The following is a 57,671-nucleotide window of genomic DNA, read 5'->3' on the forward strand; positions in this document are numbered from 1 at the left end:
CTAATATGGCGTTCGAATCGAAAAAATGACGGCTGGGTAGCTGCCAGACAGACAGCTGAGCAAGAACTGCTCGCTTCTTCTTACCGGAACAAGCTGAAGTTGGAAGTGGAAGATCAGCTGCGGCGCAAACATCGTTTCTTCCAGCAGCAGGTCAGTGAGGAAGAATTCAGACGTCAGACCGAGGAATGGTTGGAAGAAACGGTTCAGAATGAGTTGAAGGAGCGGATTTCTCGCATACTTCAGGAACAGGGAAGTCAACGTCTTACGATGGCCGATACATTCCACACCCTTATCGACAAACCGTGGTTTTTCGCGATATCCATTATTCCCGGCTGTCTGATGTATGGCATCCTCTTTTTGTATGGAAATCCTTATCTAAAGTACATATTTGAAAGAATACTGATGACGGTATTTGTCATTCTGGGCGTAGCCACACTCGTATTTACGATTTTGTATCTGTCTCCGTTCAACCCGGCAGCTAACATTCTCGGAGAGACAGCAACGCAGGAACAGATTGCAGCATTCAATCAGGTGTATGGCTTGGATCAGCCTTATCTTACACAGCTTTGGAACAATATTAAGGGAGTTGCTCTCTTCGATCTTGGCAAATCTTTTGCGGGAAATGAAGATGTCACAGCAACGATTGCAAGGAAGTTTCCAATTACCTTGACCCTCGCGGTCATCTCCCTGCTGTTAGCCCTTGTCATTGCATTACCTATCGGTATCATCTCAGCGATTAAGCCTAATTCATGGTTCGATTATACGTTTATGTTTATCGCTCTGATTGGATTATCGATCCCGAATTTCTGGCAAGGACTCATCTTCATTCTGAACTTTTCGATCAAATTGCAGTGGCTTCCCGCTACCTTCAACCCGCAAAATTGGCTGTCGATCATTATGCCAACCATTGTGTTAGGCACGGGACTCACGGCTGCGGTGGCACGGATGACTCGATCTTCCACACTGGAAGTCATTCATGAGGACTATGTGATGACCGCCCGCGCCAAGGGGTTAAGCGAACGTCAGGTCATGCTGAAACACGCTGTACGTAATGCATTGATTCCAATCGTTACTGTGGTTGGACTTCAATTCGGAGCCATGCTCGGCGGGGCAGCAGTGACGGAGAAAGTGTTTAATATCAGCGGTCTCGGCAGCTATATTGTGGATAAACAATTCATCCCCGATATTCCGAGTATCATGGGCGGAGTAATCTACACAGCAATTACGATCTCCATTATCAATGTAGCGGTTGATCTGCTCTACGCTTTTATTGATCCAAGAGTGCGCTCCAAGATGAAACAATATTAACGTGTGTGTTGAACTACCTCTTAAAGCAGGTGTATTATGACAAATTCATCCTTAACACAAGAAATGCGTTTCCGGCTTAAGTCTTCTCGAGAATACAGTCAGGCAAGCTTTGCCTGGATCACGTCCCTTCTCTTGACTGCATTATTGCTGTTCAATAGTTATGACTGGAGCGGGCAGACGTTCAAACCATATCTGCTAACGATACTTGGGATCTATGTATTCTTCACACTGGTCCAAAGTGTCATCACCCTTCGAATTCGAAAAGACTTGATCCGTACAGGTACGATCTCTACTCTGACACGCAGGATTGCCTGGGTTCAACTGCTTGCCATCATTTCAGGCAATATATTTATCGTAACGGCAGCCTTTCATCTGATTCGAAAAGCCAGGAATGTGGAGTATACCTTTGCGGTGTATATGCTGTTGACCCAGTTGTTCGTCATCGGTGTGTCCGCGTTAAATGTTTTCAAACCCTATGTGGCTGACAACTTTCTGCCAGCCATGGCGGTGCTCCTATTTATTTTCGTCATTGACCTGGTCGTACTGATTATCGTATCCCAATATAACGCGACCTCTATCCTCTCTCGCTGGATGATTGGTGTCAGTGTAGTACTGATTCTGACCTCAATCACAGGTAATGTATTTGCCCTATTGCTCGGCATTTCCATTATTGGACGTATTCGCAGACAGGGGAAACAAAAATCAAACTTCTGGAATGATCTGTGGGAGCGGCTTGCTCCGAATATGACTGCCATGTCCGGTTTGTTTTTTATCATTTTTCTGTTCTCGATATCGATCTGCAGCTTCTTTACCTTTGACTACAGCATGGCTGTGGAAAATAACTACTCGGCGCTGCTCCAACCGCCTTCCCTTGCGTATCCCTTGGGAACGGACGACTTCGGACGATGTTTATTTTCCCGGATTGTATTCGGTGCCCGGATCTCCTTGATCGTAGGTTGCATGTCGACCATCATTCCTGTGTTGATCGGTGGAGTCCTCGGAGCATTCTCCGGTTTCTACGGAAGACATACGGATAACATCATCATGCGGCTGCTCGATATTCTCTATGCGATTCCGGGAATTCTGCTCGCCATTGCCATTATTGCAGCGTTTGGAGCCAATACGGTCAATCTCATTCTGGCGCTGAGTCTGGGTTCCATTCCAACTTACGCTCGTACCATGAGAGCCAGTGTGCTCTATGTATCTACTTTTGAATTTGTGGAAGCTGCACGTGCACTGGGGTACAACAATCGTACGATTATTTTCAAACACATTATTCCCAACTCCCTTGCGCCCATGATTATCAAGTCCACACTTACAATTGGTGGAGCTGTTATCGCTACCAGCAGTTTGAGTTATCTGGGACTCGGCGTGGAGCCGCATATTCCGGAATGGGGTAACATTCTGAAGCTTGGTAGTACATACCTGGAAACCCACTCTTATCTGGCGATTTATCCAGGCTTGGCTATTATTCTGCTGGTTCTTTCGTTTAACTTTCTCGGTGACGGTCTGCGTGATGCGCTTGATCCCAAGCTGGAAAAGGCCTAATTGATTGGTTGAAATGAATGATATAGAAAAAAAGAAAACACACATCACACAATCAAGATATGGAGGGTAATCCCATGAAAAAACGTACACTGATCTCATTGTTATTAATTCTCGTCATTGTGATTTCTGGCTGCAGTGTAAAAACGAAAACCGAATCCCAGGCGGAGACCGCACCAGCGGACACAACAGAAACTGCACAAAAACCGGCTGACATTGAACTGCTCGCCATGAGTTCTTCCGAAAATGATGTAAACATTGTCCGCGACCAGCTGACCAAAAACGGCTTCAATGTGAAACTGAACCTGCAGCCGGATTACGGCAGCTTCAAATCCCAACAGGATGCAGGGAATTATGACATTGCCTTGTCCAGCTGGACAACGGTAACGGGAAATCCCGATTATGCGGTGCGTTCCCTTTTCAAAACAGGTGGAGATTACAGTATCCTTGCCGATGGGGAACTTGATAAGCTCATCGATCAGGCAGCTACTCAAACTCCAGATGAGTACAAAGACACGTACAAACAATTGGAAGATCGCTTGGTAACGGATCAGGCATATATCGCTCCTTTGTACATTTCCCTGAAAAGTCAGGCTGTGAACAAAGACATTCTGAATGTAGACACCGTTCGTCTCTCCAAATCCCGCGCCATGGCTTGGGAACCGATTGAATTCAAGGACAGCTCCAAAAATGCCAAAGATCCGTTGATTCTGACGCAAAGTGCATCCGTACTGACTTCCCTTGATCCAATCAAAGGAAACGACGGCTCCATCAACCAGTTGAACACCAATATGTACGTACGTCTCGTTAACTTGACGGATGACGATCAGCTGACAGCAGATGGATCACTGTCCCATAACTTTAGTATTGCTGAAGGTAATTCGGACTACTACTTCATTCTCAGAGACGATATCAACTTTGCGAAGATTGATAACAAAAAAGCTGTAGATACAGGAGAACGTGTCGGTGCAGATGATGTGATCTTCTCCCTGGATCGTGCTAAAAATAAAGATTCCGTTCCGGATCACCGGACGTACAGTCTGCATGAACACATCAAAGAAGCTGAGGTTGTAACGGATCTGAGTGCATTACAATCCATCAAACAATCCAGCGGTAACGGCACAATCCTCGAAGCATTGGAACAAGGATTGGGCAGCAAAATTACAGAACTCGTGACTGACAAAACCAAAGCAGATAATAGCGCAGGTAAATATCAGGTCGTTAAACTGACCACAACTGAACCTTTCCCGCAAGTTCTGAACTACCTGGCTCACCAATCTGCGGGTATCGTGTCCAAAAAACAGGTGGAGAGCATCAACACATATGATGTAGCTTCCTTTGACGTCAACAAAGATATTCCTTACGGTGATCAGAACACGGTGACTGAAGGCGCAGCATACAATAACACCCTTTATACTAGCGGACCTTATATTTTGTCTTATAAAAATGACTATGAAGGTGTGTTCTTAAAAAATCCGGCCTACCGTAAAGGCACGGAAGATGAGCCAAAAATTGCTCAGGTTAACGTCCGATTCATCGCGGATGCAGACAGCGCACTCTCTGCTCTTCGCAGCAGTGAAATTCACTTATACTACGGTGTACCTGAAACCAAGTATGACATCATCGAAAATGACAGCAAACTGAAACTGCAGAGTCTTCCAAGTAACGCTGTCTCCTATCTGTTGTTTAATACGGCCAATCGTGAAGTTGCCAAGAGCAGTGACCTGAGAAAAGCCGTGCTGTACTCCATTAATCAGGATGAGATTTTGAGTTTCTACAAGAACAACAAACTTAAAGCATACTCCACAGTAAGCCCGCTCGTTCAGACCGGGAATGAATTGAAAGCTGATCCTACAAAAGTAAAAGAATTCTTAAGCAATTATAACGCTTCCAAGTAAACGTATAACAAAAAAGGTTGTCACCAAGATCATCTATAAGATCTTGATGGCAGCCTTTTGTCATTCTTCCAGCACACGGCAATCTGCCAGAACATCGGGATAGTTTCGCATGCTGTCTTCATCAGTAATTTTGCGAATAACTTTGCACGGTACGCCTGCTGCAAAAGAATGCGGTGGAATATCACGAGTCACCACGCTACCTGCTCCGATCACACAGCCGTCTCCAATCGTTACGCCCCCGCATACTGTAACGTTTGCCGAGATCCATACATCGTTACCAATCGTGACCGGTTTGGCATAACATAGTGACTTCACATCACCGTTCTGGTCCACCATCCGTCTCCGCTCGCTGGCAATCATGGGGTGAATGGGAGTAACAATCGTGACATTGGGTCCAAAACTGGTATAGTCCCCGATCGTCACTTGTGCGTCGTCTTGTATCGTCAGATTGTAATTACCGAAGAAGTGATCGCCTATTCGGGTATGCACACCATAATGAAAAAAGATGGGGCCTTGCATGAATCCACCTTCCCCGATCTGCCCCAGTAACTGTTGCAATATCTGATTTCTTTCCTCAGTCTGTTCTTCAAAGGTCTGACTGTAACGCTGACTGAGATTATGGGCTCGCCTTTTGATGATCTTTAATTCGGGATCACTTGGACTAAACAACACGCCCTTCATGATTCTCTCTTCTTCACGCATCATGAATCCTCCTCTACGCTTGTTCCTGCAATTTGTAGAATTAAATCCACCAACATGACCTATGGGTCATAAGGCGTTTGATAGAATTCCTGACTTCAAGGCTTGAAGAACCATTTCTCGTAACCCAGCATCGAAATCATGTTGAAACGAGTCCTGATGTACAATCTCGGGCAACGACGGCATGGGATGATCCTTCCCGTACTGTTTCCATGCCAAGTCCAGCTCTTCTCTCTCCACCCGTTCCTGATAAATGACAATCTGGTGCGGGGCAACGACGGCATTAATCGTTTGCAGGATGTGACATACGTTCAGTACAAAATCATCTTTGCTCATGTCACGGTGCCAATCAGGTGAATAAGGAAGATATTTGATCTCACCAAACATCCCGTTTTTCCCACGGATCATCTGTCCATTCAACATCATGCCCATACCCGGCGGATATCGGTTCGGAAAATAAATTCCGGCTACATTCTGTTCCTTCATATCAGCATGCTGAGTACAGTATCCGCTAATCGCTGCATTAACATCATTTTCCACGAGAACTTTCAGTTGGAACTCGCTCTCGATCTCCCTGATCAGATGTGAATGGATAAGTTCTTCATGACTGCTCACTGTGATGTCTCCATCCACGGCTTGCCCCGGAATACCGATGCCGATCATATCAATGGACGGATACTCCGCAATGAAACGCGCGATAAGTTGCAGCACATGCTGTTTATCGAAAGCAGGCAAGAGACTCTCTTCCTTCAACACAACCTTATTCTCCAGATTCATGACCGTTGCCGAAATTAACTCCTGACCTTTCATCTCTTTGATGTAAAGAACAAGAGCAAGCTTGAAGTTATAATTATATCGATATGCCTGAGCAGGACGACCACCGTTAGACGGAACCACTTTATCCTGGAACAACTCTCCGCCATCACATAATTCCTGAATCAGCGCATTAATGGTAACTACACTAAGATTGGTTAGTAAAGCTAATTGTGGTTTGGTCGCCGTCTCAATCTGCTGCATGACTTCACGCACATTATTCAAATTGATGTATTTCATCATTGTAGCGTTGGCTTTTTTCATAACCCTCTCGTTTCTACTCTGGTTCAATTGAACCAAAGCAATGGTATGCATGTCATTTCACACCATATCATAACATAATACCTTACTCCAACACATGAGTTCCATCGTGCTGGCAAAGGATCGAAATCGGCAGAGTTGCATTGTTCACTCAAACAAATCATCCATCGACTTCACAGGCTTCACTTCTATCGGTTGCTTGGACAAGGCCATACTTGCATAGGTACCTGCCCAAATGATAACTGCCATAATAACGTAGACCATCCATACTTACCTCCCCGTTTCATGTGGATTATGATTTTGCGATACTTACCACATGTGACTATTTCTCTAGTTAATAAACAAACTTTATAAAGTATGTTACGTAAGTATGCGAGGATAATAGTTCTTTGTCAATATGATTTAGATTTATCCGAGCCCTTTTCAGTCCAAGGAAGATGTGGACAACATGACTACAACAACGCGTATTATCTCGATGCCCATAAAAAAATAACTGCCGAAAGAATCATTTAACGATTCTTTCGGCAGCCGTTTGTTCAATATACAAGCAGTTTATTTTGAATAGATTTGTTGTACCCCGGGCAATAAGGTCACAACTTGAATACCCACTCCCCATGCAAAATAGACCAAGTGAATGATAGAAACATCCTGAATCCAGTACACCTGCGCCATAATCCAGATGATGAGAGCAAACCCTGTATACAATGAAAAAGTCCAAGCCCAATAGCGGTCAGGATAGAGATTCATTCTCTCACCCATCCCCCAATGAACGTAGCGGATGAGCGAAATAGCAATCGTTGTAGGCATCACGCCAAGAACCAGCAATAGGATGATCCCCGGGAACAAAAAACTGGCAAACGGAGAATTCTCTAACAAAGATGCGGGCAAATTCACCATACTTCCGGATGGGTCTATGATTAAAATGATGCCTCCAATGATCGCCCCAATCCCCAGCATTCCAAGCATCAACATGAGTAACCACGATCTGCCTATACGTTGCTTCATCATGAATGGCTCCTTCCTTTCTCTCGTTTCTCAACTTCATATATGGAGGATTATGCTCAAACCCTCTAGTACCATTCTCACACATGCCGCGTATTGTTCCTGTGCTTCTTTTCACTATATAGATCTCGAAAATCATTCGTAATGGAAAAACTTGATAAAAGAACGTACGTTCGGTATAATGAGATTATCCTGAATAAGCGAGAGGCAGATATGGACGACAAATTTATTAAGGAATTACGCGAGATTAGTCGGGATGACAGACGAAGATCGGAATTTATGATTCAAGGCTTGAAGGAAACACTGCAAGAACGCAAAGAAGAAGGCATACTCAAGCGCTGGATACGGCGTAAGAAAACAGAGAAAAAAATCTCTCAAAGATTTAATCAAGATCCTCACTCGGATCAAAAGTAACAACATAAAAAGGAGGCGGAATACGCCTCCCTTGCTATTTACATATTTGAATCATTTAGACTTTGTTAGTTGTGACTTAACCCATAAGTTTGCCAAAATACAATTTTTTGTTTCAATAGGTCAAATCCTAGCTAGACTTGGTTCCTGATAAGTTTCTTACCTGTTGCCAGTTTATTGCCTTTATGTGTTAATCTAGTCCAAGGGACTTTCTTATAAAGGGAGTGAAAATATGACAAATACTTCGGACTCAATATCAATAAAGAAGGTGATAATTCTGGTGACAGGAATGTCGGGTACAGGTAAATCAACGGTTCTAGGCGAACTTGCTCATAGGGGGCATAGAATTATCGATACCGATTATGATGGTTGGAGTGAGAATGTGGATGGTTCTGGGTGGTTATGGAACGAGAATCGAATTGATGAGCTGCTCACTGAACATAGCGAAGGTACTTTATTCATTTCAGGTTGTGTATCAAATCAGAGGAAGTTTTACCCGATGTTTGACGCAGTAGTGTTGTTAAGTGTACCCCTCGAAGTAATCCTTGAACGTATAGCTTCCCGTAAGACAAACGATTATGGAAAAACTGTCGAACAACGTGAAGAAATTATAAAAAACGTCGCTAGTGTTGAACCCCTCTTACGTGCTGGAGCTACTGTTGAGATCGACACCAGGAAGCCACTTGATGATGTTGTAACCGAGCGTGAGCTCATTGCCAACTCCACTAGCTAATCACTTCTTCGCACTGTACAAAACCGCCCAGTTCGACCAATTTAAGTACCTTGTTAAACTAACCTGCCCGCTAGTTGAATAAAAGCATCCAATCACAATGGTCGGCTGCTTTCTTAGTTTTATTGAATTAACGTTTCCCGTTAGTTTAATAATCTAGTATATAAAGATTATACTGCTTCCTATCGCTCCATCTTTGTCATTGGCATAATTTATCTTGTGTTCACAATTGTTTTACTTGCCCACATTACTTAAATTCATTAACTCGACAGATACTTAATACGTCGCTTTTGGAGCAAACTGACCTTGATTCTTTAGCACAGAGTCAAAAAAACGAAGGATAAGTTCATTTTGAGTTTCAATCGCATAATACTTATCGATATCTGCTTTTCCACCCTGCAACAGGTCTGCCAATATAGGAGAGAATAAAGGTAGATCAGTCAAACTTAAATGTTTTGCGCCTTTAAAATGAACGGTGTATGCTCCTTTAAAATTTTCATTTGAAATTTTATTCGCGATATAAGAAGAGCTGCTGTCCAGCTGTACCCATACATCATCCGAATAAATGTTAAGAAGCGGGATTGTGTAAGCTTCGGATTTTACAGATAGTTCGTTCGTAGCTTCATCATACGAAAGCTCGCTAAAGAACGGAGAATCTATATTTACCACTGCGTCAATGTCATCGCGTTCTCTGCCCAGTGCTACGCTTGCCGCTCCACCCATAGAATGACCGAACACGCCTATTTTTTGTATATCGATTCGCTCATATACAGGATCTTTATTTTGCCCTGCTTGTTCTAAAATAGTATCCATGACAAAATCCATATCATCAGTTCGCATTGTTATCCATTTTTGAGTAAGCTCGAAATACTCACCAAGCGAATAAAAACCTGCTTTATTTGCATTGTTGACTTCTTGCATATACTCGGGGTTAACTGTCACAATCTTTCCAGCCTCGGAAATGGTATAAAAAGAATGATAAGGATGATCAATGGAAACGACGACATAACCGTGGCTCGCAAGTTCTGTAAAGGTAGAAGTGTTGCTTGCTTTAATACCGAATGCTCCATGGGAGAACATAAGTAAAGGATAGGTTGCGTCTGCATTTTCAGGATACCAAAATTCTACATTAACAAACCGATTGTTTTCTCGATCCGTAAATTCTTCAATACGATTCATGTCCACATAGCTGTAAGTGGCGGTGGCCACTGCATACGGACCTGTCACTTGTGGCAATTTATACTGTGGAAAAAGTAAAACCGGAACAAGAGTGACAACGATAGTCAGTGCTAGCAAAAGGAATTTCAAAATCGTAGAAAAAACTTTGTAACCCGGAGTATGTGTTTGTTTGCGCAGGAGTGCAACCATTTCTTTGAAAGCTAATATAAAGAGCAAGCCTGCAAACAGCCCCCAAGTGTACTCCCATACGACGATGTTCCCTAAGATCAGCATTATGAATACTATAAATGTTGTGATTCTCATCAAACTCTTTATCTTGCTGTGGCTTTGCTTGGTTGCAATGGAATAAACGGCAATTGCAAGCTCAAAAACCAACATAACAATAAGTATTAAAATTTCCATAAGTCTTCTCTCCTCCTCCAACTTTTTATGAGTTCATCATAAGAAATGGTAGAGGATGTGTATACGCATAAACGATAAGCTGTAGCTGAAGGCCACTAAGTTGTAAAAAACAACGCAATGAAGTGTACTTACTCTGCGTTGTGTATACCTTCTAATTCTCGTTTTTAAATGTTTTTAATCTTTTATTAATCATTTGAGCTTCCTTTTTGTCGCTCCTATAGGCCAGCAGGCGAACGATCGCATATACTACGGCAATTTGCAAAGCCAATAATAATATACCGGAAGTGGTGTATACGAGATTCAATATGACAGCGAGAGAAATTAAAACAGATTCCAGAAAGAGAAAATGAAAAACTACCCACAAGCGCATTTTATTCTCGCTAATCGAATGCGGCATATATAATATGATTCCAGTTAAAGCACCCAGAAAAGAGAACGCCATAATTGTGAAAATCGTGTTTAACTCAAAACTAGAATCAGGAGTATAGATTTGCCGTAATATAGCGATGATTATCATGATGGAGGCGAATATAATTAAGAAATCTCTGATCATTTCTTTGATGAGGCCAAAATACTTCATGTAGGTCCCCCTTTATAATCCAAGCATGTGCTTAAGCATGGGCACATACTGCCGTGATATGACTACCTTTTCCCCGTTATCCAATAATGCCTGAAAACGGCCGCTAATCGACGGATGAATACTAGTAATCTTAGCTATATTTAGGATGGTGGATTTGGAGGCGCGAAAACAATGCTTCTCTCTGCATAGTTCCTCAAGTTCATAAAGCTTTTGTTTGACTTCATGAACGTTGTTCTTACCATACGCAAACACTCTGCCGTCAACAGCTTCAAAATAATAAATATCACTAAGTTTGATACGGCTGATCTTATCCTCATGGTAACCAAGTATAATGAGCGTTTCGGTTTTTATTTTATTAACGAGCTCATATATTTCTTCGTCTACCTGGTGACACCTGATGCGGATCTCCTCTTCTTCTGTATGGTCTATAACTTCGATGAAAATTTCGATGAAAATCACCTCAAAAACTCGAATTAAAACTTGTTAACGTTTATAACATGAATCATAAATCCAAATAATCAGATAATCTCGATTTCCACGCCTTTCTAAATTAGAAGTAGGTCCTGGTGCTTGCGAACTTATCGGCGTCCAATAATGTCCTTATTACCTTAATTTTAAAGTCGTCCCTCCAGAAACAAATTGACATAACCCTATTATAATTTTCCGTGTTCCATTGATTCCTCCTCTTCGTTCAGGTATATTACCACTCATCTTACTGGAATATAGTAGAATAATCTATTTTATGCTTACTGTTCATTTAAGCTAACCTGCCCGTTAGCTTAATACATCAGGTGCAAAGTTTCATTTATTATTGAACAGTTTCATTTACTAATTCATCATTCCAATGATTATCGCTATACCCACGGCTGTTGTTCCATTCTGCTAACATTTTTCTTTGTCTCAACTCTAAATCTCTGTAAGGGGCTGCAACAAACACGATGTCGTGGAACAGATCATTATAAATAGGTAATTCGCTATTTAATTCCTTGAATTTTTTAAATGCACCTATATCCCTATCATTTGCAGCCCAAACCACTTTTTTAATCAAAGACAACACGATTGTACCTGTGCACATGGGACAAGGCTCACAGGTAGTATATAAGGTAAGTTCGTTCTTTGGAATAAATTTCTTGCTCTCAAGATGAAGTATCACATTTCCGGCTTTTCTTATAGCGTCCACTTCGGCGTGAGCTGTAGAATCACAGCTTAAAAAAACTCTGTTCCTACCTCGGCTTACAACTGAACCATCTGCATCAACAATAATTGCACCGATAGGAAAAGTACCTTCATCTCTAGCCTTTTCTGCTTCTTCAAAAGCTAACAGAAGGTTTTCGTAATGCTTGTCCATCTTATACACACCCCATCTCAGTAATTCCCAATAATAATATATTCCAGAAATATACTGCTACTCCTTCTCCCATAATGCTAATTTTTCTTGTACGGCTACGCTAACCTGCCAGTTATCTTAACTGAAAAACAGCCGACTATTTAGCCGGCTGTCTACTTGAGTATTCTGAGTTCTGTGCCTGATTTATCTATTTCAGCTTTTGATCTAGCTAGTTTTACGGCAAAATGGCAAAAGACCGGACTGGAAAGCCAGATGCTTTCTCCGCTTTGGGTACAATATTGAAAATAACAGCGCCTTTAGCCGGCACCTGATCCAGGTTTGTTAACAGCTCGACCTGGTATGTATCCTGAGCAAGTACATAATATTCTGCCAGAAGTGCTCCATTCTTCTGATAATCCACCGCTGAATCCGTGTCAAAGGTTTCATGCCCAATGGCTTGTACTTTTCTCTCCTCAAATAAAAACATGAGCGCACTAACCGACCATCCGGGTGCATGACTGTTGCCCTCCGCATCCTTGTTATCAAATGTTTCATGGTTAGGCCAGCGTTTGCTCCAATCGGTACGTAAGGCTACAAAGCTTCCAGCTTCAATCACGCCATGCTCTCTTTCAAATGCAAGAATATGCTCCACTTCCAGTGTAAAATCCGGATTGTTCTCTACTTCGGCAGACTGGTCAATGACCACAAGCGGGAGCACAAGCTCCTTCAAACCTAGTTCATCCAGATACCGGGTATCCCGAACGAAGTGGATCGGCGCATCAAGATGTGTCCCGTATTGACCCGGGAACTTGAAGCTCTGGGCAAAGAAGCCTTGATCGTGATCAAACAGTGTATCGAATTGCGCTGCTTCGAAAGCTGAAAAATGTGGAGAGCCTGGACCAAACGTATGAGTCAGATCCACCCATTTCTTTTCTTTTAACAATTGAATGGCTTGAATGAGTTCGTTGGACATCCTAATCACCTCATGCACAAAATGGAATAAATTTCTCCTATTATATCTTATTCCATAACAATTGGGGAGAATACCTATATTGGTTGGCAGGGCAGTTAATTTTCAAATTTAAAAACTTCACTGACCGTAGATGTCAGTGAAGTTTTTTTATAATAGGAGAGTAATCCATTCAATCATGAATAACAAAAGGAGCGTGTATGATGCAAACGAAGAACGTATATCTATATGTATTTGATACGATGTCAGACTGGGAGATAGGATATCTAACTGCTGAATTGAACTCGGGAAGGTATTTCAGGAAAGAGATCAAGCCTTTACAGGTCGTAACCGTAGGCGTGGATAAACATCCGGTAACTACCATGGGCGGATTGAACATCCTTCCTCATATTTCTATTGATGAATGTTCATTGAAAGGTGACGACGTCATCATTCTTCCAGGAGGAAACACCTGGATGGACACCATCCATGATCCCCTATTGAAAAAAGTTGCTGCCTCTATAGAAGAGGGTACGGTTATTGCAGCGATTTGCGGTGCGACTGTTGCACTTGCAAAAATAGGGATACTGGATTCCAGACAACATACAAGCAATGATTTAGAATACCTGAAGATGATATGCCCAGAATATACTGGGGAAACATATTATCAAACGGAGCCAGCAGTAACCGATGGAAATCTAGTTACTGCATCTGGAATAGCTCCGTTAGAATTTACGATGCATGTGTTGAAGCAGTTGAATGTCTTTTCACCAGAAACATTACAGGCCTGGTTCAATCTGTATCAGACTCATGAGTCCAAATACTTCTACCAGTTAATGAATTCTATTGCACCTGAATAACCAGTTTCCCTCGGGTATGATGGGTTTCACTCTTCTCATGTGCTTCCCTTACTCCCTGTTGAGTTAGCGGGTACGTTCCATCAATAATCGATTTGAGCTTGCCTTCCGCAGCCAGTTCAGCCAGCTGATCCAGTTGATCCCCTTTGGGCTCCATCATGAAGACGTTGGCCGTTACTCCGGCTTCCTTAGCAAGCTTCTCATCCGGTTGTTCCACCAAGGACACGAGATGTCCGCCAGACTTTAACACTTTGAAGCTGTCGCGCTGAATATCACCGCCCATGGTGTCCAGTACAACATCATAACCGGAGAGAATCTCCGAGAAATCTTCTTTTTTATAGTTGATAAAATGATCCACACCCAACGAGCGAAGCAACGCTTCGTTTGATTCACTTGCCGTGGAAGCCACTTCAGCGCCTAGGGACTTGGCGATCTGAATTGCATATGTTCCCACACCACCTGCACCAGCATGAATGAGTAACTTCTGCCCTTTGCCTAAACGTCCATGATCCACAAGGGCTTGCCAAGCCGTCATCGCAGCCAGCGGGATCGCTGCCGCTTCCTCGAAACTCAGTTGCTCCGGTATACGGGCTATAATGTCTGCATCGACAGCAACATATTCTGCATAGGTCCCGAATTGACGCGGACGCGCAAATACCCGATCACCTTCTCTGAACCGCGTGACATTGGAACCTGCTTCAGCCACAATACCCGCAACATCGCCGCCCAGAATCAACGGAAAATTCTCCGCTGCTTCTTTCATATCACCTTGTCTGATTTTGAAGTCTACCGGATTCACCGACGTGGCATGCGTTCGGATTAACACCTGATTCACTCCACATCTTGGCTTGGCTACTTCCTGTTCCTTCAATTGTTCCGCTCCACCAAATTCCTCAATCACAATTGCTTTCATTAGAGATCCCAGCCTTTCCATTGGATTATCGTTATGCTCTCCTCCATCATTACCCTTTCCCAGCAATCACTTGACCTATTCATTCAAAATTCACAACAATCTGAGATTCACAAGCCAATTCAACAATCGTGATATAATGTCGATTAGTGATGAAGTTAAATCTTAACCCAATAACTGAACAAGCGAGGTAACACGATGGAAGTAGAAGTAAGTACATTACATGCATTTTCGGATCAGGCTCATGGAGGAAACCCCGCAGGTGTTGTTTTACAAGCAGCACATTTGTCTGAAACCCAGATGCAGGAGATTGCCAGACAAGTCGGTTTTTCAGAGACTGCATTTGTTATGCCGTCGGATCAGGCAGATTTCAAAGTGCGTTACTTTACCCCAAGTGATGAAGTCGATCTATGTGGACATGCCACAATTGCTTTGTTTTATCTAATGAAGACACAGCTGCTCGTTAATGTTGGTACATATACACTGGAGACACTGGCCGGAATTCTTAAAGTTGATATCGAAGTCAATGGAGAAGTCTATCTGTCTCAGACGTTGCCGGAGTTTGGGGAGATCGTGGATCGACAGCAGATTGCCGATTCGTTACGTATTTCTATGGAGGATTTGCATGCTGAACTACCTGTACAGATTGTGTCTACCGGGCTACCCGATATCATGATAGCCGTTAAAGATATTGATGTTCTAACCAAAATCGATCCTGACTTCCAGCGTATCACTGAAATAAGTAGGGCTCATCATGCCATAGGTTATCACGTGTTTACACTCGAATCAGATGATATGAACGTTCTCGCAGAATGCCGTAATTTTGCACCGCTTTATGATATACCGGAAGAGAGCGCAACGGGCACATCCAATGGTGCAATGCTCTGTTATTTATCCCAGTACAACCAGCTTACAGATCCTCATCTTCACACGTACACGATCAGACAAGGGTATACCATGAACCGCCCCTCCGAGATCCGAGCCAGATTAACGCTGGGCAGCTCTAATGAAATCACACAGATTCAGGTTGGCGGTAGTGCAGTTCATATCAAGAACATTAAAATACACCTCCCTTAATGGGAGGTGTTTTACGTACTTAGGATTTTAGAATTATGTACTTGAAGCAATATCATGATCTTAAATCAGTGAATTTGTTGTAAAAATCGTAGTACCGCTACCTCCAACTGGTTCAGTCCTGGCTGCTCTATAGGAAAATGGCCTGCCCCTTCCAAGATCACACATTCCTTGTCTACCACCAGACGATCAAAAAAAGATTGGCTGAACCTGATTGGTGTCATGGGGTCCAGTTCAGGGTGAACCAACAGGACCGGACACTGGCTGAACTGTTCCGGGCTTACCTCCGATTTTTTATTAAGGAATGTTCTTAATAATTCCAACGGAATACGTGTAGCTGCCGCTTGTGGATCATCCATAATAAGCCGGGTTAAGTCCTTGTTATTGGTAATCAGTTGCATCCGGGATACCTGCTTGACCGAAATACGTACATGATCCAGCAGACCAGGGAACATATCCATCATCCGTTTTCCCGCCCGGCTTACCAGACGATTCGGCGCAAGCTGGTCACGCATTTCCGGGTTACTCGTATCTACAAATGTAGTTGCGATCAAACCCTTAACACACTTGCTGCGTGCACTGGTGTGATAGGCAAGCATACCTCCGATACTACTTCCCAATACAACGATTGGCTTGCCGTCTTTCTTGTATTCCCGTTCGATGAGTGACACAAGCAGCTCTATCCATAGTTCGTAGTTGATACGTGTACCAGACATTGCGTAACTTAACCCATACGGCGGAAGATCCGGCGACACCACCTCGTACCCATGCCGCTGCAACATACGGGCATACGGAGCAAGCAACCTGCCATTGCCTCCCGCCCCATGAATGAACAGGATTTTGATTGAAGACTCCGGCGCAGGCAAGCGGTCGATATGCAGATGAACCCCATTTGACTCCGACCATTCTTCCTCAGGAAATGTATGCTCCCCTAGCCTAACTTCTTCCGGGAAAAAGGCCTGATACTGTTTCCAATAGGGATGTGTTGTCTGATATGAAGGCAAACTTTTTTTCATACGGGTACATTCTCCTCTTTTCGTATACAAAAAAAGCCGTACAGTGTACGACTTTTCGTTAAGAATACGTCTATGACCATACTTCTTTTTATAACACCTTCGTATATCTGTCAATCGGGAAACTGTACATTGCCCGGTACGATATATGCACCGCCTGACCCATCATTAGGCAGAGCCGGGATCGTGTCATTTAATACCTGACCGCGAATATCGGTAATACGCACGTTTAGTTTTTCTTTGCCCAGTCCAGTTCCGAGGAAATGATTATAGTCTTGCTTTTCAAGATTGAGCCACGTACCATCCTTCTGTTTCACTTCGAACTTTAGCACCGGATATTTGTGATTACGAACCTGAATGGCTGCCCACCACTGACTGCTGCCTTCCTTAATCCGATAGGAGACGTTGCCTTGAATTGGGGCTTTGACCACTTTCCAGCTGATATTGATTTTGCCTGCCTTTGGGTCACCGATCAGGTTAAAAGCATTCGGTGAGAGATCCAGCGCTCCGCTGGCGCCTTCTGGATAGAGATCTGTTACATAGACGGTTGTTTTGCCTTTAGGACCCTGCACCTCGAGATAGGCTCCCGCTAAAGCGGCTTTGACACCGTTATAATTAAGTTGGAACGGATTAAGTGCAGTAATCTTCATGTCCGCCGGGATGGGATCAAGCAACACTGCACCTCCCGAGTAGCCTGAGCCTGTATACGTCGCGTAACCCTGATATGTATCGTTCCATGCGGCAGATGCAGGTAGAGCAAATAATACGAGACTGAGCAACATCCCTGTACCGGCCCATTTTAACCGTTGAAATCTACTTTTCTTGTTCATAAGCTATTCCTCCTCTACGTTCTCGTGTAAATGGTTGGTTCAACTACTAGATTTGAATATAACATTATTTTACATAATAACTGTTTATTTTCAATCCCTCTCTATTAAATCACATCCAAAGTCCCGTCTCTGAACTTGGATATTCACGACCACGCACAAGATATGGATACATACCATAAATTGGTGGAATGAGCATGATTACAAGCCGATATTTGGTCGATTCCCAATAATAAAAAAAGCGCCACACCCCGGAGTAATTTCTCTCTCCAAATGGTGTGACGCCTATTAAACACTACGGTTCGAATATCCGGTCTGTCCAAGGACAGCCAGCGTTAGACTCAACCCGTTTCCCTTCGTTTCATCCGCTTCCTTAGTCGCTCATACGATGCGTAAATCCGCGGAGATTCTTTTGTCAGGATAGGCCCCAGCACAGCCAGAATTAACACATACAACACGGCAAACGATTGGATGGATGCCATCAGCCCTCCGGCCTTGCCGATGTTCGCCATGATAATGGAGAATTCACCCCGCGAGACCAGGGTAAAGCCCACATTCAATGATGCTTTAGGGCTCATTCCAGCCAGTCTGCCAGCGATCATACCTGCACCATAGTTACTGGCAATCGTCAGAATAACGGCAATAATCGTCATCCCAACAGCTCCGCCAAGTGAAGCCGGCTCGATGGTCAGGCCAAAACTGAAGAAGAAAATTGCACCAAAAAAATCTTTGAAAGGCATGATCTGATGTTCAATCCGACTCACATGTCTTGATTCGCCCAGCACAAGCCCCATCATCAACGCTCCAATAGCTTCCGCTACATGCAGTGTCTCCGAGAAACCAGCCACCAGGAAGAGCAGTGTCATGACGGTAAGCAGGAACAACTCTGATGACTTGATATTCAGTGCCTTATCAATATATTTGATGCTTTTCCTGCCAATAATCAGGAACAGCACAATAAACAGCAGGGCAGACAGCGATACCAGCAGAACACTTAAGAATGAAGTTGCCCCGCTGAGCACAAGCCCAGTCAGGATGGAGATATGAATCGCGATGAACAAGTCATCAAACATGATCATGCCCATGATAATCTCTGTTTCAGGGTTTGCCGTGCGTTTCAGATCAACGAGCACTTTAGCTACAATGGCTGTAGAAGAGCTGGTCATGATCCCGCAGACAACAAGTGTCTCCTGAAGGGGCAGATCCATGAACCACCCCAACAGCAATCCAGAGACAAAATTTAGGCCTACATAGAACATGCCCCCGGTCAGAATGGCTTTACCAGACTTTAATAAACGGGAGACCGAGAACTCCAAACCCAGATAAAATAACAAAAACAGAATGCCAAGCCTGCCCATAAATTCAATAAAGGTCGAACTTTCGATAAAACGTAAATCCACTATGCCAATCTGTGGTGCATGTGGTCCAACAGCCATACCAATGAGGATATAGAAAGGAATGACCGAAAATCGTAATTTTGAAGATATCAGCCCAGTAAGTGTAATCAGCGCAACGGCAATTCCCACTTCGAATATGAGCATATCCATAGGCTAAGTCCGTCCATCAGTCAACAATTGTTTGAGATGTTTGATCTGATTCCGTTCACCGGCAACTACAATTGTAGCTCCAGCGGTAAAAGCATAATCCGGGCCTGGATTAAAATGCTTCTCCTTATCCTTGGTTACAACAGCGAGAATTACGGCGCCCGTGGCCTGACGGATATCCAGTTCACCAATCGTCATGCCAACGCTTGCGGCGTGAGGTTCAATTCGCAGCCATTCGATTAACAGCCCTTCAAGCATCACTTCACGCTCATCCTGAAACTTCGGTTTATAGGTCATACCACCAACGATGGCGGCTACTGCCCGGGCTTCATCATCGTCCAGGGTGACAAGAGATACCATATCACCCACTTCTTCAGGCGTACCCCCTGACTCCATATGGAACAAGTCACGTCGCTCGTCGTTATGAATCACAATGACCAAGTGCTCACCACTACGGGTATGCAACCAGTATTTACGTCCAATCCCTGGTAAGTCTGTCTCTTTAAAGTGCATGATCTGCACCCCCTAGGGCCGGCTCGTTCAAGGTTTCGCTCCTCAGCTCAATCCCCGTGATGCGAATTCTCATGGAACCTGATGGTGTATGAACAGGCCTAACTTCCCCTATACTGCCAAGCAGTAATTGACTCCCTACTGGAGAGAGGAAGGAAATACGACCCTCATCAGGATCGGTATCTTCTGGCATAACAATCATGAACGAATCTGACGTATGAAAATCGAGATATTCAAAATCAATATGACTGCCGATCAATACAGCTGAGTCCAAATCTTCATCAGGGCCCAGGAGTAGTTTTTCCACATACTCCGTATATGCCGACAGTTGTTTTTCCAACTGTATCCGCTCTGGATCACGCACGTCGAAATAGGCGTCGAGAAATGTTCTTTTCTCTTCACCGAATGTAAATAGCTGGCTCACCAGCTTCTCTCTGCAATTATGGCGGGAAGTCCTATGGTTCATAGTAGATTTCACCCCCTATACAAGCCTTATTCTCCATGTTGATTGGCATGTTTCTCTTCATCATCTTGTTTTCCTCCTTTTTATTATAAAAAGACCCCGGGATACGAGACCTTCTTACCATCTTACCAAAACTAATATTTTAATCCAGTATATTCGTCTAACTTGCTTTTTTATTATCATTTGTGGTCATATCTTCCATTTAATAACTTAATTCTTCACATCATATGGTAGATCCATAGAACATTTTAATTACTGCATAAAAAACATTTTATGAATTTTCATCTCGTATTTTTATTTGCTTTCCTGTATATTTAACTACAAACTTTTATTCAATTTATGCAAATAAGCCTCTACAGACTTTAACACAATAAAGGAGTGCATCGAAAAAGTGTCCACGATAACAAAAGAAACTACAGAGTCCGTTCAAGTTACTGCCGCAGAATATGTTCATTCCGTTTATGAGTCGGTTGTCGCCAGAAATCCGCACGAAGATGAGTTCCATCAAGCTGTCAAAGAAATTCTGGATTCCCTTATTCCTGTTATTGAAGCACACCCCAAGTATAGGAACCATAGTCTGCTGGAACAGCTTGTTGAACCCGAACGTGTAATCACATTCCGTGTCCCATGGGTAGATGATCAGGGCAAAGTTCAGGTTAACCGTGGATTCCGGGTGCAATTCAACAGTGCCATTGGCCCTTACAAAGGCGGACTTCGCTTCCATCCTTCTGTATACTCGGGCATCATCAAGTTCCTTGGCTTCGAACAGATCTTCAAAAATGCTTTGACCGGTCTGCCTATTGGCGGTGGTAAAGGTGGTTCTGACTTCGATCCCAAAGGAAAATCGGATCTGGAAGTCATGCGTTTCACGCAAAGCTTCATGACTGAACTGTACAAATATATTGGTTCCGATACCGATGTACCGGCAGGTGACATTGGTGTAGGCGCAAGGGAAATCGGTTATATGTTCGGCCAATACAAACGTATCCATGGCGGACATGTGGCAGGCGTATTGACAGGTAAAGGACTGCTGTACGGAGGAAGCTTGGCACGTAAGGAAGCGACTGGCTTCGGCTGTGTGTACTTCGTGAAGGAGATGCTGCAATCCAAGGGACTCAGCTTCCAAGACAGCACAGTCGTTGTCTCTGGCTCTGGTAATGTGTCCATCTATGCCATTCAGAAGGCACAGGAGCTTGGAGCTACAGTCGTTGCGTGTAGTGACTCAGGTGGCTACATACACGATCCACAAGGCATCAACCTGGATACCGTGAAACGTCTGAAAGAGGTTGATCGTCTTCGCATCAGCGAATACATCAAAGAACATCCGCATGCTACATATACCGAAGGCTGTGAAGGCATCTGGTCCATCCCTTGTGATATTGCTCTTCCATGTGCAACGCAAAATGAGATCGATGAAGAAGCTGCGGCCCTTCTAATCAAAGGTGGCGTGAAGGCCATTGGCGAAGGCGCAAATATGCCTTCCACCCTGGCCGCCATTGACGTCTTCCACGGTGCAGGCGTGCTGTTCGGTCCAGCCAAAGCGGCTAATGCCGGCGGTGTAGCCGTGTCTGCTCTTGAAATGTCACAGAACAGCATGCGGTTGTCCTGGTCATTTGAAGAAGTAGACGCCAAGCTGCATGACATCATGAAGAACATCTACACCAGCTGTGTAGAAGCTGCTGAAGAGTATGGCTGTGAAGGCAACCTCGTAGCCGGAGCGAATATCGCCGGTTTCCTCAAGGTAGCGGATTCCATGATCGCTCAAGGTGTAGTTTAATTTATATACGTGATTCTCCACGATCAAAGGGCGTTCCCATCCATTTGGGTAACTGCCCTTTTTTCCTTGTCTTCAATTGCTCTAATCGCAAGGCAATGGTAAAGTGGTACTGACGTAATTCCATCTATTTGTACTATTATAAGGAAGTGTTTACATTGTCTAACCAACCATTTGCCAGCACTGCGAGTCCGCATCTAAGCGCAGATTGCGAGCAGTGTTTTGGCCTGTGCTGTGTTGCCTTGCCCTATGGCAAGTCATCGGACTTTGCTTTTGACAAGGCCAGCGGCACACCCTGTCCCAATCTGCGCACGGACAATCGCTGCGGTATCCATACCCAGCTTCGGCAGAAAGGGTTCAAAGGTTGCACGGTATACGACTGTTTCGGAGCTGGACAGAAGCTGTCCCAAGTGACCTACGCGGGCAAAGATTGGCGTGATCATCCAGAGTCTGCTAACGAGATGTTCGAGTGTCTGCCTGCCTTGCGACAACTTCACGAGTTACTCAGTTATATGAAGGAAATGATGATGAGACCGGAGACGTCATCCCTTCACTCGGCATTTGGTGAGTTATATGAGGAGATTGAGCACTTGAGCAATCTGGAGCCCGCGGCACTCCTCCGTCTGGACATCGCCAATTATCGATTCAGTGTGAATCAACTCTTGGTCCAGGCAAGTGAGATGGTACGCGCGAATGTCCCCCCCACCGCTCATGGACAAGGGAAGTCGAAGAAGAGTAAAAAACGTACCGGAAGTGACTTTTTTGGTGCCAATTTAAAAGGGGCTGACCTGCGGGGCGCAAGCTTCCGAGGAGCTTTAATGATCGCAGCCGATCTCCGAAATGCAGATACACGAAATGCGGATTGGATTGGCGCGGACTTGCGGGATACGGATCTGGGCGATGCAGACCTGAGAGGTGGCATCTTCCTGACGCAATCCCAGATTAATGCAGCCAAAGGTAATGTGAATACCAAGTTGCCGGATCATCTTAACATTCCCTCACACTGGGTGTAGGGCGCCATTTCCACAAGAGCACGAGCAGGGATACAGGCAGGATTATACCTGCTAATTCATATGAATGTATGAATCGTGTACAGCAACAGCCAAAAAAAACAGCTCGTCCTGTACATCCAAGGACGAGCTGTTTTTTATACAAATCACTGGAACGAATCAGAATTATAACAAGTCGCGGCGAAGATCTTCAGCCGATTTCGGAGACAAGTGACCGAGCGGAATATCAAATACCGTTTTCGCTCCCTTATGTCCTTCCACGCTCAAGCGTTGTGCAGCTCTTGCATACGCCACAAGTACGCTTGCTGTAAATTCAGGATTGCTGTCGAGTTTCAGACCAAATTCAATAATTTGCTTTTGACCGGCACCTGTAACCCCACTGCGAATAACAAATCCACCATGCGGCATACCTTCATGCTCGGATTTCAATTCTTCTTCGCTAATGAACGTTACCGTTGTATCGTAATCTGCAAAATAGTTAGGCATCGATACAATCGTCTCACGGATCTCATCCTGGTTGGCACCATCTTCTGCTACCACATAACATTGACGCAGATGTTTCTCACGTGTAGACAACTCTGGTGTCTCCCCTGCACGAATGCGGTTGATCACCTCTTCAACAGGTACAGTATACTGTACACCCGCCTTAACGCCTGGAACACGACGAATAGCATCCGAGTGGCCTTGGCTCACACCTTTGCCCCAGAACGTGTACTCTTTTCCTTCTGGCAGGATGGACTGTGCAAGCAGACGGTTCATGGAGAACAAGCCTGGGTCCCAACCTGTGGAAATGACACTTACGTGACCGCCTTGCTCTGCCGCAGCATTAACTTCTTTGTAGAATTCAGGAATCTTCGCATGTGTATCGAAGCTATCTACCGTATTGAACAACTTGGCGATGGCTGGTGTCTGCTCTGGAAGGTCGGTTGCAGAACCACCACAGAGGATCATAACATCAATCTTGCCTATGTATTGCTCCGCTGCAGAGATATGCTCAAAACGTACTTCTGTGCTTTCAGCGACCATCTGCTCCGGATTACGACGTGTAAACACTGCAATCAGTTCCAGATCCTCGTTCTGGGAAATGGCCTTCTCTACACCTTTACCCAAGTTACCGTAACCAACAATACCCACTCTAATCATGTTCAATCCTCTCCTGTCTTCTTCTATAGTTGTCTATTACTCTGTTTATAATGATATAACATACCATGTAACCTGTCAGGTTTCCAGTTCGAAATAAAAATACCTTGCAGCGGTGCAGCAATAATGCGGCTCCGTATGCAAGGTATTATGGCGTTCATTCGTTATTTTAGGAAGGCAGAAAGCAGGAAAGAAAAATTCCCCCTTATCTTCTGCTTATGATTCTGTCCAGGTCAACGTCAGTTCAATGACGCCTTCCTGTCCCGCCAATGTTCCTCCAATCAAGGACCAGACATCCTGTGTCTCCGGGTCGGTTCCCTGAATGATAATATTTTTGGCATCGATCGTCTGACCTGCATCCGTCAACTTTTTGGCGTTGAAGTAATCTTTATACAGCTGGGATACGGTTTTCATATCTTGTTCAGTGGAGAAAATCACCATGGCCGATTGCTTGCCTTCATTCTCACCAGAATTGGCTAAACGTATTGTTGCATCTTCCGGCAATGGGAAATCACTTGGCAAGTTCTCCGGCAACTCATTGGTTCCAGCAGCTGCTTCCTCACCGCTTTCTGAATCGGAGTCTGCTGGTGCAGTCGTACCTTCCGTTTCGGTCACTGTACTTGTAGTTGCTTTGCTTGCACCTTCATCAGTCGCTTGTTCACCGGTTCCGGAGGAAACTTCAGTGTCCACCTTCTCCGTATCACTCGGTTCGTCTGCCGCGCTACTGCAAGCACTCAAGGCAACCATCATCGCCAGTGCTGCACAGGCCAATACATATTTCCTTCTCTTCACCATCCGTTACCACTCCTTCATCTTCATTTTATGTGCTAATCACGTTCAAACGGCTGGATCACAGGCACCGCATGAACGTTATTCTTAACCCATATCACAGATACAGATAATACACTTAAAGACAATAGACAACTGGCTACCAGAATGGACAGGAAGCGGGTGATTACTTTAAACTTTTTCATCCATCCCTCCTCCTCATCCTGTTCATCATGTGTTTGTGGGGTCATGTTACTCATAGGTCACTGGACGGTGTCACTAATTTCATGATCTCGGCAGCGACAATATCCGGTTGACTGTTGTGGATGTAATGCTCGGCGTGAGGGACAATCTGCTGGGTTCCTTGTCTGGACCATGAAGCAAATTTCACTTGATCTGCCTGCCATGCCCGACTCCCCTCACTGGGTTGATCTGATCCGGCTGTCAGGATCGTCAGAGGGAAAGGAAACTCCTTTTTGTTCTCCAGCACACGTAATGCGTTGGTCTTGGAATGACGAATCTCATCCATCACGTTGTCATTGTATGCATGCTTCAGGGTAGAAATGGTGGCAGCCTTTTTCATCGGCGCAGAAACCAACTCCGGGTCAATGACCAGTGTTGCCATCATCTGATCCGAATGCAACAATGTACGCGCAATCCCTGTTTTAACTAGGAATCGGACTGAAGTAAAATACCATTCGGGCGTATCCATTTCCACCGTACTGTAATACTCCGGGCTTCCACCATCGATCATGACCATGCCAGCCACCTCATCAGGATACCTTTGCGCAAAACGAAGTGTCTCCAGCGCACCCAGGGAGTGACCGACCATGATGTAAGGTGGACGTTGACCGGATGTTCGCAGCAATTGGTGGATCTCTTCCGAGATGGTATCAACATCACGAGGTTCATCCGTATAGTCGCTGTATCCATACCCGAACCGATCATATACCGCAATTTTTACCTGTGATTTCAACTTGTCATATAGCGGACTGAAATCCACATACGGATTGGGTGTACCCCAGCCTGAGGCAAACACCACGGTTACCTCTCCTTTGCCAGCGGTGTAGAGGTGCATGTTGCGACCACTCACTTCATAATACTTGCCTGGCGGGGGATAGGACTTCATATCCTGCGTGGATTGATACGCTTCATACGCTGTACCTGCCAGCAACAAAAGTCCTGTGGCAAGCATTATGCCTCCCAGCACTTTTAACCCTCTCCGTAACCCCTTCTTCATCTTCTCTACCCCTTATCCCAAAGGTTCATCTATATATGTATGCTTCAATCGTACCCAAGAAATAGCGGGATTGAAACAATCCCGAGTCCAGTCCTTTCCCCAACCAAAGTCCAGTATCCCTCCCCTACTTGTGACGCAAAAAAACTGCAAATCTCCCATTTAGGAAACTTGCAGTTCATCTATGCCTATATTTTATAATTCATGCCTCTGTCCATCTCACGATAATCCTTGTACCTACAGTTCCAATGTAAGACCCACCGGGCAATGATCACTGCCCATCACATGGCAGTCGATATGCGCATCTGCCACCTTAGGTGCCAATTGATTAGATACGAGAAAATAATCAATGCGCCAGCCCACGTTCCGTTCTCTAACCTTCGGCATATAAGACCACCAGCTGTATACATCCGTACGATCCGGATACAGATGGCGGAAGCTGTCCACATATCCAGAAGCAAGCAAATCGGTCATTTTGCCGCGCTCTTCAAGGGTAAATCCGGAATTACCCAGATTGGGCTTCGGATTCTTCAGATCGATCTCCTGATGAGCCACATTCAGGTCACCACAGACGATAACCGGCTTGGTCTGCTCCAGTTGCAGAATGTATCCCCGGAATCGATCCTCCCATTCCAGACGGTAAGGCAGCCGGGTCAGATCCCGCTTCGCGTTAGGGGTATAGACGTTCACCAGATAAAACTCATCATACTCCAGTGTAATCATACGTCCTTCCGGCTCGCTGTCCTCCTCCATCCCGTAACGAACGGATAAAGGCTTGATTCGGCTAAATACAGCCGTGCCGGAATATCCTTTTTTGATCGCATAATTCCAATATTGATAAACATCTTCCCCCAGCTCCATCTCAATCTGCCCGGCTTGCAATTTGGTCTCCTGAAGGCAGAAAATGTCCGCCTGACTCTCCTGATAATAATCCATGAATCCTTTGGTCACACATGCCCTTAAGCCATTCACATTCCAGGACACCAGCTTCATATCCTCATCTCCTCACATCTCTCCAATATAGCATGGGCCCATTCCGGGGGACAAGCCTTACGGATTTGGGCTGAGATGGAGTTATTGGAATCCTTATGAGGGGCCCATTCCGGGGGACAAGCCTTACGGATTTGGGCTGAGATGGAGTTATTGGAATCCTTATGAGGCTAGCTTGCCTATTTTTCGCTTCGTAACTTCGAGAACACCGCAAGGTCAATATATCTGCCTTTCTCATACTCATGCTGCCGCAGTACACCTTCCTGTTGAAAATCAAGCTTGTGTAACAGGCGAATCGACGCCTCGTTCTCCGGTTCAACCTTTGCTTCAATCTTGTTGAGCTGCATGCTTGTGAATCCAAAATGTAACACAGCACGGGCCACTTCAGTCATAACACCGCGGCCCCAGAAAGAGGAACGCAGGTCGTATCCGATCTCTGCACGGTTATGTACATCTTCATAGTTCAGGAACCCACAGGTTCCGATCACTTTACTAGTTTCACGGTCTTCAATCATCCAGCGTAATCCTGTGTGTTCCTTGAAAATCTTCGTATACCAGCTCATCTCACCCTGTGCATCCTCCACGGATTCAAAAGGAGTGAATGGCATATATTGAACCACAGCTTCATCGGAATATAACTCCAACAGATCATGGCTGTCTCCAGTCTCGGCTGACCGGAGGATGAATCGTTCTGTCTGAATTAATGGAAATAGATCAAACCTAAATTGCTCACTCATGCGAGGTCTCCTTTGCAACATTCATTGTAGAAGTCCATTTTACTATTAATATGTTCTATTAACATCTCTCTCTTCTCTATAAGCTGTTCTATTGACTATTAAAATTAGGGAGACTACATTATGCTTTAGAAGACTAACATTGGAAATAGACTGGGAGGCGGAACCATGACCACACAATCATATGACGTTATTATCGTTGGAGCCGGCTCCATGGGTATGAGTGCAGGTTATTATCTATCGCGCAGTGGATGTAAAACTTTATTAATTGATGCCTTTGATCCTCCACACACGGAAGGAAGTCATCACGGGGATACCAGACTGATGCGCCATGTGTACAGTGGCGGAGCTGACTATATTGCCATGGCATTACTCGCACAGAAGTTATGGCACGAGCTGGAGGAAACGGTGGACGATCAACTATTTGTTCCTTCCGGTGTAATAAATGTGGTTGATCCAGAGATTCATTCCTTCCACAACCGATTGAGCCATGCAGATGATGCAGGCATTCGGTATGAAACGTTGCACGCAGCCGAGGTGATGAAACGCTGGCCAGGTATTACCGTACCTGAACACTACGAGGGCATGTATGAACCGGATGCGGGTTATCTGTATAGTGAACCCTGTATTCGTGCCTACCGCAAAGCAGCCGAGACTCATGGTGCCACCTTGTTAACTCACACTCGGGTAGAGCATATTGAATACGGACCACATTCCGTCGCAGTTCAAACTTCAGGTGGTGAGACCTACCACGCGAATCAAATCATCCTGAGCGCTGGTGCCTGGTTTCAGACATTGAAACCTTTCGTGGATCTCCCGATCCAGGCAGTGCGTAAAACGGTTGGATGGTTTGATGCACCAGAAGCTTTGTACGGCGAGGAACACTTCCCCGGTTTTACACTGGCAGGAAAGGAAGGTACATATTATGGATTTCCAAGCATTGGCGGATCAGGTCTGAAGATGGGTCGTCATGATACGGGCCAGGTGTGGACACCAGGAAGTACGATGGCTCCTTTTGGTACGGAAGAAACGGACGAGGGTGATCTGCGCAGGCTGCTCGAACTTCATATGCCTCAGGCAGCTGGAGAATTGAAACGTGGTAGTGTGTGCAAGTATGAATTCACTTCGGATGAAGATTTTATTATCGACCGACACCCTGCCCATGAGCGTGTGTGGCTGGCTGGCGGTTTCTCCGGTCATGGCTTCAAATTCGCAAGTGCCATTGGGCAGATTCTATCCGACTTGGTGCAAACGGGGCACACGGATCAGGATATTAGCAGGTTCACCCTATCCCGTTTTCGTTAAGTACCAGCTGGGTGGATGAATATATGTATGTCTAAAATAGCTACTTTCTTAGAGGGTGCAGTGTTGCTTAGAGCACTGCGCCTCCTCCAAGAAAGAAGGACACGTACGAACGTTAGCTCATGCCAACTCACACTAATTAACTTTGATTAGGCTCCATTGCTGATTGGCTCCGCCATTGTCGGCCCACTGAATCGTCGAGGCACCCGCGGTCAGAGACCCTTGATTGATGTCAACCGTCAGGCCACTGTTTCGATTCGCAAGTACCACATCTCCTCCCACATCAATGGGCAGCCATTGCTGATTGTTGCCCCCGTTATCCTGCCACTGAATCAGAGCGGCTCCGCCTTGTGTAGAACTTGAATTCACATCCAGTAAAAGCCCACTACCCACATTGCGGATGTTGTAATATCCGTTACCTGCCGACTCCAGCTTCCACTGCTGGTTCGCTGCTCCATTATCATTCCACTGAATGATTGTTGCCCCACCCGTAGAAGAAGCACCGTTAACATCGAGTGCAAGTCCACTGTTGCGGTTGATTAATTTGTAGATGGCCCCAGCTTCATATCCTGTACCACCATTATAAGTTGCACCGGAAATGACGTAGGTTGTGACCGAATTGGCCTTGGCCGTAGCGGTAAAGGTTTTGTTTTGCACCGAAATATTAGTCAGTTGCTGCAACTTCTCTGTTGAAGAAGTCCGGTATACTTGAGCAGACGTGCCTGTGTTAGTAAAACGACTTAGATCATAGGTTACCGTTGTATCCGTCGATTCCGAATTGGTTGTAACCAGTACAACTTTGCCGGAAGCTGCATCATAGGCTGCAAGGGTATTGGCATCACTCATGCCGATAATCTTGTATCCAGGACGAATAAATTTGCTGTAATTGCCCATGACATAATATTTTTGGTTCACCGTGTAACTGGTCGTTTGCGTATTGTTCAACACGTTCTTGAAGAATCCCCATCCTTCTGCACTATCGACGGCTTGCCAATACACCCATCCACTTGCGCCCATATTGCGAATATCCTTGAGGATGGTACGTGACATGGTAAGTCCGCTTGCATCTCCGTCTCCATATTCCGAGGTCCACAGATGTTTGCCCGCAGACGTCGCGGTGTTGCGCAAAGCAGTACGATTGCTTCCGCCATACGTATGGGTGTTGATCTGACTGATTGCTGATTTCACCGCGGTGCTGTAGCTGTTGAATGATACATTGGTATCATCGATACTATATTCTTCCGGTGCGCTCAACTTTGTGGACAGGCCCTTTGCATTCAACGAAGCTTGTAATTGACTCAGAATCGTGTTCTGATCCGCCCGGTCAAAGTGCATGCCCTCCTGGTCATTGCCCTGCTTCCACCACGTTGAGATCGGTTCATTCAGTGGAGTTACGCTATCAAATGTGATCCCCCAGTTATCCCGAAAATGCTTCACAACCTCAGTTAAGTAATCGGCAAAATCATCATAATAATCGTGCTTGAGGTTATTCCCTCCATTAGCCGCACCGGACACACCACCACTGATCGTCATCCAGTAAGGTGCGGAATTCGCAAAAGCTTCGATGACATTCACGCCTTGAGCTTTGGCAGCCTGCAGCATATATCGTTGGTTTGCATCTGCATTCCAGTCATACACGCCGGGAGAAGGCTGGTAACCAGGAACGGCTTTGCGATATTCGAGGATATTGGACGATGGATTATCCCCGCCTCCAATGTTGTACCGCAGGATGTTCAGCCCCAGTCCGGTATTTGCATTGAACATTTTCTCCACATACTCATCCCGATTGGAATATTCTCCAACCACTTTGCCCCACCACGCGAGGGATGTCCCCCATCCTTCCATCGTCTGATATTGCTTCGATGGATCGGCAACAGCCGTGTAGGCTCCCGCAGCAGATACCTCTGTCCCCAGACCCAAACTGCATGTTAGCAGACTTCCTGCCAGCAGTAGCGAGCTCATTCGTTTTAACCACTTCATCCGATTCACTCCTTATGAATTTACACTTGCACTCCGATGTCAGAACAACTTTCCGATCGCTGTTATCCCCAGATTTTTAATTATTCTTAAAAAGGGGAAAATCCGGGGATAAACGCGCACGCTTCGCTTCTTCAAGTTATTTCTGACCTCTCCGTTATCGTGTAAATGTATAGTTTAACTTAGAAAATAAACACCTATTATTGTGCAACCTCTCGGAAGGTCGCGTCTGACTTATCAATTGCGGTAACAACAGCTTCCAGTTTCAGCACATTATTATAATGTCTCAGGAACAGGTTCGGGTTACTAAACGAGCTATACGATGTCCAACTAGCGTTAGCAAGTCAATTTACACGTTTGAACGTGGCGTCAATTCGGAATGTAGTGCTGCCGTCATTTTTCACGAGTGTGATGTTGCCATTATTATTGCGCAGGAAATAACCCGGATAATTCATGGACTCAGACGAAATGCCTGTTGCATTCGACAGCCCGGGAACGATACGGAATTGTGCATCTTCCGCCGGACTGACATTGGCATCAATCCTTGCCTGATAGTTATAGCGACGAATGAAGCTGCCAGGCACATTGAATGACTCCAGATTGCGGATATCCCCCTGTTGTCCAGACTCTTTCAATACGGTCATATGCCGGACGAGTCCGGTAAGACCCGCAATCTCTTGTTTGGCACCCCAAGTCTGGAAGTTGTCAGCAGAGTCGCTGTAATAATATTTTTGTGTCGCATAGCCGTCAAAGTAGATTCGCCAGGAACCATTATCCAGCTGAACAAGGGCCGGGCCTTCCACCCAAGAACCCCAACCTGCCCAATCCCCTGTGCCTTTAAAGGTATAAGGACCCGTTAGCGAAGTGGATGTCGCATATTCAATGTATTTGGTGGTCTCGTTCTTGGTAAAAGCATGATAGGTTGAGCCTGTCTTCACGATAAAAGTGTCGATATAATTGGGAGCAATGCCTGCCAGTTCAGTAGGTGCAGACCATGAGGTAGATGTTAGATTGCTACCTGAAGCTGTGAGTACATAAGGTTTGAAATTCTGATAGTTGCCTGGTGAGAGGGACACGATAATGTTAAGACTGCCGTTGCTGTCTTTGAACCATTCTGGTGCCCAGGTGTGTGCAATTGTGGTAGGTGTGGATAATGTAATATTACGGACAAATGTCCAGTTTACCTTATCCGGGCTGGAGGCGATGCCGATGGTGTTACCCGACCAGTTCGTGGTGTAGACAACGTAATATAGACCATCTGTGTGCTTCATGATGCTGGGATCGCGGATCAGATCGGCCGGAGGTGTATAGGCTGGCCCTTTTAGCAAACCATAGTGGGTTGCATTATACGATTCATAGATGTACATATTGGACTCACTTGTGTTCGTAAAAGCGGATATCGTATATACACTTGTCGCTGCTCTGGCTGTATTGGGGAATAACATCGTTAATAGAAGTAAAGTTCCCAGCAGCAGAATCATTCCGGCCTTGAAACCATTGGACTTTCCTGCTCCTATTCCTATCCCCTCTTCCTTCTTCGTCAACATTGGGTCATCTCCTTATCCATGAGTGATGAACAGAGGAATACCTTACTGTATTACCAAAGACAGAGCGTACCTGGGACTGCCCCTGAAGATCAACACCTCACGACTACCATCGGGTATATTTCAAATTCTCAGTTTACGAGTATTTTTAAGAAGCACTTTTCTTGTACTCCAGCCGAATATCGGCGATTCATCCGTATGAACTGTAACGAAGGGAGAGTATAACATACTTAACATCATTCAATTGAAGTTAAAATGAGTTTGGTTATTAAGAAAATAAAAAAGGTGATCTCTGCACGAGAGAGTTCACCTTTCTTGTATTTATCAAAGATATTTAATTCAATCTACTTTAGATAGGTTAATCTCACTTCCTCAAGATCTGATAACAGTTCCTGAACTGCCATCCGTTCCTCCTTCTCAATCTTCTCAATTAATTCAATTATTTTTTTTATATGAATTGTTTTTTCTGAAATTCTGTGCTTTATACATAAATTTCTAAGAATTAAGCACATCTGTTTAATCTCTCTGTAAGCCTTCTCATGAATATCAAATCTAGTAATATACTTTTTCTCATCGAGATAAACCAAACTTCTCAACATCACTTCTTTATGGTCAAAGAGCAAATGGAGAGATCTAATCAGACTAAATTCAAATAAAGCAGTCTCTGTAATATGTTCTCTTAAAAAACGATAAACTCCTATTCCCCAAGCATCTGTATCTTTTCCAGGTTCTTCAACCAACTTATAATCGTTAGAGGATTTTGTTTCATTTATATAGTCATGCAACTGTTTAATCAGATAACCCAGATCAAACTTGAAATCACTTTTTCGTTCATTAAATTGCAAAAGCTGAACTCCTCTGAACCATTCTCCCTCAGAATGAGGACTTACAAATGCTTCGTTAATACTATCAAAATTCGCTTCTGAGAACGAATATTTGGAATTAAAAAAATCAGCTACGTAAAACATTTGTTTTTCTTTGTTATATCCATAGATCAACATATCATGCGGGGCATGCACTTTTCCAAAATTATCATAGGCAGCAATGTAGTATTGATCTATGCTTAAATATACATAATTGTCTTCATCAATTGCATCAATAATAAACTGTTTTATATCGTCACACCACTTTACTAAAACCTTCTTATGGTAGTGGTGTAATTCAAATAATCGATAGTATTCTCTAAAAACAGGCGTATAAAATTGTATGTAAACCTCTGGAGTCTCCCAGGCTACTAGCTGGACATGATTATGACAAAACCACGGAAAAAAAACGTCTTCTTGAGTGCTAAGAATAGCAGTCATGTTTGCAAACGCAGGAAGTGAAGTAATCATTGGATATTTAATCGGTAACCCTTTTTCTGTTGGCATCCTTATCTTCCTTTCTTAATCCGCTAGATTTATTACTAAATATTTAATTTAGACCAATTTTTTCTATCATATCAGAATTTACCCTATACTGAAAAGGCTTTCATAATTGAACAACTAAAGCGCAGTGTAGTACATTAGATATCTGTCATCATCACATTTCGAGTAGTTATACTACAAGTGTATTTTCAATCTGGGCCGTATACTATATTTACAAAAGAACATCCTCGGCACTTTGCAATATGCTTAAAAATCCGATATCTTTTAGCCTCTTTATCCAAACTCTTCTTTACGCCCACCCCACTTAATGTTAGATTTTATAACATATCATTATGAAAGCGAGTGGGTTGAAGATGGATCTGCAACAGTTATTGACTATCCCCATTCTCTCCAAAGCAAAGGTTATTGCTGGACATCGCGGACTAGATCGCTTGGTGCAATCGATTAATATTATGGACGCGCCAGATATTGTCCAATTCCTGAAGCCGGGAGATATGCTGCTGACCAACGGTTATATCCTAAAAGACCGCCCAGATGATCATCTTGGATTCATTACAGACATGCATGCAATTGGGTGTGCAGCGCTTGCTGTAAAGACACAGCGTTTCTCCCTTGAATTATCTCCGCAACTGCTTGAGACAGCCAACAGACTGGGCTTCCCAATCATCGAGCTGTCTGAGATAGACAATACACTCGGTGAAATATTTCAACATTCGATCAGTGCCATCCTTCAGAACAAAACCTATGAGCTACACTACGCGTTGTCTATTCATAAGCAATTTTCCACGATGGTGATGCAGGGAAAAGGCATACCCTCCATCGTAGATACGTTGTCTCAGTTGCTATCCTCACCTGTACTTCTGCTTGGTTCGAAGAAGCAGATTACGGCAAGCTCCCATTATGCACAACAGATGGATCACCAGTCTCTCGCCGCGCCCTTACTGACTTTTATAGATGAGCACCCTTCCTTCCACACCGCAATCTCGATCTGCCTGCTTACTGCTGATAAATATCGACATGCCGAGCTTCATCCCATCTTCACGGATCGGCACGAGGGCTATTTGATCGCACTTTACGACAGTTCCACAACCTCTAAGCTCTCCACTCTGGCACTGGAGCAAGCCGTCAATGTGATTGGTCTCGAGTTAACTAAGAAACAAGCGGTCAAGGAGCGCTCCCGCCGTTACAAAAATGAATATTTCTCCGATCTCATTCAGGGCTTCATTCGTTCGGAACAAGAAGCGCTACATCGCGGCAAGAAATATGGGCTGCAAGCCAAAGGAAGTTCCGTTCTGATCATCGCCAAAAAGGATGAATCCTTAGCGGGCATATCTAAGCAAAACTCTACATCCTCCGGGGAAGAGCGGTTCATCTCGGAACGAGATGCTAATTATGAGCTGATTAAACAGGAATTCGCCAGATTGGATCTCTCCTTTGTCATGTTCACTAAGAACGACCAGTTCGGCATACTTGTCTTTTTGGCCGAATCGTCTTGGGACGAACACACCGTGGTTCAGCAGCTTGAGCGGATGGCGAGCAATCTGTATACAGAGTCGCAGCTCAGCCTATCCTTCGGCATAGGTAATTCCTACACGAATGTATTGGATATTGGACTCTCCTACAAAGAAGCAGTCAAGGCGCTCCAGTCCGGCTATCAGATGCGAAAGACCCGCTTCGCTCATTCCTATCAAACCATGGATATAAGCCGTCTTTTGCGTATGATTCCCCACGATGAGATGCTGCAGTTCCATCACGAAACCTTTAAGCCCTTCAACGACCGAGATCCAAACGAGCGTAACGAGCTTATGAAAACCTTGTCCTCCTTCTATGAGAATCACTGCCAGATCGTCGATACGGCGAAAGAGCTGTTCGTACATCGCAATACCGTGATCTATAGATTGGAGAAATGCGAGAAACTAACCGGCAGGAACATTAAGGACCCGATGGAGAGCCTTCGCTTCCGACTTGCCTTCGCACTTGAGTCCCTTCTGAATGTTAATCCAGCTCCTAGTGAAGCTAATCATACGTCTTAAACCGAGAATGTGTCATGTATAATGACACGTTCTTTTGTTTCCTTTTCATATTCAATTCATGTTCAATCTTCATTTGTGCATTTTAACTGATTTAATTCTATTTTTATGTTCAGAGTAACTAATGACAATGATGCAAACAGTCTATATGATTAGGAATATATTCATTAATGTCATGTTAATTAACATCAAATCACATCAAGAAACGAAAAAACATCAGGCTGTAGGAAAGGGGCTACCTATCATGGCTATACAGATACAAGGCGTATCCAAATCATTTGTCAGTGCAACCGGAGAAGATATTCAGGTCCTGGCTGAGGTTTCGATGCAAATCAAGAAACAGGAATTCTTCAGTATCGTGGGACCGAGCGGTTGCGGCAAAAGTACGATTTTCAACATTATCGCAGGTCTGCTTAAGCCAACAAATGGCAAGGTTATCGTCTGTGGCGAAGAGATCGATCAGACCACCGGTCATGTCGGTTATATGATGCAGAAGGACCTGTTACTTCCTTGGAGAAGCATCCTGGACAATGTCACGCTAGGCTTGGAAGTGAAGGGCATGTCCAAAAAGGATCGCGGCGATATTGCCATGGATTATCTGGATCGTTATGGCCTAGCTTCATTCGCAGGAGCCTATCCCTCTACACTATCAGGCGGTATGCGCCAACGTGTAGCCCTCATTCGTACCCTCGTTACCCAGCCCGATATTATATTACTGGACGAACCCTTCTCCGCACTTGATTATCAGACCAGACTCATTCTGGAAGATGAGATCTTGTCTATCCTGAAATCCGAGGGCAAGACAGGCGTCCTGATCACACATGACATCGAGGAAGCGATTGCCATCTCCGACCGCATTGCCGTTATGAGTAAAAGACCAACAACCGTGAAGCAGGTGTATGACATTGGTCTCGCCTCGCAATATGGCTCAGCACTGAAAGCCCGCTCCGACCACAAGTTCAAGCAGTATTTTGAATCGATCTGGTCAGAGCTTGATATCCAAATGGGGAGGATCAGCTAATGAAGAGCACATCACCTGAAGTTACCCTTGCCGGAAAGCCTGCTGGAGTTACGAAGAGCAAGAGCAAACGCAGACAGTCTACCTTCTCCAAAGAATGGCTGATGACGATGCTGTGGCGGTTCATTATTGTTGCGGTCATCCTAGTGATATGGGAATCCGCCGTTCGCTTGGAAATGGTTAACGGTTTCCTCATGGGATCACCAAGCGCCATTCTTGATGCCGCCATCACGATGGCCAGCTCAGGGCAACTGCTTACAGACGCGTTTGCAACGGTGAATGCCACCGTTATCGGATTCGTAGCCGGAAGCTTAATCGGCTCATTGGCAGGACTGCTCATGTGGTATTCCAAGTCCGTTGCCCGTGTGCTCGATCCATTCATTGTAGCCATGAACGGCATCCCGAAGATTGCCCTAGCTCCTATGATTATCATCTGGTTTGGTTCAGGCATCTTCTCCAAGATTGCTCTGGCCTCCGTAGCAACATTTATCGTAGCGCTATTATCCGCCTACCAAGCGACTCATCAAATCGACGAATCCCAGATTAATCTGATGAAATCCTTCGGTGCAAAGAAATCACAAATTTTCCGCAAAATTATCGTTCCTTCCTCTCTGCCATGGATCATCTCAGCCTTCCGGATCAATATCGGTTTGGCATTGGTATCTGTCGTAGGTGGAGAATTCATCTCTTCAGATAAAGGACTTGGACACATGGTATTCGTCGAAGGTAACCTGTTCAACCTTCCGGCCGTATGGGTCGGCGTGTTCATGCTTATGCTGGTCGCCATGCTCCTCTACACCTGTGTCGGTTATATTGAATCCCGTCTCCTTCCATGGAATGACAACAAGACCAGCAGCAAATCCACATCTGTATAGCTGACCTACAACGATTAAAGGGGACTGATGACTAATGCGTACATTCAAAAAGATAGCTTTTCTAGCAACCATGACGGTTATATTGACTTCACTGCTCAGTGCATGCGGCAGCAATGCCACAACACCTGCGAGTGGCGCAGGTGCATCTGATAGCGGGGGGCAAGCAAATACGCAGGTAGACAAAATTATGGTGTCCGAAGTTTATCACAACCTGCTCTACCTTCCCTTGTATGTAGCGAACAACCAAGGTTTTCTAAAGGAGAATCGTATTGAGCTATCTTCCATCCGTGCTGCCGGAAGTGGTCCAACGGCATTGTCTTCGGTGATCTCAGGCGAGTCTGCGTTCTCCTTCCACGGTCCTGAGCATGTCGCATTTGCTAATGCAAAGGGCGGAGATGCTCGCTCACTGGTTCTTCTATCGGGTAGCGCTCCAGTATGGGCAGTTGCGCGAGAAGGCGTAACCGTGAACTCGACAGCAGATTTCAAAGGTAAAACCATCGTTGTGGGCTTGGCACCTACAAGTTCCAACAGCTTACTGCGGAAGTTATTCGCTGACAACAACATCGATATTGACAAGGACGTGACGATTACTGAGGTTCAGAATGGTTCCGAGCTTGGTGCTGTATTAGCAGGCAAAGCTGACATTGCTATCGTTTACGAGCCGCAGCTGGATCAAGGCATTGCTGAGGGACTGCATATTGTCCATGATTTCACGAAGGATTATCCTGACTTCGCCTTTGCAACGATGAATACAACCGCAAGTTTCATTGAAAAGAATCCTGATCTCACCCAGCGCTTCGTTACCTCTATTGAGCAAGCCCTGGACTACATTCAATCGAATCCTGAAGGCGCAAAAGCAGTTGCCGTGAAGGAATTCCCGAATCTGGACAAAAACGTCGTGGAGCAAGCGGTACAACGCATGATCGACAGCAAGGTATATCCTGCGGAAGGACTCATCAATGAATCGGCCTTCGAGACCGCAATCGATATGCAACGCTTCATCGGCAATCTGAAGGAAGACCTCGCTTACGAGGAGATTATCGATTCAAGCTTCACCACCAAATAGAGAGAGAAAGGGTGATTACTCTGAACCAGGACGACTATCTCACACACCGCCGTACAGAAAGCACCAAATATGCAGACGGAGTTATTACAAGCGAGGAGCTTGCCCTATTTACAGCAGACTTGGAGCTGATTCGAAACTTCAAGTTGCCAGAAGAAGTAGGGCCCAATCCCCCACATAGGAGCGTGCCTCTGCGATGATTACGAAACCACTTAACGAGCTGACGATTGCTGAAGCCGCAACACTGATTAAAAATAAGTTGATATCTCCTGTCGAGCTTACAAAATCCTATTTGAATCGCATTGAGAAAGTAGAGCCTGCTGTGCAAGCCTTCGTTACGGTCACCGCCGAACAGGCTTTGCAGGCCGCAAGAGAGTCTGAACAAAAACTGATGAATGACGAATATCTCGGTCCTCTGCACGGCATTCCCTATGGAGCCAAAGACATTATCCATACCGCTGGCATACGCACCTCGGCCGGATCAAGTACCTTTCCAGACTTCGTACCTGGAACGAATGCAACTGTGATTAATAAGTTGCAAGCTGCAGGCGCTATCCTGCTCGGCAAGACAACAACGACGGAATATGCCTTTCAGGGAGGAGAACCGCCAACCCGCAACCCATGGAATCTAGAACATACCCCAGGCGGTTCCAGCTCCGGCTCTGCCGCTGCAGTAGCGGCAGGCATGGCTTCCTTCACACTCGGAACACAGACCTTTGGATCTCTGCTTAGACCCGCAGCTTACAACGGATTAACCTGTATGAAACCCACTTACGGCAGGGTTAGCCGTAATGGTGTCATTACAGCCAGTTGGAGCCTGGATCATATTGGCGCCTTCACTCGATCCGCACAAGATAACGCAATCGTTCTGGAATCAATGGCCGGGCAAGATGAGCTGGACTCCTTCACGCTTCCTTATGGCAAGCCAGACTTAAAAAATGCTCTTGAGCATCCTATTTCAGAAATGGTGATCGGTCTCCCGAGCAACTTCTTCCAAACCGATGAACCAGCGATCTTGTTAGCGGTAGAGTCGGCAATCGCTGTGCTTGAGAAGCTGGGCATGCAATGGAAGAAAGTTGACCTGCCTTCTTATATGGAAGAGACCATTGCTGCTCATCGTACGGTTATGCGGGCAGAAGCTGCCGCCTTCCATCAGGAACGCTTCGCGGAAGCCTCTGATCGTTACGGCCACACGATGCGGGAGCAGCTTGAGCTCGGTTACCAGACGCGTGCCGTTGATTATTTACAGGCACAACGTATCCGAACGATATTCCGGAGCGAGATGATGTTGTTGTTCGATGAAGTGGATGTGTTATTGACTCCATCAACACCCTATGTGGCCCCATATGGCTACAAGACGGGCAGCCCGATTTTCAACGGACCGTTCACCAATACGGGTCTACCGTCCATCACCGTACCCATCGGGTTTGATACCACCTCAGGGAAGCCATTACCTATCGGCATGCAGCTTGCTGGTCCACTTATGCGAGAAGACCGCTTGTTGTCCATTGCTCATCATTATCAGCAGGCTACGAACTGGCATCAGTTAACACCAATCATACACACTCATTAGGAAAGGAATGACCGCTACGATGTCTACCATCATACATGCAAGTGCAGCACCCAAGTTCCCACTTCCTTTCTCCCATGCTGTCCGCGCAGGAGATTTAGTCTACGTCGCAGGTCAAGTAGGTGTCGATCCACAGACGCTTGAGCCTATCGGCGGCATTAAGGAGCAGACTGAGCAGTGTATTCGTAATATTGAGGTGATCCTGCAAGAAGCCGGACTTACACTTGATCATATTGTGAAGGTAACCACTCATCTGGCCCGAGTCGAGGATCAGTCCGAATACAACGAAGTGTATGCGCGAATGATTAAGCAGCCCTATCCCGCCCGCATTACCGTATTTAGCGGGTTAGGCCCTTATTTAATCGAGATGGAAGTGTTGGCGTATGCGCCTTCCATTCGAGGAGAGTAACACATCACCAAAGAGCACCTGTAGCCATAGATGGGTACAGGTGCTCTCTTTGTCTAGAAACGCGGTTCTCTTTAGAAAAACGGGTTTCTTTTCGTATTCCTATGTTGTTTTGAAGCGAGATGATTCCTCGGCAAGTTGTTTGGTCAGTTCATCAATTCTCTGCACCATATCTGTCAAATGTTCAGTCATGCCGGACTGTTCCTGCATGGTTGCTGTGACTTCCTCAACAGAAGCCGACACCTCTTCACCGGAAGCAGACAAGTTCTGTGCAGCTCCAATGACGTCATCCTTATCACGTTCAATCGATTCGATCTCCGTGGCAATAGCCTGAACCTGGCTCATCATCTCATTCATATTCTCGGTGACAAAATTGAATGTCTCCTTCGTCTGGCTAACACTGCTCTTATGCTGTTCCGCAATCGCTTCAATAGCCTGAACACTTCGGTTATTCTGCTCCACGTGATCAATGGTCTGCATCACAATTCGGTTGATATCCTCCGATTGAGCTGTCGTCTGCTCTGCCAGCTTGCGAATCTCAGAAGCAACGACTGCGAAGCCACGTCCCTGATCACCAGCTCTCGCCGCCTCGATTGAAGCATTCAACGCAAGTAATTTCGTCTGATTTGCGATCTCGGCAATCGTTCCTGTAATCTGGTGAATGCCCGAGGAACTTTCGGCGAGTTGCACTGTAATTTTGGAGATGTTGCCAACTTCAATCTCGTTCTGCCCGTTCACCGCAATGAGTGCATCAATAACTTCATGATTATTTTGGAAAGCATCCGTAATTTCATCTGCCTTGAACTTCACTGCCTGCGACATTCCATTCACGTTTGCAATCTTATTACCAACATTCATGAATTTGTCCACAATGGCTCCCGTATCGTTCGCCTGGGACTCCATCGCTCGTGAAATCTCAAATGCTGTTGTCGTTGTTTCGGCAATCGTGGTCGAAGTTTGCTGAGTGGACTGTTCCAGCTCGGATGTACTTGTTTTCAGGATGCCGATGGAATGGTTCATGCTGGAGATCAGCTGTTTATTGCCTGCTGCCATGGTATTGAAGCTGTCCACCAATTGTTTGAATTCTCCGCTATATTTACCTTGAGCCTGCACCGTCAGGTCGCCGCCCGCAAGCTGTCTGAACAACACAGTTAGTCTTGTAATTGGTCTGGTTACCAGCAAAGAGATCAGGATACCGGCTACGACGGAAACCGCAATCGCACTAAACAGAACAATATACATCTGTTTTGCCATCGCACGCAAAGGCTTCTGCACATCACTCATTTTATCTTCAACAACGACGGTCCAGTCGGATCTTGGAATTTTGGAGTAATACGCCACTTTCTCATCTGTGCTAATCTCCCCTTGCTGCAGTTCAGCGTTTGGAGCAAGATCAATCAATGATTGGTATTCGCCGGACTCCATCTTCTGGCCTGCCAACTTCTCATCCGATGAATCGTAGATGACCATACCTACACGGTCCAGAATGATCACTTTTCCCTCATCATTAATATTGATATTTTGTAGCTGATTAACGAAGAACGAGGTGGATGCCGCAGATACGAGCACTCCCTGTACTTCTTGATTCTCATTGTAGATTGGCATGGCAAAAGCCGTACCAAGTTGTCCTGAGGACTTGGCTACAATCCCTTCACTAATCACGTTTTTACCCTGAATCGCTTCTTGGAAATATGCCCGATCTCCGCGTTCTGCCTTGATCACTGCCGGATCATTCGCTGCAACAATAATGCCATTCCGATCCAACAAAATCAGACTGTTGTTACCTTCCATACCTGCCAGACTATCCGCGAGAATACCACTCGCCTTATCCAGCAGTTCATTGTTTTCCGAGAAAAAGTTCTCACCTTCCTGTCCATCCGTATTCCGAATCTCTAGCAGATCCTGAAAGGTCCGATGTGTTGTAATCAGAAAAGTGGATTGCTCTTCCAAACTTAGTGAAGCATACAGACCTGCCCCCACCCGATCCGAGGTTGCCTTAATTTCATCTTTACTTTTGTCGAGTGTAATAACTGCCGCTACGCTGTAACACACTACCGCAGTTACCGCCAGTACGATACACACCAGCAGACTGATCATAAGTGGTAATTTGACTCTGAACGACATGTTGCGCATGCGTTCTCTTGCCTTGCTAAATACCATGATTACATTCACCATCCATTTTCATTTTCATCATTATGAAGTCCAAATTCTATGTATCTACTTTATATCGGTCGATATCAAATAATCTGTAAGCTGTTTCGCCAGTTATACTAGGTCAAAGGCCACTGCAAACGATTGGAAAATGAAGACTTTGGGTTAATACAAAATATGACATCAACATCGTATAATATATGAAATACATATCGTGCAGGAAGAGGGACAACGCATTGAATCCGAAAATGCCTACTATATTAAATGTCGAATAGGAGAAGTGATATGGTAAAAACAGCATTACCCACGCTATTAAATGTCGTGCGCATTTTATTAAGTGTAAAACTGATCTATGTGATCGTGTCCTTTATCGTGTTCCTCATTGACTTCAACCAGAACATGGAGGCCTATCTGGGTTTCTCACGCAAAGGAGATGATCTGGCTTACGCCTCTGGCGTAATCTTAGCCAGAATGTTGTTTATCATCGGTCCCAGCCTGCTCGCTGTTATATTCATCACCAAAAGAAAGTTCAAGCTCACCGTGACGTTTCTGAGTCTGGCGCTATTCGTTTCCATTCCAAATGAGAGTAACCTGTTCACCCTGATTCATCTCTTCGCCCTGCTTATCGTGCTCTTGCACCGTCCAAGCAAGATGTATCTGAAACGAAAGGATACCCCTGTCAATGAAGCCGTAGTTGAACCGAAGAATTAATTCAAAAAGGGGATCACATGACATTGAAGTCCAGAAAAAAAGGTAGAGCGCACAAGATATGATGTCATAATAAAAAAACAAGGACGTTCCTTAGTATTAAAGGAAGGTCCTTGTTTAATGTGACTCAATATACAAAGTGATTGTAAGATTTACAATTACAGTGCAGCTTGATAAATTTGTACTACATCTTCACGCTGCAAGTTTTTGAAGAATCCGAACGGACCGAATCGCATCGCTTTATCAGCCATCACATCAATCTGACTGTCGTCGATGTCATAGTCAGCCAAACGGCTAGGGGCACCAATTGAAGTCCAGAATGTACGCAGCGCTTCAATGCCTTCTTCAGCCACTTGTTTGTCCGACTTTCCAGTAGGATTAATATCAAATACATTAACAGCCATACGTTTGAATCGATCTACATCCACATCCAGATTATGTTTCATCCAGTGTGGGAAGAGGATTGCAAGGCCACCCCCATGCGGAATGTCGTACACGGCCGAAACGGCATGTTCTATATTGTGAGAAGCCCAATCTCCGGCAAGACCCATATTCAGGACATCGTTAAGCGCCATTGTTCCACAGTAGAGAATGGTTTCACGCAGTTCATAGTTTTCCGGATCTTTAATCAGACGAGGGGCCGTATCAATAACGGTACGAAGAATCGTCTCACAGAATCCAAGCTGAACCGGTGTATTCGTATCCAGATGGAAATAATGTTCAAACACATGAGACATCATGTCTACCATGCCGTATACAGTCTGATCCAGTGGTACGGTGTATGTGTACTCCGGATCGAGAATGGAGAACGCTGGGAAAGAATACTCGCTGAACCATGCCCATTTTTCCTGCGTGTCCTGATTGGTTATTACTGAACCGTTGTTCATCTCGGAGCCTGTCGCTGCCATCGTTAGAATTGTACCCAGTGGAAGTCCGCCTTCCGGGGTTGCTTCGCGCACAACAACATCCCACATGTCTCCATCGTATTTGGCTCCTACTGCGATGGCTTTCCCACAGTCAAGTACACTGCCGCCGCCAACCGCAAGAACCAGATCAATGTTATGTGTTCTGCATAGTTCTACACCCTTATGAACCGTAGACAGACGAGGATTCGGTTCCACACCAGCCAGTTCCGTAACCTCTGCTCCGATCTCATTCAACCGGCTGATTACCTGATCGTACAGCCCGCTACGTTTGATGCTTCCACCACCATATACAAGCAAAATACGTTTTCCGTATTTTGGAACTTCGGTTTGTAGTGCTTGAAGTTGCCCTTTGCCAAAAATCAGCCGGGTCGGATTATAAAACTGAAAAGATCTCATAACGTATGTTCCTCCAAAGAAGTCTGAAATTTTGTGCATCCACCATTATAGATCTCTTTATTCGTAAAAACAAATACAGGCAAAAAGGAGACAACAGATGAGTATGGAGTCTGTCACATTACAACATTTAATAAAACAAACCATTAATCAATATGTATCCTCGGATATTCACATTCAAAGTATCAAAAGTAACCCTATCGGTGCGGGATCTCAAGCCGTTGAAATGTTTCGACATCATATTGAATTCCTTATAAATGGTGTGAAAAAGGATATTTCTTTCGTAACAAAGAAGGCCACATTCATTGAACGCTCCGCCTTGTCCACATTATTTTTACAGGGAGCCAATGTACCCTATCATCTTTCGAATGAACCTCATACTCAAGATCGCAGTCTGATCTGCATTCAGGATGTGGACTACCAAACCGATTATAGTCATCTGGATATAGACCTGCTTCAGAATAAAGAATTACAAGCACTGGCTTACATACATGGAACGAATATGGGGTCGAAAAAAGAACTGCCATGGATACCTATTGTGGATCGATCTCATATCATCGAAATGATGGAAAGACGCTGGAGGCCTTTGTGGAACACCGCCATAGAAAGTCCATCATTCATTGAGGAATTTGGATCACCGCTCATTTCGGAAATTGATACTGTAGCAAGTAATATTGTAGATGATCTTGAAATTCTCATTAAGGATGAACACACACATACGATGATTCATAATGATCTGAATCCTGGCAATGTATTGGTACACAACAATGAGGATGTTTATTTTATCGATTGGGAGGAAGCAAGGTATGGCTCCCTGTTCTTCGATATCCCTCTGCGCTGTACACATTTGAAACAAGTTGAGATCTATCGGGAGTCCCTAAGTTCTCACGGATACGATATTCCACAATATCAATTCGAAAAGTACTTCTCTCTGGCATCCCGATATCTCGGGATCCGTTATATGAGTTGGAACCTTGGGGTTTGGGAACAATACCCACATGCAAAAAACGACTTAAAAAGGTATATGAAAATGGTGATTCAACCTTTGTTCTCCTAATCCCCTCATCAGATTAGACGTAAGATGAATGCCTTGTTCTCCTGGACCAAAAAGCTCCTGCCAGCAAAGTGGCAGGAGCTTACATCACAGGGATTCAATATAACCATCGCATGCTTCCATAACATGCATGGTCTACATCCCCTCAGATATTAAGAATTCGGCACTTAGGTTCTACCCCAGATCGGCAATCCGCTGTCCAATACGCGGAAACAGCCCGAAGGCATTCTCGTAGAAGACTTTATCATGATGCTGTTCCGGTACAAGTCGACGGACAAATTCGGCATACAGATCGATGGGCGCAAGCGGCCAGTCGGTACCAAACAGCATTTTCTCATAATGATCCGAATAGACCAAGGCCCGGCGGAAATGATCCATGAACAAAGGCTCGTTCATGAACCGTTCAAAATGAGGCCGATCCCCCACCACAAGACCAGACAAATCCGCGTACACGTTAGGATTCTTCGCCACCACTTCAGCTGCATCCATCACCCATGGATCACCCAAATGACAGATCATGAAGTTCACACCGCGCTGCTGCAAGGCTAATTCATCCACCGTCAACGGATGCGAATACTTGAGCAACCCGTTCATGGAGTACGTGTCACCCGTATGAATCACAACAGGCAAGTTGTACTTGGCTGCAAGTTCATAGACCGGGGTATAGATTTTGTCATACACATAGTGATGATAGTATCCGGCATAGAGTTTGATTCCGGCTACCTCGGGGGATTGCAGTCTAGCTTCAATCCGGTCCAGCTCGTCCTGCGCGTTTTTACCGTCTAACGCATTGGGATTAATCCCCACGCATTCCATGAGGAATGACGGAATCTTCTCTTCCAGGTCAAGTCCCATCGGGTTAGGGGAACTGGAATCCGGGAACGCTCCCTTTGTCTGCTCCGTAACCCCCATTCCGATACCCATAATGACATCGTTTTTATCAAACTCCGCTTTAAGACCAGCGGCTGAGTAATCCACTTTCGATAGATCGATCGCTGTTCGGTGAAAGCTGTCGATGTCCGACAGATGAATGTGAATATCAATGATCGGCATGTGAAGCCTCCTTTTCATCGGTAGAAGTTGCAAAATTCAGTTTGAGAAGGTCATGCACATCCGGTGAACTTAGCGGGATTGGCCCCAGAACCAGATATGTCGGCTCCGTCCAGACCGTCTCCCCGTGCTGGACTGTCAGATGATGATTCACGTTCAGACCCGTCACCTGATTATTGGCAAACCCCCACGCACTCTGATTCGGGTAACGATGGACCGCATGCAGCATGTTTTCACGCGAAACCGATCCTACTCGCAAAAGGTCTTCAAGTGGCAGGCCCACATCCACCTTGCCCAGCGGGAATCGATCTTTACCCGGTTGCTCTATCCAACCTTCCGCAAATACAGATGAAGGCTGGAGGAAACGTTCCTCCGCAAGCGAGTAATCCGTCAGCGTCAGGCCGCTTTCGTTGGTCACGGCAAGCAGCGTGCATAGCACAGGAACACCCGGGAGCATCAGATAATGCTGGTGGATCGTGATTCCCCGATTCGCTTCATGCTTCTCAATCCGGGTAGTCAGTTTCACACCCTTCCAGACGTTGCCGTATTGATCCTTCTGCTCTGTCCAGGAAGCGACTCTTTGTTCCAACTGCCGGCTGAAACCATTCATGCCCGGAATCCCCACACCCAGTCCGCCGTACCACGGATTCCACCACGAGCGTGGAGCCGGTTCAGGATACGAGCTATCCAACCATTCTTCTCCTGCATATTTCAGGGAGTGTACTACACTCCCGAATTCAGGAGCAACGGCGATCGACAATACTCCATTGTCTACGGTATACAAAGGTCCAGATGAACCTTCTTCAATCTTCTGCTTCACCTCTGTTCCGCTCTGCGGGAACCAAAGGGCAGTTCGCTCCTGAATCCGATCTTCACCCCGGTATAGCCCACGAACTTTCCAACCACTCACGTGCTGGTCTCGGTCCGCTTCGTCTGGTGAAAATGTCAGCTTGGCGGAGTTTAGGTTCTGCTCCGGACTGAATTCCTCAGCATTGGCCATAACCTCCTGTTCACCACCCTGCTGTACATACAGCTCCAGCTTGCCCGCAAGCGGAACCAGTTTGTGTTCAGTCAACGTTGCTTGCAGCACGTCCGGGGCAAATGGATTCCCCTCACTCAGTGTCAGATCCAGATGACTGTCCAGCAACGGAATGATCGGGTTACGCTGCTTCTGTGCAAACGCACGGAAATCCGACCATTTGGCAAACGTGTTCAAAGCATATACAGTTGCTTTTGTCCGCACAACGGCTCCTGCGGGAATACGGCCAAGCTCATGCTGAAACCCCAGCGTGTATTCCGGACGAAGCAACTTCAGAGAAGGGTCCCAATAGATACCGCTGGCACCATACTCCTCCTTACAGAACAGCCAGTTCTCCGTGATTTGGGCGCTGTCCCAATGGCTCGGATCGCCAGCGTAAGAATCCCCCATATCCACAAAACGATCTTGATACGGGAGAATTAACCGGTTTCCGTAAAACCCGAAGTTGTTCATTAGAAACAGGTCTTCTTCCCAAGCGGTACCTCGTGTATTTTCAACCTCGTGGTGGAATTCGGCGATTCCATTCGCAGACAGCTTGACCACGGACTTGATCTGCAAGCCAGGGAAATCCTCCGAGTCATACAGTGCTTCAAGAACCTGACGTTCACCTTCGGGATAAATATTGACTTCTTTTGCTTGTTTCTTGGATAACTCTTCGGCAAACGGCTTACCCAGCTTCGGATAAGTCCACCAGAACGAATGACGGGAGCCCGGGTATTCAATCCACATGTTATTATCTTGTTTGCTCATATGAATAGAGAATGCACCATTAACAGCCACCCATTGATCCTCAATCTGCCCGCCATATTTCCCTTCGATTCCCTTCATTAGTACAGAAATTTTGCTTGTAAAAGAAATCGCATGGTTCCCCACTGGGACAGCCGTCACTTCTACTTCTTGGGAATAGAGACCATATGAACGCAAGGTGAAAGGCACTGGCACAGACATTTTACCTTTGGCAGGCACCGTAAGGCGCACCGAACGCTCCGTCCATTCCAGGAATTCATCCTCAGGCAGGTTCAAGCTGAACTCCGTTTCTGCATCCACATTATTTTCCACGTTCAGAACCAACTCCGCCGGAATACCTGGATAGAGCTCCTTCACAGGCAAGACGGTCTTGATCTTGGCCGGGAATTTCGGGGCAATACCTAACCTGAACTCCGCTTTCTTACCGCCGATCAACCAAGTGCTGGCAACCACGGGATGGGTCTTATTGTTATTCTGTTCCTCTGTAATTGGATCAAGGTGGAACTCACCTTCCACGATGATGGTTTCTCCCGGAGCCACTGCTCGTGCAACGTCCAGCGCAAATCGAATGTTTTTGTTATCCTCACCCTTGATCTCGACTGCCAGTTCGGATGCAGAAATGTTCTTAATGCGATAGCGAACCTTATAGCTGGAACCGAAAACCAGATCATGATCATCGACTTCTGTTGAGATTTCGTAATCTGGTGTTTCGAGGGCAGTCAGCCCGCGACCCGACTTTTCAAATTCAGCCCGCAGGGAGACATCTCCCTTTTTCCACGTGTAGTCAAAGAAATCAAAACCACGTTCCCGTCGGCCATCCGGCTCGACCACGAGTTCACGCGTGCTGTCTGCATACCAATCCAACTCCTCGAAATATGGAGCAAGTGCTTCGGTCTGCAAAATGGTAGGGATGAAATTCATCAGATGCACATTATCATCTTTTTTCTCCCAGAAGAATCCGCATTTCTTGTACATCGGTACAGCCTTTGTATTCCCTGCCCATGTGAACAGATCCAGGCGGGGCCATCCGGCCTCCACGGTCTTGCGCACAGCATTCAGGATCAGGTTACGTCCAACCTTATAACCGTGATAGTCGGGGCGTACGTTAAGCAAAGGTACATATAGCGCTCTCTCGTCATAGCGGTAATGAGCAAAACTGCAGAAGCCAACAACCTCTTTCTCATGAACGGCTAGAAACACATATAGATTGGACGAATTCTCCATCTCACGGCGAACGGTTTCCTCTGTTCTAAGGTTGGTGCCACCTCCCCAGCTTTCATTACTACGGTTCCACATATCAGCGAGTGCGGCAGCGTAAGAGGGATCGTATTCAATAATATGGATTTGATCAATAATCGAAGTTACTGTCATATTTGGATCTCCTTCTCTTTATGTACAGGATGGTGAAGAAGCTAGCGATAGTCTTATCATACTATAAATGGAAGCATTTTCAGAGAATTAAAAATCTTTCTTTCCAACTTATATGTGCCTTTCGGAAGCTCTTGTTAGAAGCGTCAAGGATGGACGAATCTATTTAAGTATGAAAGAAAAAATCCACGTCTTTTAGTTAGACGTGGATTTAGGAATATGATCAGCTACTAATTTTCAATTATGCCAATATAGAACGGACATTGCGTAGAACTGATGTCATAAATTCAGAGGTTGGTTCGGCATGCCCCGCAATTTGGATACGTCGTTGCCGCACATCAAGACTCATCAACTGATCCGTCAAAACAACACCTGAAAATGGCAGCTCTTCTGGTAGTGTAACTTCAAAAGGATAATCCTTGGCTTGGCTCGTTATGGGACATACAACGGCAAAACCCGTTATTTCATTGAATTCAAGTTCCGATAGAACAATAGCCGGTCGTCTCCCGGCTTGCTCGTGACCCGCTTGAGGATCAAAGTCAAGCCATATCAGATCGCCTCGTTTGGGAATAATCAAAGTAACTCGTTCCCTTCAGTACCAAAGTCTATTTCTTCATGTCTTGTATCCTGTTTCACTTTAGAGAGCAAAGTCTTTAGATGGTTACGTAGTTCCTCATTGGACTCTACAGGCTTGGTTTTTGGACGCAACAACAATTCATTATCTTCTGTCACCAAAATCTCGATTTCCGAGCCTTCTTCCAGATTAAGACGCTTAAGCAATTGGTTAGGAATGCGAATTGCACTGCTATTTCCCCATTTGCTAAGTGTGGCTGTAGTCATGGCAATCCCACGCCTTTCGTTTGATTGATGCTCCAATTATACCTCACCTCCCTACAGTTGTATATCTATATGATATACATGAAACAATAAAAGGATACATTGTATTCAACCATAAAATAATGATTGTACAGCCTATGATTATGAATAGATATACCATTGGTATAAAGCAAAATAAGCATATCATTGCCTGGTATCCACTTCTGTATGAAGTGTCAATGAATCCAGGCCTTATGTACGGGTAAACATATTGCCGCAGTGTGTCCTGAAAAGGACATCCATGTGAACTTTGACAAGCTCTATTCGCTATTGTTACTCTTTGTACAGGAGTGTTTCTTTTATATATAAAAAAGATAGATTCATGGAGGGAAAGCATGACAGAATGGATCACGCAATTTATACTCTTTTTTAAAGATTTGTCATACGCAGGTCTCGTTATTGCCTTGTCGTTTGAATTCGTACCTGCTGAACTTGTACTGCCCATGGCGGGATATTGGGTGTATCTTGGGGATATGAAACTTTGGCTGGCTATTCTGGCTGGTACCGTAGGCGGAACGTTTGGACCTCTGACGTTATATGCCCTGGGACGATACGGCGGCAGACCGATGGTCGAAAAATTCGGCAAGTATTTCTTGATTCGCCCCCACCATCTGGACGCTTCCGATAAGTTCTTCGAGAAATATGGCAGCGGGGTAGCATTCTATGGACGTTTTGTACCCGGTATTCGGACCGTGATCTCCATCCCATGTGGAATGGCAAAGATGAATGTGTTTAAATTCAGTATCTTTACCTTCTTGGCCATGCTTCCGATCACCTCATTGTACATTTACTTAGGCTTCAAACTAGGCTCTCAATGGGAGCACGTGGACGAGATTGTTAAACCTTATATCGTTCCGGCAGCGGTGGTTTTCTTGGGTGCTTTTGGATTTTACGTGCTTTTGAAACGTTGGAAAAGAAGAACGGCTTTGAACAAGTCATAGGTTTGCCTGAGGAAATGCGGGCTGTATAGTAGAGTGGCTGGTATATGATGAAAAAAAGTCCTTACTCTACATGACCCGTGGTTATGATTTGTGAAGATACTGCGATAGGTGATACACCGTACTAATCTAACTTGGTTATTCATATGCAAAGCCCCACCGATCATGGCGATCAGTGGGGCTTTATCGTTTCAATTGATTTCTAAATCAATTCCTGTCGTCTTTTCAAATACACATACAACACTACTCCCGATGCCGCACAGATCACAGCACATAAACCGATGAATCCATATCCCGCCTGAAGTCCGCGCAGCAGCCCTAACTGAGTCGTTGAACCGTACAGATTCTTCACGCCCTCAATCACCCAGCCAATCACATAGTTACCGATGACACTACCAACCCCCATCAAGGTAACCGTGAACGTAATCGCGGTGTCACTGCCGTTCGGATATCTGCGTGCGATAAACGCCATAACTGTTGGATAGATCATCGCTATTCCCGCGCCAGATATTGCAAAGAAAATCGCAAGACGCTCTCCCCCTGCAAGCGCTACGAACGTACATACTCCCGAGAACGCCGAGAACAGAATCAGTGACAATACAAATCCGATCCGGTCCGTCAATGGTCCAAGCAGCAGGCGTCCCAGCGAGAATGTGAGGAAGAACGCAGATAATAACCCGGAGGCTTTGACCGTGTCCCACGTATAGGCTTTTTCCAGGAAATTAACCAGCCAACCCCCAACCGCCAGTTCCGATACCACGCCAAAAGAAAGAATAAGCACCATCAGCCATAGGGCTGGATCACGTGTTAACGTCTTCAGTGATGTCCGATCTTCATGAGCAAGATCATCCCCCGGGAATTTGCTGCGCAGCGCCGCAATAATCGGCAGCAGACAGAGTGACAACATCACCAGATACATGCCGCGCCAGTCCAGTTCGTGTCCAAACACCTTCAAGGACATGACACCCGTCGCCAGCAAAGGTGCTACCGTTGAACTCAGCCCATAGAAGAAGTGGGACAGGTTCATCATCGTACCTGTGTTTTTTAGAAAGATCCGAGCACCCAGAATCGCCAAGGCAATCTCCAGCATGCCGTTACCGATGTACATGAAGAAGTACGATGAAGCAAAGAGTGGATAGGTATGAGACACATAAATGAACACACCCGAGAGGATCATCGATGCAAACGATATGATGCTAACCGCCTTGATGCCCCATTTGCGAACCAGAATAGCCGTGAAAGAGCAGGCGATCAGGTAACCCAGTGCATTCAGGGACAATAAAGTCCCGAGCTGTTTCTCATCCAGATTGAAGTCGAATTGAATGCGCGGGATGGCAGGCCCCTTAATATTTTCCGATATCCCGAATACGATAAATCCAAGAAAGATCGTTGCCAGCTGCATGGCATACAGCTTGTTGAACTTTCGTTTGTTCCCTTGCGTACCTGCTTGCTGATTCAAAATAAGTTCCCCCATTGTGTTCGGAAAAATGGTTACACTTGATAACTACGATTGCAGTACCATCTTCCGACCGCTGTTATCCCTGTATTTTTTTGATTTGTTCCTAAAGGTGAAAATACAGTGATAAAGGCGTTCTTCAGATTGGTTCTGCCCTCTCCGTTATCGTGTAAATGATTTGTACATTTGAAATAGGAAACATGGTTAAGCTTTATTCCTAAAAATAGAATACTCGTAAAAGCTCCTTTTTCCTTTACCATTGCTTCTCAATCACCTGGATGCGGTAGGTCAGGCTCTCCAGCGTCACCGCGACTAGCCCAGTCACATATTCGCGCCGAGTGTCTCTTTGGATGATCAGCTCCGGCATGTGCTCCAATGGAATCATTCGATCCAGACAGCCTTGCGTCAGGCCATCCCGCATAGCCAGGTCCATCGTATCACCTGTAACCACAATCGTGGCGGGGTTAATAATCGCGATGATGGATACCAGCGTCTGTACCACCAGTTCCTGCAACCCTTCCGTCGCTTTCAACATTCGCAACTGTTCTTCCCGTGAAACGCCAAAAGGTAAAAAGGACACCTCGCCCCCAAATTGCGTATTCCCCGTCAACGGACGACCATCAATAATAAAGCCTGCACCCGGAAAATGGTTCTCCGGAAATGTCACCACCGCAAAGTTCTTCTCTTCCTCAAATTGTTGTTGGTTATACAGTCCGTAGACCGTCAGGTTCATGTCGTTTCCAATGACCACTTCCACGTCTTCATATTGTTCCTTAAGCCTTGGCCCAAGCGGCTGATACATCAGCTCCGGTACGTCGCAAATCCCAATAACACCGTTGTGTGCCACGCCAGGTATGCCAATCCCAATCGCCTGAACATTGTGGTGTTGTTCGATCAGATTTGCAATCAGATCCTCTACCACCGGGACATTAATCTCATCCATAAATAGTGTCTGTTCGTCCGCCATCTCTCCGTTCAGATTGGCATATGTATGCGTGATTGAGTGAATGCCGCCCTCTGTTCGAATAATCAGGCAAAGTACGCTGGCGTAGTCCGCATTGAATTGATACCGACTCGCCGGTCTTCCCCCACTCGATTCGTCTGGACCCAGATCGATAATTTCACCTGTTTGGAGTAACTCATTCAGGATGGTGCCGCATGTCGCTACGCTGAGTTTCGTCAGATTCGCAATGGAAGCCTTAGTGCCCACTCCCATGGAGCGTAGCGTATTCTTCACAAGTTCAACGTTGATGCGCTTCACCTGTTGGGTGTTGTGTGATGTGGGTAACATGGTAAGTTATATGCCTCCTTTCGTTCATTTCGAACCATTTCAATGAATGTTTTTAAAAGTATTTTAATAATTGAAGTGTAGGGGGATTTGGGAGGAAAGTCAATGCTAAATTGGAAGCGAAAAACGTTTGGATGGAAAGACAAAAAGACAGTTCAAGATCATCTTGTGTGATCCTGCACTGCCCTTTAGTTAAGGTGACTTTATGTAGACTGGCTCATTTGATTTGCCAAGATGCTCTTCTCCAGTCGGACTTTAAATAACTTTCGATTCAAATCCTGTTCCATGGAATGAAGGTGAAATGCTGCTTGTTTCACGGTATCCATCTCTAGCACACCTGCCTGTTTCGCGATGATGTCCATGGCGTCTAGGATGAGTTTGTTGCAGGTAACCAGTTGGTCTACGTAATCATCTTCTTGTTGGACAAGTTGTGTGTACTTCGAAGCGAGGTCTTCGCTGTTAGTACTTGTCATGTCACCACTCCTTTGTTAAGGAGAGATTAACATAGATGTAAAAAGAAAGTGGTACCTGAACACGTAACAATCGGTAATGGAGAAATTTATTTTATTTTATTTATTTGTTTTCTTATTTTCTGCATATGTCTTCTTTTAACTATTCCTATGTTTCTCTCATCTACAAAGATTTTTTCTGCTCTTTTTACATACGATATAAAATTTCCTTTGGCAAGTTTAGAACCCTTTTCGGACTTAGACCCTTTAACTGAATATACTCGATATAAATTTTCAAAACTCACTTTGTTTCCTTTTTTAGTAATTCCATTATTATTAATAACATTTTTTAGTTTTTTATACATTCTATAATAATATTTAGATATAGTTTTATCTCTTATTGCAACATTCTGACCATCAAAAGAAAAGCCCAAATAATTCATAATATTGTTTCCATTCTTGACATTATGCAATATTTTTTCATTAAAGCTTATCAATTTACCATTATCGAACTTAAAGATTTGTGTTTTATCTGGTTGTAGATCGAGATTAGGAGTCTCATCAACAATTGAGTTAATTAATTGGAATTTCTTTCGAAATTCATTCCAATCTTCTTTTGGAAGTATAACTATAAAATCGTCACTATACCTCATGTATAATCCATTGCTTTTCTTGACAACATTATTAATTGATTTATCGAATGCTAACATGTAAATATTTGAAAGTACTCCACTTATTGCGGATCCCTGCGGTATTCCGTAATTATCAGGATTAGGTATTACATATGTTTTCACTAATTCTTTGAATTCTTTTGGTGAGATAGCATACTCCAATTTATTGAAGGCTTTTATATCATTCTTCAACCCATTTAGTTCAAGGAGAATTTTAAGATCCCACTTTGAATATTTTGTTATGTTCTTATAGACCGCGTAATAATCTCCTGGCAGTCTCTCTACATCTAACAAACTGCATATCATTTGTTTTAAATATGCATGATCTAAACTATCAAAAAATTTAGTGAAATCACCTATAACTACATAACATTCACTTTGGCTTTTGATAAAATCAATAGCTCTCTTAGCAAAGTGAATATTATTTTTTTTAGGCTTATTGTTCCTGTACGCTATTGCTACGTCATCAATTTTATCAAGTTTTGCTCTTTCATTATATATTTGATTTAATTTAAATCCATAGTACTGATATATGTATCGATCCTTATGTGCAGAATAATAAATCTCACGAGGTTTTTGTATTCTACCTTTCATTTTATGAAATTTATGGAATATAATTGTATAATGAATAAACGGATAAAAGCCATGTTTCGAAACTTTTTCAGGATTATTTATATAATCCCATACTCTATTTAAAGAAACCTTTGAATCAAAATGTGCATAATTTCTTCTGTGTTTATTCTTTTCTTTCCATTTTTGAAGTTCCACTCAAATCCTCCCTAAAAAGCGTAATACCTGTCAACACGGGGGGTAGTATCCCTTAGATGACAGGTATAGCTTAAAACTTGTATTTAGTTGCAATAATGATAAATGAGTGCATGCTAAATCCAACTACCCAAAAATTTCCCGAATTAGCAACTATAGTATAATAGTTAGGGAGGGATGCTCAGTGACCAAGATTGTACTCTGGTTAATTACTATCATGATTACCGAACAGCTATCATCTGAGAACATATTCTTATCTATCTTTCAAGAATTGTTCATAAACAGATTGATAACAATCTCCAACCTTCATATCTAAAACATGAAGTAAAAAAATTATAGCATATTTTGATATATTTTCAAACTATATGTTAAACTTTGTTAACAAAAATAGGTTGCTAGCTATCCTTAACAAGATGCAACAATAAGATTGTTAAAAAAATCTATTCTTCAAGAAATTAAAACTGAATTAAAATATCAAATAGAGCAATAGTAAACTAAAAACAGAACATAACTTATAATTGTATATGGTAAGTTAGCTCGTAATAAATTAATACCAGGGAACAGAAAATAGCTTAATGTACTAAGTTACAAAAAGCACTCAATTACTAAGTCCCATTGATGTTATTTTCTTTTTTCTCTGTCTTGTATCTTCTCTATATAATCAAACATATCTTTTTAAGTATAA

The 57,671-nt window shown here is 44.7% G+C and carries 51 protein-coding genes and 1 pseudogene; 19 read left to right on the forward strand and 33 right to left on the reverse strand.

All coding sequences use genetic code 11. The features are described 5' to 3' along the window. Positions 1 to 3: 3 nt before the first annotated feature. The 3 genes from ACE04G_RS01140 to ACE04G_RS01150 all read left to right on the forward strand — a co-directional run bounded on the left by ACE04G_RS01140 (position 4) and on the right by ACE04G_RS01150 (position 4,751). Positions 4 to 1,308, forward strand: coding sequence for an ABC transporter permease subunit (locus ACE04G_RS01140; RefSeq protein WP_486094114.1), 1,305 nt, complete (start codon positions 4 to 6; stop codon positions 1,306 to 1,308). A 36-nt stretch (positions 1,309 to 1,344) separates the two neighbouring features. Next, positions 1,345 to 2,856 carry an ABC transporter permease gene (locus ACE04G_RS01145; RefSeq protein WP_336765099.1) on the forward strand — a complete coding sequence of 504 codons (1,512 nt, stop codon included), beginning with the start codon at positions 1,345 to 1,347 and terminating at the stop codon, positions 2,854 to 2,856. 74 nt (positions 2,857 to 2,930) lie between these two features. Further along, entirely contained in the window at positions 2,931 to 4,751 is a 1,821-nt protein-coding gene (locus ACE04G_RS01150; protein WP_336765098.1) for an ABC transporter substrate-binding protein, read from the forward strand. A 60-nt stretch (positions 4,752 to 4,811) separates the two neighbouring features. Here the strand turns inward: ACE04G_RS01150 and ACE04G_RS01155 are convergent, their stop codons facing one another. From ACE04G_RS01155 to ACE04G_RS01165, 3 genes are all read right to left on the reverse strand, one after another. Further along, complete coding sequence (locus ACE04G_RS01155) at positions 4,812 to 5,456, reverse strand: sugar O-acetyltransferase (protein ID WP_260632981.1); 645 nt, start codon at positions 5,454 to 5,456, stop codon at positions 4,812 to 4,814. Between the two features lie 63 nt (positions 5,457 to 5,519). Next, positions 5,520 to 6,527: an ROK family protein gene (locus tag ACE04G_RS01160; protein ID WP_221824518.1), complete on the reverse strand. Its 1,008-nt coding sequence runs from the start codon at positions 6,525 to 6,527 to the stop codon at positions 5,520 to 5,522. Positions 6,528 to 7,076: 549 nt separating this feature from the next. Next, positions 7,077 to 7,532: a hypothetical protein gene (locus ACE04G_RS01165; protein WP_221824520.1), complete on the reverse strand. Its 456-nt coding sequence runs from the start codon at positions 7,530 to 7,532 to the stop codon at positions 7,077 to 7,079. Between the two features lie 207 nt (positions 7,533 to 7,739). Between ACE04G_RS01165 and ACE04G_RS01170 the strand changes: the two genes are divergently transcribed. Together ACE04G_RS01170 and ACE04G_RS01175 are read left to right on the forward strand one after the other, a co-directional pair. Further along, positions 7,740 to 7,940, forward strand: a complete 201-nt coding sequence (locus tag ACE04G_RS01170; protein ID WP_026080945.1) for a hypothetical protein — start codon at positions 7,740 to 7,742, stop codon at positions 7,938 to 7,940. Positions 7,941 to 8,169: 229 nt separating this feature from the next. Then, a complete protein-coding gene (locus tag ACE04G_RS01175) occupies positions 8,170 to 8,670 on the forward strand; it encodes an AAA family ATPase (RefSeq protein ID WP_221824522.1) in 501 nt (166 codons plus the stop codon). 273 nt (positions 8,671 to 8,943) lie between these two features. Here ACE04G_RS01175 and ACE04G_RS01180 read toward each other — a convergent pair whose 3' ends face one another. From ACE04G_RS01180 to ACE04G_RS01200, 5 genes are all read right to left on the reverse strand, one after another. Beyond that, positions 8,944 to 10,248 (reverse strand): alpha/beta hydrolase family protein, encoded by a 1,305-nt coding sequence (locus ACE04G_RS01180; RefSeq protein ID WP_221824524.1) that lies wholly within the window; start codon positions 10,246 to 10,248, stop codon positions 8,944 to 8,946. Positions 10,249 to 10,399: 151 nt separating this feature from the next. Further along, a complete protein-coding gene (locus tag ACE04G_RS01185) occupies positions 10,400 to 10,828 on the reverse strand; it encodes a DUF3021 family protein (protein WP_221824526.1) in 429 nt (142 codons plus the stop codon). Positions 10,829 to 10,840: 12 nt separating this feature from the next. After that, a complete protein-coding gene (locus ACE04G_RS01190) occupies positions 10,841 to 11,287 on the reverse strand; it encodes a LytTR family DNA-binding domain-containing protein (RefSeq protein ID WP_221824528.1) in 447 nt (148 codons plus the stop codon). 349 nt (positions 11,288 to 11,636) lie between these two features. Continuing rightward, on the reverse strand, positions 11,637 to 12,176 hold the full coding sequence (locus tag ACE04G_RS01195) for a nucleoside deaminase (RefSeq protein ID WP_339178484.1): 540 nt from the start codon (positions 12,174 to 12,176) through the stop codon (positions 11,637 to 11,639). Between the two features lie 214 nt (positions 12,177 to 12,390). Beyond that, positions 12,391 to 13,128, reverse strand: coding sequence for a cyclase family protein (locus ACE04G_RS01200; protein ID WP_221824530.1), 738 nt, complete (start codon positions 13,126 to 13,128; stop codon positions 12,391 to 12,393). A 200-nt stretch (positions 13,129 to 13,328) separates the two neighbouring features. Here ACE04G_RS01200 and ACE04G_RS01205 point away from each other — a divergent pair, with 200 nt between their 5' ends. Continuing rightward, positions 13,329 to 13,964: a type 1 glutamine amidotransferase family protein gene (locus ACE04G_RS01205; RefSeq protein ID WP_449003573.1), complete on the forward strand. Its 636-nt coding sequence runs from the start codon at positions 13,329 to 13,331 to the stop codon at positions 13,962 to 13,964. Here the strand turns inward: ACE04G_RS01205 and ACE04G_RS01210 are convergent. After that, positions 13,948 to 14,874, reverse strand: coding sequence for an NADP-dependent oxidoreductase (locus ACE04G_RS01210; protein ID WP_221824783.1), 927 nt, complete (start codon positions 14,872 to 14,874; stop codon positions 13,948 to 13,950). The two genes, ACE04G_RS01205 and ACE04G_RS01210, sit on opposite strands and share 17 nt — an antisense overlap. A 195-nt stretch (positions 14,875 to 15,069) precedes the next feature. On the opposite strand from ACE04G_RS01210, the gene ACE04G_RS01215 reads away from it, so the two are divergent. Further along, positions 15,070 to 15,948, forward strand: coding sequence for a PhzF family phenazine biosynthesis protein (locus ACE04G_RS01215; RefSeq protein ID WP_221824532.1), 879 nt, complete (start codon positions 15,070 to 15,072; stop codon positions 15,946 to 15,948). Between the two features lie 65 nt (positions 15,949 to 16,013). Here ACE04G_RS01215 and ACE04G_RS01220 read toward each other — a convergent pair whose 3' ends face one another. The 5 genes from ACE04G_RS01220 to ACE04G_RS01240 all read right to left on the reverse strand — a co-directional run bounded on the left by ACE04G_RS01220 (position 16,014) and on the right by ACE04G_RS01240 (position 20,305). Beyond that, entirely contained in the window at positions 16,014 to 16,961 is a 948-nt protein-coding gene (locus ACE04G_RS01220) for an alpha/beta hydrolase (protein WP_449003458.1), read from the reverse strand. 110 nt (positions 16,962 to 17,071) lie between these two features. Next, positions 17,072 to 17,788 carry an expansin ExlX gene (exlX, locus tag ACE04G_RS01225; protein WP_017687038.1) on the reverse strand — a complete coding sequence of 239 codons (717 nt, stop codon included), beginning with the start codon at positions 17,786 to 17,788 and terminating at the stop codon, positions 17,072 to 17,074. A gap of 338 nt (positions 17,789 to 18,126) precedes the next feature. Continuing rightward, complete coding sequence (locus ACE04G_RS01230; RefSeq protein WP_221824538.1) at positions 18,127 to 19,332, reverse strand: cation:proton antiporter; 1,206 nt, start codon at positions 19,330 to 19,332, stop codon at positions 18,127 to 18,129. A 3-nt stretch (positions 19,333 to 19,335) separates the two neighbouring features. After that, the gene (locus ACE04G_RS01235) at positions 19,336 to 19,842 is read right to left on the reverse strand and encodes a cation:proton antiporter regulatory subunit (RefSeq protein ID WP_221824540.1); all 507 of its coding nucleotides are present in this window, start codon (positions 19,840 to 19,842) and stop codon (positions 19,336 to 19,338) included. Beyond that, positions 19,832 to 20,305, reverse strand: coding sequence for a GreA/GreB family elongation factor (locus ACE04G_RS01240; protein ID WP_221824543.1), 474 nt, complete (start codon positions 20,303 to 20,305; stop codon positions 19,832 to 19,834). Before ACE04G_RS01240 ends, ACE04G_RS01235 begins: the two co-directional genes overlap by 11 nt. Positions 20,306 to 20,693: 388 nt before the next feature. Here ACE04G_RS01240 and gdhA point away from each other — a divergent pair, with 388 nt between their 5' ends. Next, complete coding sequence (gene gdhA, locus ACE04G_RS01245; protein WP_221824545.1) at positions 20,694 to 22,079, forward strand: NADP-specific glutamate dehydrogenase; 1,386 nt, start codon at positions 20,694 to 20,696, stop codon at positions 22,077 to 22,079. Between the two features lie 155 nt (positions 22,080 to 22,234). Next, positions 22,235 to 23,089 (forward strand): pentapeptide repeat-containing protein, encoded by an 855-nt coding sequence (locus ACE04G_RS01250; RefSeq protein ID WP_221824546.1) that lies wholly within the window; start codon positions 22,235 to 22,237, stop codon positions 23,087 to 23,089. A gap of 162 nt (positions 23,090 to 23,251) precedes the next feature. Here the strand turns inward: ACE04G_RS01250 and ACE04G_RS01255 are convergent, their stop codons facing one another. The 6 genes from ACE04G_RS01255 to ACE04G_RS01280 form a co-directional block, all read right to left on the reverse strand. Beyond that, on the reverse strand, positions 23,252 to 24,229 hold the full coding sequence (locus ACE04G_RS01255; RefSeq protein WP_372238418.1) for a diaminopimelate dehydrogenase: 978 nt from the start codon (positions 24,227 to 24,229) through the stop codon (positions 23,252 to 23,254). Between the two features lie 213 nt (positions 24,230 to 24,442). After that, positions 24,443 to 25,021 carry a hypothetical protein gene (locus ACE04G_RS01260; protein WP_405130643.1) on the reverse strand — a complete coding sequence of 193 codons (579 nt, stop codon included), beginning with the start codon at positions 25,019 to 25,021 and terminating at the stop codon, positions 24,443 to 24,445. A gap of 32 nt (positions 25,022 to 25,053) precedes the next feature. Further along, positions 25,054 to 25,200 (reverse strand): hypothetical protein, encoded by a 147-nt coding sequence (locus ACE04G_RS01265; RefSeq protein WP_017687030.1) that lies wholly within the window; start codon positions 25,198 to 25,200, stop codon positions 25,054 to 25,056. A 50-nt stretch (positions 25,201 to 25,250) separates the two neighbouring features. After that, on the reverse strand, positions 25,251 to 26,234 hold the full coding sequence (locus ACE04G_RS01270) for an alpha/beta fold hydrolase (RefSeq protein ID WP_449003457.1): 984 nt from the start codon (positions 26,232 to 26,234) through the stop codon (positions 25,251 to 25,253). Positions 26,235 to 26,468: 234 nt separating this feature from the next. Continuing rightward, positions 26,469 to 27,224 carry an exodeoxyribonuclease III gene (locus ACE04G_RS01275; protein WP_221824554.1) on the reverse strand — a complete coding sequence of 252 codons (756 nt, stop codon included), beginning with the start codon at positions 27,222 to 27,224 and terminating at the stop codon, positions 26,469 to 26,471. A gap of 176 nt (positions 27,225 to 27,400) precedes the next feature. Then, complete coding sequence (locus ACE04G_RS01280) at positions 27,401 to 27,958, reverse strand: GNAT family N-acetyltransferase (RefSeq protein WP_221824556.1); 558 nt, start codon at positions 27,956 to 27,958, stop codon at positions 27,401 to 27,403. 165 nt (positions 27,959 to 28,123) lie between these two features. Between ACE04G_RS01280 and solA the strand changes: the two genes are divergently transcribed. Next, positions 28,124 to 29,260, forward strand: a complete 1,137-nt coding sequence (solA, locus tag ACE04G_RS01285) for an N-methyl-L-tryptophan oxidase (protein WP_221824558.1) — start codon at positions 28,124 to 28,126, stop codon at positions 29,258 to 29,260. 132 nt (positions 29,261 to 29,392) lie between these two features. Here the strand turns inward: solA and ACE04G_RS01290 are convergent, their stop codons facing one another. From ACE04G_RS01290 to ACE04G_RS01300, 3 genes and pseudogenes are all read right to left on the reverse strand, one after another. After that, positions 29,393 to 31,237, reverse strand: coding sequence for an RICIN domain-containing protein (locus ACE04G_RS01290; protein ID WP_449003456.1), 1,845 nt, complete (start codon positions 31,235 to 31,237; stop codon positions 29,393 to 29,395). Positions 31,238 to 31,434: 197 nt separating this feature from the next. After that, positions 31,435 to 32,781, reverse strand: a pseudogene (locus ACE04G_RS01295) (AbfB domain-containing protein). Between the two features lie 341 nt (positions 32,782 to 33,122). Then, the gene (locus ACE04G_RS01300; protein WP_221824560.1) at positions 33,123 to 34,148 is read right to left on the reverse strand and encodes a BtrH N-terminal domain-containing protein; all 1,026 of its coding nucleotides are present in this window, start codon (positions 34,146 to 34,148) and stop codon (positions 33,123 to 33,125) included. Between the two features lie 350 nt (positions 34,149 to 34,498). On the opposite strand from ACE04G_RS01300, the gene ACE04G_RS01305 reads away from it, so the two are divergent. The 6 genes from ACE04G_RS01305 to ACE04G_RS01330 all read left to right on the forward strand — a co-directional run bounded on the left by ACE04G_RS01305 (position 34,499) and on the right by ACE04G_RS01330 (position 41,110). Then, positions 34,499 to 36,178, forward strand: a complete 1,680-nt coding sequence (locus ACE04G_RS01305; RefSeq protein ID WP_449003455.1) for a PucR family transcriptional regulator — start codon at positions 34,499 to 34,501, stop codon at positions 36,176 to 36,178. A gap of 241 nt (positions 36,179 to 36,419) precedes the next feature. Further along, on the forward strand, positions 36,420 to 37,196 hold the full coding sequence (locus ACE04G_RS01310) for an ABC transporter ATP-binding protein (protein WP_221824562.1): 777 nt from the start codon (positions 36,420 to 36,422) through the stop codon (positions 37,194 to 37,196). Next, entirely contained in the window at positions 37,196 to 38,068 is an 873-nt protein-coding gene (locus ACE04G_RS01315) for an ABC transporter permease (protein WP_221824563.1), read from the forward strand. The genes ACE04G_RS01310 and ACE04G_RS01315 overlap by 1 nt, the downstream gene beginning before the upstream one ends. Before the next feature lie 34 nt (positions 38,069 to 38,102). Beyond that, the gene (locus tag ACE04G_RS01320; protein ID WP_221824564.1) at positions 38,103 to 39,134 is read left to right on the forward strand and encodes an ABC transporter substrate-binding protein; all 1,032 of its coding nucleotides are present in this window, start codon (positions 38,103 to 38,105) and stop codon (positions 39,132 to 39,134) included. Positions 39,135 to 39,327: 193 nt separating this feature from the next. Further along, positions 39,328 to 40,704 carry an amidase gene (locus ACE04G_RS01325; protein ID WP_221824565.1) on the forward strand — a complete coding sequence of 459 codons (1,377 nt, stop codon included), beginning with the start codon at positions 39,328 to 39,330 and terminating at the stop codon, positions 40,702 to 40,704. A 19-nt stretch (positions 40,705 to 40,723) separates the two neighbouring features. Then, complete coding sequence (locus ACE04G_RS01330) at positions 40,724 to 41,110, forward strand: RidA family protein (protein WP_339305285.1); 387 nt, start codon at positions 40,724 to 40,726, stop codon at positions 41,108 to 41,110. A gap of 99 nt (positions 41,111 to 41,209) precedes the next feature. On the opposite strand, the gene ACE04G_RS01335 is transcribed toward ACE04G_RS01330, so the two are convergent. After that, positions 41,210 to 43,267, reverse strand: coding sequence for a methyl-accepting chemotaxis protein (locus ACE04G_RS01335; RefSeq protein ID WP_449003454.1), 2,058 nt, complete (start codon positions 43,265 to 43,267; stop codon positions 41,210 to 41,212). Between the two features lie 276 nt (positions 43,268 to 43,543). Between ACE04G_RS01335 and ACE04G_RS01340 the strand changes: the two genes are divergently transcribed. Beyond that, positions 43,544 to 43,969: a hypothetical protein gene (locus ACE04G_RS01340; RefSeq protein ID WP_449003453.1), complete on the forward strand. Its 426-nt coding sequence runs from the start codon at positions 43,544 to 43,546 to the stop codon at positions 43,967 to 43,969. A gap of 155 nt (positions 43,970 to 44,124) precedes the next feature. Here the strand turns inward: ACE04G_RS01340 and ACE04G_RS01345 are convergent, their stop codons facing one another. Continuing rightward, entirely contained in the window at positions 44,125 to 45,288 is a 1,164-nt protein-coding gene (locus ACE04G_RS01345; protein ID WP_449003452.1) for an iron-containing alcohol dehydrogenase, read from the reverse strand. A gap of 97 nt (positions 45,289 to 45,385) precedes the next feature. On the opposite strand from ACE04G_RS01345, the gene ACE04G_RS01350 reads away from it, so the two are divergent. Then, entirely contained in the window at positions 45,386 to 46,342 is a 957-nt protein-coding gene (locus tag ACE04G_RS01350) for a phosphotransferase family protein (RefSeq protein WP_449003451.1), read from the forward strand. Positions 46,343 to 46,513: 171 nt separating this feature from the next. On the opposite strand, the gene ACE04G_RS01355 is transcribed toward ACE04G_RS01350, so the two are convergent. The 4 genes from ACE04G_RS01355 to ACE04G_RS01370 all read right to left on the reverse strand — a co-directional run bounded on the left by ACE04G_RS01355 (position 46,514) and on the right by ACE04G_RS01370 (position 51,419). Then, positions 46,514 to 47,392, reverse strand: coding sequence for an amidohydrolase family protein (locus ACE04G_RS01355; RefSeq protein ID WP_221824570.1), 879 nt, complete (start codon positions 47,390 to 47,392; stop codon positions 46,514 to 46,516). Then, the gene (locus tag ACE04G_RS01360) at positions 47,379 to 50,546 is read right to left on the reverse strand and encodes a GNAT family N-acetyltransferase (protein WP_221824571.1); all 3,168 of its coding nucleotides are present in this window, start codon (positions 50,544 to 50,546) and stop codon (positions 47,379 to 47,381) included. The genes ACE04G_RS01355 and ACE04G_RS01360 overlap by 14 nt, the downstream gene beginning before the upstream one ends. 238 nt (positions 50,547 to 50,784) lie before the next feature. Then, complete coding sequence (locus ACE04G_RS01365; protein ID WP_221824573.1) at positions 50,785 to 51,120, reverse strand: type II toxin-antitoxin system PemK/MazF family toxin; 336 nt, start codon at positions 51,118 to 51,120, stop codon at positions 50,785 to 50,787. Continuing rightward, the gene (locus ACE04G_RS01370) at positions 51,117 to 51,419 is read right to left on the reverse strand and encodes an AbrB/MazE/SpoVT family DNA-binding domain-containing protein (protein WP_017687001.1); all 303 of its coding nucleotides are present in this window, start codon (positions 51,417 to 51,419) and stop codon (positions 51,117 to 51,119) included. Before ACE04G_RS01370 ends, ACE04G_RS01365 begins: the two co-directional genes overlap by 4 nt. Before the next feature lie 335 nt (positions 51,420 to 51,754). Here ACE04G_RS01370 and ACE04G_RS01375 point away from each other — a divergent pair, with 335 nt between their 5' ends. Continuing rightward, entirely contained in the window at positions 51,755 to 52,360 is a 606-nt protein-coding gene (locus ACE04G_RS01375) for a DedA family protein (protein ID WP_100529177.1), read from the forward strand. 199 nt (positions 52,361 to 52,559) lie between these two features. Here the strand turns inward: ACE04G_RS01375 and ACE04G_RS01380 are convergent, their stop codons facing one another. The 4 genes from ACE04G_RS01380 to ACE04G_RS01395 form a co-directional block, all read right to left on the reverse strand. Continuing rightward, the gene (locus tag ACE04G_RS01380; RefSeq protein ID WP_449003572.1) at positions 52,560 to 53,759 is read right to left on the reverse strand and encodes an MFS transporter; all 1,200 of its coding nucleotides are present in this window, start codon (positions 53,757 to 53,759) and stop codon (positions 52,560 to 52,562) included. 307 nt (positions 53,760 to 54,066) lie between these two features. Continuing rightward, positions 54,067 to 55,104, reverse strand: coding sequence for an ROK family protein (locus tag ACE04G_RS01385; protein ID WP_449003450.1), 1,038 nt, complete (start codon positions 55,102 to 55,104; stop codon positions 54,067 to 54,069). A 200-nt stretch (positions 55,105 to 55,304) separates the two neighbouring features. Next, on the reverse strand, positions 55,305 to 55,574 hold the full coding sequence (locus ACE04G_RS01390; protein ID WP_449003449.1) for a hypothetical protein: 270 nt from the start codon (positions 55,572 to 55,574) through the stop codon (positions 55,305 to 55,307). Between the two features lie 86 nt (positions 55,575 to 55,660). After that, positions 55,661 to 56,989, reverse strand: a complete 1,329-nt coding sequence (locus ACE04G_RS01395; RefSeq protein WP_449003448.1) for a reverse transcriptase/maturase family protein — start codon at positions 56,987 to 56,989, stop codon at positions 55,661 to 55,663. Positions 56,990 to 57,671 lie beyond the last annotated feature (682 nt).

It is taken from the genome of Paenibacillus sp. AGC31 (assembly GCF_057334655.1).

Bases quoted from the DNA above. Each gene is read 5' to 3' on its own strand.
- ACE04G_RS01310 (WP_221824562.1), top strand. From the start codon at position 36,420: ATGGCTATACAGATACAAGGCGTATCCAAATCATTTGTCAGTGCAACC.
- ACE04G_RS01265 (WP_017687030.1), bottom strand. From the start codon at position 25,200: ATGAAAAAGTTTAAAGTAATCACCCGCTTCCTGTCCATTCTGGTAGCC.
- ACE04G_RS01270 (WP_449003457.1), bottom strand. From the start codon at position 26,234: ATGAAGAAGGGGTTACGGAGAGGGTTAAAAGTGCTGGGAGGCATAATG.
- ACE04G_RS01170 (WP_026080945.1), top strand. From the start codon at position 7,740: ATGGACGACAAATTTATTAAGGAATTACGCGAGATTAGTCGGGATGAC.
- ACE04G_RS01385 (WP_449003450.1), bottom strand. From the start codon at position 55,104: ATGTTACCCACATCACACAACACCCAACAGGTGAAGCGCATCAACGTT.
- ACE04G_RS01375 (WP_100529177.1), top strand. From the start codon at position 51,755: ATGACAGAATGGATCACGCAATTTATACTCTTTTTTAAAGATTTGTCA.
- ACE04G_RS01390 (WP_449003449.1), bottom strand. From the start codon at position 55,574: ATGACAAGTACTAACAGCGAAGACCTCGCTTCGAAGTACACACAACTT.
- ACE04G_RS01210 (WP_221824783.1), bottom strand. From the start codon at position 14,874: ATGAAAGCAATTGTGATTGAGGAATTTGGTGGAGCGGAACAATTGAAG.
- ACE04G_RS01260 (WP_405130643.1), bottom strand. From the start codon at position 25,021: ATGGTGAAGAGAAGGAAATATGTATTGGCCTGTGCAGCACTGGCGATG.
- ACE04G_RS01240 (WP_221824543.1), bottom strand. From the start codon at position 20,305: ATGAACCATAGGACTTCCCGCCATAATTGCAGAGAGAAGCTGGTGAGC.
- ACE04G_RS01350 (WP_449003451.1), top strand. From the start codon at position 45,386: ATGAGTATGGAGTCTGTCACATTACAACATTTAATAAAACAAACCATT.
- exlX (WP_017687038.1), bottom strand. From the start codon at position 17,788: ATGAACAAGAAAAGTAGATTTCAACGGTTAAAATGGGCCGGTACAGGG.
- solA (WP_221824558.1), top strand. From the start codon at position 28,124: ATGACCACACAATCATATGACGTTATTATCGTTGGAGCCGGCTCCATG.
- ACE04G_RS01175 (WP_221824522.1), top strand. From the start codon at position 8,170: ATGACAAATACTTCGGACTCAATATCAATAAAGAAGGTGATAATTCTG.
- ACE04G_RS01340 (WP_449003453.1), top strand. From the start codon at position 43,544: ATGGTAAAAACAGCATTACCCACGCTATTAAATGTCGTGCGCATTTTA.
- ACE04G_RS01220 (WP_449003458.1), bottom strand. From the start codon at position 16,961: ATGAAAAAAAGTTTGCCTTCATATCAGACAACACATCCCTATTGGAAA.
- ACE04G_RS01150 (WP_336765098.1), top strand. From the start codon at position 2,931: ATGAAAAAACGTACACTGATCTCATTGTTATTAATTCTCGTCATTGTG.
- ACE04G_RS01230 (WP_221824538.1), bottom strand. From the start codon at position 19,332: ATGGATATGCTCATATTCGAAGTGGGAATTGCCGTTGCGCTGATTACA.
- ACE04G_RS01275 (WP_221824554.1), bottom strand. From the start codon at position 27,224: ATGAAGCTGGTGTCCTGGAATGTGAATGGCTTAAGGGCATGTGTGACC.
- ACE04G_RS01305 (WP_449003455.1), top strand. From the start codon at position 34,499: ATGGATCTGCAACAGTTATTGACTATCCCCATTCTCTCCAAAGCAAAG.
- ACE04G_RS01300 (WP_221824560.1), bottom strand. From the start codon at position 34,148: ATGCCAACAGAAAAAGGGTTACCGATTAAATATCCAATGATTACTTCA.
- ACE04G_RS01360 (WP_221824571.1), bottom strand. From the start codon at position 50,546: ATGACAGTAACTTCGATTATTGATCAAATCCATATTATTGAATACGAT.
- ACE04G_RS01335 (WP_449003454.1), bottom strand. From the start codon at position 43,267: ATGGTATTTAGCAAGGCAAGAGAACGCATGCGCAACATGTCGTTCAGA.
- ACE04G_RS01200 (WP_221824530.1), bottom strand. From the start codon at position 13,128: ATGTCCAACGAACTCATTCAAGCCATTCAATTGTTAAAAGAAAAGAAA.
- ACE04G_RS01155 (WP_260632981.1), bottom strand. From the start codon at position 5,456: ATGATGCGTGAAGAAGAGAGAATCATGAAGGGCGTGTTGTTTAGTCCA.
- ACE04G_RS01320 (WP_221824564.1), top strand. From the start codon at position 38,103: ATGCGTACATTCAAAAAGATAGCTTTTCTAGCAACCATGACGGTTATA.
- ACE04G_RS01330 (WP_339305285.1), top strand. From the start codon at position 40,724: ATGTCTACCATCATACATGCAAGTGCAGCACCCAAGTTCCCACTTCCT.
- ACE04G_RS01280 (WP_221824556.1), bottom strand. From the start codon at position 27,958: ATGAGTGAGCAATTTAGGTTTGATCTATTTCCATTAATTCAGACAGAA.
- ACE04G_RS01355 (WP_221824570.1), bottom strand. From the start codon at position 47,392: ATGCCGATCATTGATATTCACATTCATCTGTCGGACATCGACAGCTTT.
- ACE04G_RS01290 (WP_449003456.1), bottom strand. From the start codon at position 31,237: ATGAAGTGGTTAAAACGAATGAGCTCGCTACTGCTGGCAGGAAGTCTG.
- ACE04G_RS01325 (WP_221824565.1), top strand. From the start codon at position 39,328: ATGATTACGAAACCACTTAACGAGCTGACGATTGCTGAAGCCGCAACA.
- ACE04G_RS01205 (WP_449003573.1), top strand. From the start codon at position 13,329: ATGCAAACGAAGAACGTATATCTATATGTATTTGATACGATGTCAGAC.
- ACE04G_RS01345 (WP_449003452.1), bottom strand. From the start codon at position 45,288: ATGAGATCTTTTCAGTTTTATAATCCGACCCGGCTGATTTTTGGCAAA.
- ACE04G_RS01380 (WP_449003572.1), bottom strand. From the start codon at position 53,759: ATGCAGCTGGCAACGATCTTTCTTGGATTTATCGTATTCGGGATATCG.
- ACE04G_RS01145 (WP_336765099.1), top strand. From the start codon at position 1,345: ATGACAAATTCATCCTTAACACAAGAAATGCGTTTCCGGCTTAAGTCT.
- ACE04G_RS01160 (WP_221824518.1), bottom strand. From the start codon at position 6,527: ATGAAAAAAGCCAACGCTACAATGATGAAATACATCAATTTGAATAAT.
- ACE04G_RS01180 (WP_221824524.1), bottom strand. From the start codon at position 10,248: ATGGAAATTTTAATACTTATTGTTATGTTGGTTTTTGAGCTTGCAATT.
- ACE04G_RS01195 (WP_339178484.1), bottom strand. From the start codon at position 12,176: ATGGACAAGCATTACGAAAACCTTCTGTTAGCTTTTGAAGAAGCAGAA.
- ACE04G_RS01235 (WP_221824540.1), bottom strand. From the start codon at position 19,842: ATGCACTTTAAAGAGACAGACTTACCAGGGATTGGACGTAAATACTGG.
- ACE04G_RS01215 (WP_221824532.1), top strand. From the start codon at position 15,070: ATGGAAGTAGAAGTAAGTACATTACATGCATTTTCGGATCAGGCTCAT.
- ACE04G_RS01255 (WP_372238418.1), bottom strand. From the start codon at position 24,229: ATGATTAGAGTGGGTATTGTTGGTTACGGTAACTTGGGTAAAGGTGTA.
- ACE04G_RS01185 (WP_221824526.1), bottom strand. From the start codon at position 10,828: ATGAAGTATTTTGGCCTCATCAAAGAAATGATCAGAGATTTCTTAATT.
- ACE04G_RS01165 (WP_221824520.1), bottom strand. From the start codon at position 7,532: ATGATGAAGCAACGTATAGGCAGATCGTGGTTACTCATGTTGATGCTT.
- ACE04G_RS01315 (WP_221824563.1), top strand. From the start codon at position 37,196: ATGAAGAGCACATCACCTGAAGTTACCCTTGCCGGAAAGCCTGCTGGA.